Here is a 57543-nt window from a genome sequence, read left to right on the forward strand (position 1 = left end):
CTTCTTAACCGCCATGCCGCGGTGCTGGCAGAGGGATACCAATCCCCAGCTCTTCCCACCGCTCGTCAACGCGATTTTTGACCGTCTCGTCCATCACGATGGGCGTGCCCCACTCGCGGTCTGTTTCGCCTGGCCATTTGTTGGTCGCATCGAGCCCCATTTTGGAACCCAGGCCAGAGACAGGCGAGGCGAAATCCAGATAATCGATAGGCGTATTCTCAACCATCACGGTATCTCGCGCCGGATCCATACGCGTGGTAATCGCCCAGATCACGTCTTCCCAGTTGCGCGCATCAACGTCGTCATCCAGCACAATCACGAACTTGGTGTACATGAACTGACGTAAAAAGCTCCATACCCCCATCATCACGCGCTTGGCGTGGCCTGGGTACTGCTTTTTCATGGTGACAACCGCCATGCGATACGAACAGCCTTCAGGCGGCAGGTAAAAGTCGACAATTTCAGGAAACTGCTTGCAGAGTATCGGCACAAACACTTCGTTAAGTGCCAACCCAAGAACGGCAGGCTCATCCGGCGGCCGCCCGGTATAGGTGGAGTGATAAATGGCATCACGGCGCATGGTCATGCGCGTTACCGTAAAGACCGGGAAGTGATCCACCTCGTTGTAATAGCCGGTGTGATCACCGTACGGGCCTTCAGGTGCCATATCATCAGGATAGATAACCCCTTCCAGAATAATCTCACTGGAGGCAGGCACCTCAAGGTCATAATGGCCGCACTTAACAAGCTCGGTACGCGAGCCGCGCAGAAGCCCGGCAAACGCATATTCGGAGAGTGAGTCAGGGACGGGGGTCACGGCCGCCAGGATCGTGGCCGGGTCGGCCCCCAGCGCCACGGCAACCGGGAAAGGCTCGCCAGGATGCGCTTGCTGAAACTCCTGGAAATCCAGCGCCCCGCCACGGTGGGAGAGCCAGCGCATGATCAAGCGGTTCTTGCCAATCTTTTGCTGCCGGTAAATCCCCAGATTCTGGCGTTTTTTATGCGGGCCGCGGGTAATGACCAGCGGCCAAGTGACCAAAGGCGCCGCATCGCCCGGCCAGCAGTGCTGGATAGGCAGGCGATCAAGATCAACCTCGTCATCTTCAAAAACGACTTCCTGCACTGGCGCCCGCTTAACGGTTTTAGGCCCCATACTAAGCACTTGTTTGAAGATAGGCAGCTTATCCCAGGCGTCCTTCAACCCCTTGGGTGGATCAGGCTCTTTTAAAAAGGCCAACAGCTTACCCACTTCGCGCAGCGCTTCGACCGACTCCTGCCCCATTCCTAGCGCCACGCGCTTTGGCGTACCGAAAAGATTGCCCAGCAGCGGCATATCATGGCCCTTCACATTCTCAAACAAGAGTGCCGGGCCACCGGCACGCAGCGTGCGGTCGCAAATCTCGGTGATTTCCAGGTAAGGATCGACTTCGGCTTGGATACGCTTGAGTTCACCGCGCGCTTCCAGCGCCGCGATGAAGTCGCGCAAGTCGTTATACTTCAAGACACACTCCCCGCTAGGCTTGCGCCGCTATAGTGATTCTCATCAATCCTAGCGGCGTTTCATCGCTTCAAAGAACTCAAGATTCGTCTTGGTATCCTTCAGACGATCAATCAGGAATTCCGTGGCAGCCGTGTCCTCCATCGGGTTAAGCAGCTTGCGCAAAATCCACATGCGCTGCATCTCTTCCTCAGACGCCAGCAGATCTTCACGCCGCGTGCCGCTGCGACGAATGTTGATTGCCGGGAAGACGCGCCTTTCCGCCAGCTTGCGATCAAGGTGCGCTTCCATATTACCGGTACCCTTGAACTCTTCGAAGATAACTTCATCCATCTTCGAACCGGTATCCACCAGGGCCGTAGCGATAATGGTCAAGCTGCCGCCCTCTTCGATATTACGCGCCGCACCGAAGAAACGCTTAGGCTTCTCAAGCGCATGCGCATCGACACCACCGGTAAGCACTTTACCGGAGCTCGGCACAACGGTGTTGTAGGCACGCGCTAAGCGGGTAATCGAGTCCAGCAGGATAACCACGTCTTTTTTGTGCTCAACCAAACGCTTGGCTTTTTCGATGACCATTTCAGCGACCTGAACGTGGCGCGCTGGCGGTTCATCAAAGGTGGAAGCCACCACTTCACCGCGTACGGTACGCGACATTTCGGTTACTTCCTCCGGGCGCTCATCGATCAGCAGTACGATCAGATGGCACTCAGGGTTGTTGCGCGTAATCGAGGTGGCGATGTTCTGCAGCATCAGTGTCTTACCCGCTTTAGGCGGAGACACCAGCAGGCCACGCTGACCTTTACCAATCGGCGCAGTCAGGTCGATGATACGGGCCGTTAGATCTTCGGTAGAACCGTTACCGATTTCCATCCGCAAACGGTCATTCGGGAATAGCGGCGTTAAGTTCTCGAAGAGAATCTTGTGCTTGGCATTTTCCGGACGGTCAAAGTTGATCTGGCTAACCTTGAGCAGAGCAAAGTAGCGCTCGCCTTCTTTGGGCGGGCGAATTTTGCCGGAAATGGAGTCGCCTTTACGCAGGTTAAAACGGCGAATCTGCGAGGGCGATACGTAGATATCGTCCGGTCCGGCAAGATAGGAGCTGTCGGCGCTGCGCAGGAAGCCAAAGCCATCCTGAAGAATTTCCAGTACACCGTCGCCGTAAATGTCCTCACCGCTTTTAGCGTGTCGTTTGAGGATGGCGAAAATGATGTCCTGCTTGCGCGAACGGGCCAGGTTATCGATACCCATTTCGCGGGCGATATCGAGCAGCTCGGGAACGGTTTTTTGCTTGAGTTCAGTGAGATTCATCGGCGTGTTAGAAAGTTGCTCTGGAAGCTAGGCGCAAGGCGCCAGAATAAGACAGGAGGCGTAGCACGTACTGATATGGCTAGGCGCCGTGTGATGCGTTCAGGTCCCGATAAAGCACGTACTCGATGGTAAGCCGCTGGGCATGTGAAAACTCATGGCATTGGTGCAATGAGGCAATGAGTTATTGCTCAGTTCGAGGGTACATGCAGTTGTTTGTTCTGATTGGCGTAAGGAAAGAACCAATCAGCGGGTCATCTGACGACTTGGAAATATGGCTGATGCTATCTGGATAAGCAGTATCTTGTTAACATGCTGGATAAGCGTTAGTTAGTCAATATACATAGCACAATCATCGCGTGCTTAGCCAAGGTAAGTACAGCATTAAATAAATACGACGTTCAATAAGTCCCGATAATACCAAGAAAGCCTAGTACCAGGAAAGCTTAACTAGGAAAGCCTAGCACCAGAAAGGCTTGGCAACCAAGACAACTGAATCGACACGCTATCAACGAACTCTTGTCAGCAGAGCTATTACTAGTAATTTTTTGGGTAATTTCTAGCAATCAGCCTTGTAGCAGGCAAGGTCGAGTCAGACCTGTCGTTCGATGGTAGTCAAGGCCCGCGATAAACGCAAGTCTTTGCCAATTGACAATAGCCCAAGCGCACCGCAACCTTGGCAAAGCCAATACGAAGGATAGCTCATGCCCAAGGACATTTCACCCCCCTTTAGCGCTCCTGTTAGCGAACTGGAAAACGCAGCACCACAGCGGCTAGCCGCCATTGACCTCGGCTCCAACAGTTTTCATCTTCTGGTAGCCAACTATCAAAATGAGCGTCTTCAAGTCGTTGCACGATTGGGTGAAAAAGTCCAACTGGCGGCTGGCCTGGATGAAGAGGGCAAGCTTAACGAAGCAGCCATTCAGCGCGCCCTGGATTGCCTGGGCCGCTTCGCTCCGTTTTTAAGTGATATTGAGAGCGCAAACCTGCGTATCGTGGGCACTAACGCCCTGCGTGACGCCCATAATAGCCAGGCGTTTATTGAACGGGCTGAAACACAGCTTGGTCACCCCATCGAAATTATTGCGGGCCGCGAAGAGGCCCGGCTTATCTATCTAGGGGCGGCTCATGCCTTGGCCGAAAACGGGCGCCGCTTGATTGTCGATATTGGTGGCGGCTCAACCGAATTTATCATTGGTGAAGAGTTTGAACCCAAGGCGCTGGAAAGCCTGCGCATGGGCTGTGTGACCTTTACCAGCCGCTACTTTCCTGACGGCGAGATGAGTGAAAAGCGCATGCGCCGCGCCGAACTGGCCGCGTTATCAGAACTTGCCCATATCCAGCGCCCCTACCTGCGCCTTGGCTGGGAAGACCCAGTAGGCTCCAGTGGCACTATTAAAGCAGTGGCTAGCGTTCTTCTCGCCTATGGTGACACACCCACTGAAGGTGTGATTACGCGCAGCGGGCTCAAAAAACTGCGTGAGCGCCTGCTCAAGTGCAAACAGCTTTGCAAAGTCGAGCTCGACGGGTTAAAGCCTGACCGCGCACGAGTTTTCCCTGCTGGGGTGGCCATTTTAAGCGCTATCTTCGAGGCATTTGACCTGCACCAAATGCGTTTTGCCGACGGCGCCCTGCGCGAGGGTGTGCTCTATGATATGGCTGGGCGCAATAGCGCAGAAGACACGCGCTCCAAAAGCCTTGACGTACTCCAGCGCATTTACGACGTGGATACCCGACAGGCCGATAACGTGGCCGAGACCGCACTGCGTCTGTTTAAGCAGGTGCAAGGCGCCTGGTCGCTCACCCATGAGCACCGTTACTACCTTCAGTGGGCCAGCCATGTACACGAAATTGGCTTGGCTATTTCCCATAGCCAGTTTCATCGCCATGGCGCTTACCTGCTGGAAAACTCTGACCTGGCGGGCTTTTCACGCCCGGAGCAGCATCAGCTGGCCTTTCTAGTACGTGCCCATCGGCGTAAATTCCCGCTCAAGGAGTGGCAGGCGCTCCCCAAGGCGCAGCACGCGCACAGCATACGGCTTGCCCTATTGCTGCGCCTGGCGGTACTGATTAACCACTCACGCCCCGAAAACGCCCCGCCCTTGCCGAATATTAGTGTTGATGCTGACAGCTTAACGCTGGCACTGCCCGCCAGCGATGAACCAACACTACTCAGCACCGATATTGAGCAGGAGCAGGCGTATATGGACGCCGCAGGCTTCACGCTGAACGTCATACAGGAAGACTAAGAGACAGACGGGCACACCGCCTACGAGACAAACCTTACGTTATCCGCTTTCCAGAGCACTCTGGCTGGCGGCTGAACCACACCAAGGCAAGTGTCTTCCGCCATGACCATCACCAGCCGCTCGCGCTCCCATGGGGGAATTTGGGCCTCCTGAAGCAGCCTTTTAACGTCTCGGCGCCCTCGCTCGGCAAGCGCAATCACTTCTCCTCCCTGGCGCCAGCGCAACGTTAGCGGCGTATCGGACTTCAACGAGAGTTCCAGCGCACCTAACGGTGTTGCCTGCCCAGCCCTGCCATCCCAGGCACACTGCCAGGCCGGTAGCGGCTCAAGCGGCGCCATTAGATAAAGCCGCTGTTGCCACACCCGAGCCTCCGCTCCTGGCCACGTGACGTGCACACTCGCGTCCGGTGCGGCCGTTAATTGATCAAGTAGCGTCTCCAGACGACGCTGAGGCGGGGTCGGCAATAATCGTTGCTGGCACCAGGAGCGTATCAGCAATCGCTGGCGAGGCCGTGAGCGCGTGGCCAACGCGAGGGCATCAATACGCTCCAGGTCGGTGCTGTTAGCATCTGTGCGAAGCGCCTCCAATTCCGCTTGCGCATACTCACTGAGCAGCGCATCCGCTTCCCCGGCATGCTTAGCGCTATGGGAAAACGTGCCAGCCATGTCGGGCCAGCGCGCTTTGAGAAGAGGCAACACGTCATGACGCAGGCGGTTACGATCAAGCGTGACATCGCTATTAGTGGGGTCTTCGCGCCATTCAAGGCCGATTTGGTAGGCTCGCCCCTCCAGGCAGCGCCGGGCAATCGAGAGCCAGGGCCGAACGAAGGTAAGGCCGTGTGCATAACGGCAGTGTGGCATTCCCGCTAACCCGCGAATACCGCTTCCCCGCAGTGCAGCCAGCAGAAAGGTTTCCGCTTGATCATCCTGATGCTGGGCCAGCCAAACGGTGTCCCCGGTGGGAACATGCTCATGAAACGCAGCATAGCGCGCCTGACGCGCTGCCGCTTCAATACCGCCAGCGGCGTCGACCGTTACGCGCACCACACTAAGCGGCACGCCAAGCTGCTTGCAAAGCACTTGGCAGTGCTGCTCAAAGTCATCGGCGGCGGCTTGCAAGCCATGATGAATATGGATGGCGCGCAGTGGGCGATTGGCCTGGCGGCAAACAGAAGCTGCCAGCGTCAGCAACAATGCGGAATCAAGCCCCCCAGAGAGCGCGACCCAAATAGAGCGCCCCGGTGGGGTTTCCACCAGGGCGTCGTTTAACAGGCGTTCAAGCTGATTAGGCAGTTGGGGCACCATAGCTCATTAAGCGCTTATAACGGCGCTCCAGCAAGGCATCGGCATCCAGTGCCTGAAGGCGCTCAAGGCCTTCGGTGATGGTCTCTTTCACACGCTCCGCCGTCGTCATCGGATGACGATGCGCACCGCCAAGCGGCTCTTTAATCAGCCCATCTACAAAGCCAAGCTCTTTTAAGCGCTCTGCGGTGATCCCCATTGCCTGGGCCGCATCAGAGGCTCTTTCGGCACTTTTCCAGAGAATAGACGCACAGCCTTCTGGTGAAATAACCGAATAGGTGGAGTACTGAAGCATGTACAGCTCATCGCATACGCCGATCGCCAATGCCCCACCGGAGCCGCCTTCGCCAACAACCGTTGATATAATCGGTGTTTTCAGGCGCGACATGACCGCCAGGTTGTAGGCAATCGCTTCACTCTGGCCACGCTCTTCCGCGTCAATGCCTGGGTAAGCACCGGGGGTATCGATAAAGGTTAAAATCGGCATTTTGAAGCGTTCGGCCATTTCCATCAGACGACACGCTTTACGATAACCTTCCGGGCGAGGCATACCGAAGTTACGGCGCACCTTCTCTTTAACATCGCGCCCTTTCTGGTGACCGATCACCATTACCGGCTTATCATTCAAGCGCGCAACGCCGCCTACCAGAGCAGCGTCATCAGCGAAGTTACGGTCACCATGTAGCTCGTCAAAGTCGCTAAACATATGCTCAAGATAGTCGAGCGTATAAGGGCGCTGAGGATGACGCGATAGCTGAGAGACCTGCCAGGGCGTCAAGTCCTTGAAGACCGATTCGGTCAGCTTACGACTTTTCTCCTCCAGCCGGGATATCTCATCGGAGAGATTAACGCTGTCGGAGCTAACCAAACGTAGCTCCTCAATTTTTGCCTGAAGCTCGGCAATGGGCTGTTCAAAATCGAGATAATTGGGATTCATCGGCTCTGCCTGTAAGCTGCCTATAAAAAGGCCTTGTCGAAACGAGTATCTAATAGACGTATTATCGCATCCTGACCCTGCCACGCAAGGCAGGGTCTGCTCAACGACACTCCCCAACCGTCATACGGTCAGGTTTAGCGGTAACGTAGCTGAACCCCCGCTTGCCCTTCCACATCGCGCAACGCAAGCAGCAAGTCATCACTGGGCGCGACTTTCCATTCACCGGCAAGCTCCAGCCAGCCGACGGCTTGGGCATGGCGATACTGCAACCGCACCGGCAAACCGCCATTATCCCGGTAGGGCGCTAAGCTATCGCGCAGACTCTCGACCAAGCGGCCATTGATACGCTCGGCGTCCAGTGCAAGCTCAACGGCATCGCCATAGCGAATACGGGCAGTGACCATAGGCGTTACATCTTTTCCACGCAGTCTCAGCCCGCCAGAGAAATCGTCACTGGAAACTTCGCCTTCAACAATCAATACCTGATCAGCCTCTATCTGACCACGTAACTGGTCGAATAGCTCACCAAACAACGATGCTTCAATACGCCCGGTGCGATCATCCAGGGTGATAAACGCCATGGTATCGCCACGTTTGGACTTCATGGTACGCATCGCAACCACCAGCCCGGCCACCCGCTGAGGTTCGCGGGAGGGTTTTAAATCGCTAATACGTGTTGATACAAAGCGTTTTAATTCACGCTCATATTCATCAATCGGATGCCCGGTAAGATAAAGCCCGAGGGTATCTTTTTCACCTGAAAGGCGCTCGCGGTCGGTCCATTCCCGCGCCCCGAGGTACTCAGTGTAGACGTCGAGCGCTTCGTCTTCGGCATCAGCAAAAGCCTCGCCGAACATATCCAGCATGCCCAAGCTCTGGTTGGTGTGGTTCTGGGCGGCGGCCTTCAGGGCATCTTCCATAGAGGCCGCCAGCACGGCCCGGTTAGGACCAAGGTTATCCAGCGCCCCTGAGCGAATCAGCGCTTCAAGGGTGCGCTTGTTCATACGCTTAGGGTCAAGCCGACGGCAGAAATCGAACAGGTCGGTGAACGGCCCACCCGTCTGGCGCGCCTCGACAATTGCCCCGATGGGCCCCTCGCCCACCCCGCGAATCGCCCCCAAGCCGTAAACCACGCGCCCTTCGGTATCCACGGTAAATTTGTAGCCGCCTACGTTAACGTCCGGCGGAGTAACGGTCAGCTTGAGGTTACGGCACTCCTCGATTAGCGGCACTACCTTATCCAGGTTGTCCATCTCGGTGGACATAACCGCGGCCATAAATGGCCCTGGATAATGGGCTTTCAGCCACGCGGTCTGATAAGACACCAGCGCGTAGGCGGCAGAGTGCGACTTGTTAAACCCGTAACCGGCGAACTTTTCCACCAAGTCGAAGATATTACCGGCAAGATCCTTATCGATACCATTGGCCGCGCAGCCTTCCATAAAGCCTGAACGCTGCTTGGCCATCTCTTCGGGCTTTTTCTTACCCATCGCCCGGCGCAGCATATCGGCCTGGCCCAGCGAATAGCCCGCCATTACCTGAGCGATCTGCATGACCTGCTCTTGGTAAAGGATAATACCGTAGGTAGGCGACAGCACCGGCTTTAACAGCTCGTGCTGGTAATCCGGGTGTGGATAAGATACTTCGGCACGGCCATGCTTACGGTTGATAAAGTCATCGACCATGCCTGACTGCAGCGGGCCGGGGCGGAACAACGCCACCAGAGCGATCATGTCGTCCAGCGAATCTGGTAGCAGGCGCTTGATCAGCTCCTTCATGCCGCGAGATTCGAGCTGGAAAACGGCGGTAGTTTCAGCACGCTTGAGCATTTCAAACGTTTTGCCATCATCCAACGGAATCGCATCGATGTTCAGCGGTTCCTGGCCGTTCACGCCGCGAACCTTATCGACCATCTCAAGCGCCCAGTCGATAATGGTCAGCGTACGCAGTCCCAAAAAGTCGAACTTGACCAGCCCGGCGTCTTCGATATCGTTTTTATCGAACTGAACCACCAGCCCATTGCCGCTTTCATCGCACAGTAAGGGCGAGAAATCGGTCAGTTTGGTGGGAGCGATGACCACGCCGCCCGCGTGCTTGCCGGTGCCCCGGGTCGTACCCTCAAGCTTGAGGGCCATTTCCCAGATCTCTTCAGCTTCTTCGTCGTTAGCAATGAACTCTTTAAGCGCAGCCTCCTGCTCGATCGCCTTGCCAAGCGTCATGCCCACTTCAAACGGGATCAACTTGGAGAGCTTGTCACCCAGCGAGTACGGCCGGCCCTGAGCACGTGCCACGTCGCGTACCACGGCTTTGGCCGCCATGGTGCCGAAGGTAACAATCTGCGATACCGCGTCGCGCCCGTAGCGCTCGGCCACGTACTCGATCACCTTGTCGCGTTTTTCCATGCAGAAATCGACGTCAAAGTCGGGCATGGAAACACGCTCAGGGTTCAAAAAGCGCTCAAACAGCAGGTCGTAGCCGATGGGATCAAGGTCGGTGATCTTTTGCGCGTAGGCAACCAGAGAGCCCGCACCGGAACCTCGCCCGGGCCCTACCGGTACGTTGTTATCCTTGGCCCACTGAATGAAGTCCATGACGATCAGAAAGTAGCCGGGGAAGCCCATCTGAATAATAACGTTGAGTTCAAACTCCAGCCGGTCGCGGTAACGCTGGTCAATTTCCTTGTATTCGTCACTGTCGCGCGGGTAGCGCTCGACAGGAAACAGGAAGTTCAGACGATCCGTCAGGCCGTCGTGGGAGACCTTGCGGAAAAACTCATCCAGGGTCATTCCCTCGGGGATTTCGAACTCAGGCAAAAATATCTCACCCAGACGTACATCCACGCTGCAGCGCTCGGCAATCATCACGCTGTTTTCCAGCGCCTCGGGGATATCCGAGAACAGTGCGGCCATCTCGTCTGGGCTTTTTAAATACTGCTCTTCGGTGTAGCGGCGTTCACGGCGCGGGTCGTCCAGCGCCTTGCCTTCACCAATGGCGACACGCGTTTCATGCGCCCAGAAATCCTCCCGCTCAAGAAAGCGTACGTCATTGGTAGCCACCACTGGCGTGCCGGTATCGATGGCAAGCTTGACGCTGGCATGCACGCACGCCTCTTCAAGCGGACGCCCGGTACGAATCAGCTCCAGATAGAAACGATCCGGAAAGGCAACCTGCCACTCTTCAAGCAACTGGCGCGCTTCACGTTCATGATCGGAAAGAAGGTGACGGCCAATTTCGCCCTCCCGCGCGCCTGAAAGCGCAATCAGGCCTTCACTTTGTTCAAGCACCCAGCGCTTATCCAAAATGGCCCGCCCCTGACGCTGGCCGTGGGTCCAACCCTTGGAGATCAGCTCGGTCAGGTTGCGATAGCCGACATCGTTCATCGCCAGCAGCGTTATACGGTAAGGATGTGACTCATCGTGGGGATTAAAGAGCCATAAGTCGCTGCCAATAATGGGCTTGAGTGCAGCCCCTTGAGCGGCCTTGTAAAACTTCACTAGGCCGAACAGATTTGTTTCGTCGGTTAGCGCCAATGCCGGCATACCGCGATCAAAGGTAGTGCTGACCAACGACTTAAGTTTTACCAAGCCGTCGACCAGGGAGTATTCACTGTGCAAACGTAGATGAACAAACGGTACCGTCATGACACTCTCGGCAGAATCTCGGTAAAAAGAAATGAAATAACGTTAATTTAACGTAGCGACAGCACTTAAATGAGGGCTAATTGGCGCTGAACGGGGGCGAAGCTTCGGCGGTGCTCCTCAAGCGGCCCGTGAGCGGATAGCGCCTCAAGATGCTCTTTCGTTGGGTAGCCTTTGTGACGTGCAAAGCCGTACTCAGGATAGCGCATATCCAGCGTAACCATCTGGGCATCGCGCGCGACCTTGGCAAGAATCGACGCCGCAGCAATGGCGGGATGGCGCGCATCGCCTTTGACTACGGCTTGCCCCGGCAAACTATGTCCCGGCAAACGGTTACCGTCCACCAGCAAATACTCGGCCGCAGGGGCTAAACCATCAATCGCACGACGCATTGCCAAGTGCGTGGCGTGGTAAATATTGAACTGATCAACTTCGGCAGCGCTTGCCTCAGCGACCACAAAGGCTAACGCCTGTTCGCGTATCAGCACGTCTAACGCTTCACGCTTACGGGCGGTGAGCTTTTTAGAGTCAGTCAGACCGTCAATAGGGCGTGCTGGATCCAGGATCACCGCCGCGGCCACGACGCTACCGATTAACGGCCCACGCCCAACCTCGTCGACCCCCGCCAAGCGCTCGCCCACATAGGCGATCTCAAGCGGCGGAAAATCGCCTGATTTAGCGGGCATTGTGCAGCTCCAGTGACTGGCCTAAGGCGATAGCGGTGATTGCCTCAGCGGCGCGGCGACTGGCGTTGCGCTGCAAGTCGGCGTGCATCGTTGCAAAGCGTGCCTCTAACGCCAATCGTGCTTCGTGATCGCTAAGCAACTCATAAAGCTGGTCTGCGATAGCTTCCGGTGTCGCCGCGTCCTGAATAAGCTCAGGCACCACGCTTTGCTGCGCGATCAGATTGGGTAGCGATATCCACTGGGTTTTCACCATACGCTTGGCGAGCCAATGGGTGGCCGGTGCCATCTTGTACGCAACCAGCATCGCCCGGTGACACAGCATGGCTTCAAGCGCGGCGGTCCCGGATGCCAGGAGCACGACATCGCTGGCGACCATTGCCTCTCGCGCCTGGCCATTTAACAGCTGCACACGCTCGGCAAGCGTTGGATAGTGAGACAAGAGCGCCTGAATTTCGTCATGACGCAGCGCTGAGGCAGCCGGAATCAAAACCTTTAGCGTGGCATGGCGCTGGCACAGCAGCTCAGCGGCGGCTAAAAACGTATGACCCAGGAAACGTATTTCGCTGCTGCGCGAGCCTGGCAACAAAGCAAGCACCGGCGCATCTTCATCAAGACCTAGTGCCTGTCGCGTTGCGATGCGGTCATTTTCAAGCGGCAGCTCATCGGCAAGCGGATGACCCACGAACACAACAGGAACACTGTGGTGCCGGTAAAAATCGGCCTCAAAGGGCAGCAGAGTGAGCATTCCATCAACGGATTTGGCAATGCCTTTCACACGCCCCTGCCGCCACGCCCAAACAGAAGGGCTGACGTAGTGGGCCGTTTTGATTCCGGCATTACGCAGCTGCTTTTCCAGGCCGAGCGTAAAATCAGGCGCGTCGATACCCACCATGATATCCGGCTGCCAGGCGAGCGCTTCGCGACGCAGCGTGCGGCGCACACCTACCAGCTCAGGCAGGTGTTTGATGACCTCAACCAGCCCCATCACAGAAAGCGTTTCCAACGGAAAGCGGCTTTGCATCCCCTCAGCGATCATGCGAGGCCCGCCAATCCCACGAAACTCAACCTCTGGATGACGCGACTTAAGCGCACGCATCAGACCAGCCCCAAGGATATCCCCCGAAAGCTCGCCAGCCACCAGATAAACACGCTGCAAGGTCATAAGCGAATGGACATGGTTAGCGCGTAATGCCGCGGGTCGAACGCTCGATAGAGTCAGCGAACTCCGTCACTTCCTCTATATCAAAGCGCGCACGCATCTCTTCAAGCGCTTGCTCGACGGTAAGCCCCTGGCGATAGACCAATTTATAAGCAACGCTCAGTGCATTAATCGCCTCACGGCTAAAGCCGCGGCGTTTTAAGCCGACCAGATTCAGACCACGCGCTTCTGCCGGGTTGCCGTTAATCATGACATAGGCAGGCGTGTCTTTAGTGATAATAGAGCCACCGCCCGCCATGGCATGCTCACCAAAGTGACAAAATTGGTGCACGGCAGACAGGCCACCCAGGATAGCGTAATCACCCAGCGTTACGTGCCCGGCGAGCGTTACCTGGTTGGCAAGGATACAGTCATTGCCGATGACACAGTCATGGCCCACGTGTACGTAGGCCATAAACAGATTGCGGGAACCAATCGTCGTTTCACCACGGTCTTGTACCGTACCGCGGTGAAGCGTCACGCCTTCACGGATAACGTTATCGTCGCCCATGACCAGACGAGTAGGTTCACCAGCGTACTTTTTGTCCTGACAATCCTCACCTACCGAGGCGAACTGAAAAATACGCGTGCGCTTCCCCAACACAGTGGGTCCTTTGACCACTACGTGCGGGCCGATTATGGAGCCTTCGCCGATCGTGACGTTAGGCCCAATAACACTAAAAGGGCCAACCTCAACGTCATCTGCGAGTGTTGCTGTTGGGTCAACCAGTGCAGTAGGATGTATCAAGCAACCTTCCTCTCAGCACAAATAATTTCTGCTTCACAGGCAAGCTCTCCGTCAACCGTGGCGCGACACGCAAACTTCCAAATGCCCCGCTTGCCACGAATTACGTTAGCCTCCAGTTGAAGCTGGTCACCTGGCATCACCGGGCGCTTGAAACGCACATTGTCGCTCCCCACCAGGTAGTACACGTAGCCATCCGCTGGCAGCTTGTTAACTGTTTTAAAGCCTAAAATACCGCAAACCTGGGCCAGTGCCTCGACTACCAGCACACCCGGCATAATCGGATGATGTGGAAAGTGGCCGTTGAAAAATGGCTCGTTAATACTAACGTTTTTGAACGCAACGATGGATTCGCCCACAGTTAATGCGGTCACTCGATCCACCAATAAAAACGGATAGCGGTGGGGCAAGTATTCGCGAATTTCGTTAATATCCATAACCATCGTAACGACCTCAAAATGAAAAACGCCTGATAGGCATCAGGCAAATACCAGCACTTCGTCTGGTTAAAGGGCAAGGAATTATACCCTGCCGCCCTCTCGTCTCAAGCTACTTACTTAGTAAACAATATGGCTTTTAGGCGTCACGCGTCGTTTTTTCCAGCCGAGACAACCGCTTGGCTATATCATCCAACTGCTTAAACCGCACCGCATTTTTACGCCACTGCGAATTACTCATTGCCCCCGTACCTGACGAGTAGACGCCGGGAGTATGAATCGAATTGGTCACAAGACTCATCCCGGTGACCTGAACACCATCACAAATCGTTAGGTGGCCTGATAATCCAACCCCCCCACCCAACATGCAGTGCTTGCCTACTTTGGTGGACCCTGCAATACCGACACAGCCTGCCAAAGCGCTATGGGCACCAATAGTGACGTTATGAGCGATTTGTACCTGACTATCGATTTTAACGTCATCGCCAATCAGGGTATCGCCTAGCGCACCACGGTCAATGCTTGAGCAACTGCCAACTTCGACATTATCACCCAGCACAACGCCACCTAACTGGGCAATTTTGTGCCAACCTTCACCGTCGTGGGCAAATCCAAAACCATCTCCACCAATCACACAGCCACTTTGTAAAATGACCCGCTTGCCAATAATCACACCATGACACACGGTCACATTGGCATGCAGCCGAGTATTGTCGCCGATAACGCTATCAGCCCCAACGACACTCCCAGCGCCCACCACAACGTGGTCACCCAGTGTTACGCCCGCTTCTACTACGGCGTGGGCCTGGATCGAGACGCCTTCACCCAGCGTTACGCTGTCGGCAACGACCGCGGTGGGATGGATACCGGCCTTATCACGTGCAGGCAGTGGGTCAAATAGCTGAGAGAGTTTGGCATACCCCAGGTAGGGGTTTTCCATCTCAAGCTTTGGTACCGGGCAACTCTTGCCATGCTCAGGGTGAAGCAGCACGGCTGCCGCCTGAGTGGTGGCCAAATCCTTGAGGTAAGCGCGATTTGTTAAAAAGGCCACTTGATCAGATGTGGCCTCTTTAAGTGTTGCTAAACCACGAATGGGTAGCGCGGCATCACCTTCAAAGGTGACCCCTAAATGGCGAGCAATGTCCGCAAGTGTAAGATGGTGAGATGCGTGCGTCATGGGAGCCCAATAAAGCAATAGTGCAGCACAGCTACACCAACAGTCATTAAAAAATTAATTACATCGAATCAAATATTTGCGTAACTTCATCAGTCACATTAGGCAAATCAACCGAGGAATGAAGCACTCCTTGAGGCTCAACCAATACATCAATATTGTGACGGTTCAGCACTTGCTCCACCGCTTGCTCAAGCTTGAGTTCCGCACCTTCCAGAAACTGCTGCTCTGAACGCTGCTGAGCCTCCATAACATCACGACGTAACTGCTCAAAACGCGAACCTTTCTGCTGCAGCTCAGCGATCAGTGTTTCACGCTGCGACTGAGACATCGTTTCGCCTTCGCGCTGCAAGCGTTCTTGCAACTGCTGTAACTCATTTCCCAGGCTTTGGGCTTCACTCTGCTGACTGCCAATCTGGTTTTCCAGCTGATTTAGCGAGGTTTGAGCCGACTGGGTATTCATCAGCGCAGCTCGCCAATCCAGCACGGCAACCTCTGCAGCTTCTGCTGCATGAACCGGTAAAACAATCGCACCAAATAAGCACACGGACGCTGTCAGTTTACGCATCGAGTCACTTCCTTATCATCAAGCGGGGGCGCTACCAAGGGCGCGCCCCTTTAGCAAAGTTAGAATGTTTGTCCCAGCGAGAACTGGAAGAACTGTGTGTCATCACCGCTTTTGTCTTTAAGCGGCTCCGCGATGCTAAAGGTCAGCGGACCAACCGGTGTTAACCAGGAAAGGCCAACGCCCACACTATAGCGCAAATCGCCCAGGTCGACGCCAGAACTACACTGCTGACGACCCACATCAGCTTCTAATACCTTGTAGCAGGAGCTCAAGAACGTATTACCGGCATCCAGAAACAGCGAAGGCTGCACAGAACGCTGGTTTTCTACAAAAGGCATGGGGAAGATAACTTCGGCACTACCTTCCACCAACACGTTACCGCCCATTGTGCGATCACGCCCCCCTTCAACACCCGGCGTGGTAGGTTGCCCCAATGTATTGGATGTAAAACCACGTACCGATCCTAAACCACCTGCGTAAAAATTCTCATAGAAGGGAAAAGGATCGTTTGAATCAAACGTATTGGCATAGCCAAGGTTACCGCTAAACTTAAGCGCCCAACTCTCATCGTTATTGAGCGGATATAGCTGCTGAGCCCGAGCGCGCAGCTTATAGTACTCTGCATCGCCGCCTGGCACGCCGGTTTCAAGCGACAGGCGCTGATAGTTACCGGCTGTCGGCATCACGCCTCGGTTAAGGTTGTTACGCGTCCAGCTCGCCGTGAGTTTAAGGCTTTGAGCGCGCTCCCCTTCGTCATCCACATAGCGATGAATTTCTGACGCCGTATCGTTGTAGGTTTTAATTTTAAGTTCTTCAAGACTCGCCCCGAAGTTGAGGCGAGACAGTTCACTTATCGGATAGCCGAAGTTGATACCCGCGCCGTACGCATCGGTCGAGTAGGTAGAGATATCCGAGTCGGCATAGTCCGTTTCACGGTAAAATATGTTGTAGCCGCGAGAAATACCATCAAGTGTCCAGTAAGGATCCGTGAAGGCAAAGTTGACGCTGGTGAATGTATCGCTGCGCTGCGCGCCAACATTGACCCGGTTACCCGTGCCCAGGAAGTTGTTTTGTGCCAGTCCAACTCCATAGATTACCCCGGCACTTTGCGAAAAGCCCACGCTGGCAGACACCGAGCCTGAGGGCTGCTCTTCCACATTGTAGGTGACGTCCAACTGATCAGGCTGACCTGGTACCGGCTGGGTATCCACTTCTACCTGGCTAAAGAAGCCAAGCCGTTCAAGGCGCTGGCGCGACTGAGCAATTGAGTCGGTCGATGCGGGGGCGCCTTCCATTTGAATCATTTCCCGACGCAGCACTTCGTCCTGGGTGGTGGTATTACCATAAAACTCAATACGTCGAACATAAGTGCGCTGGCCAGGTTCAACCGCGATGACCAGGTCAACCGTTTCACCGTTATCCGCCATTTCAGGAATACCCTGAATATCGGCGAATGCAAAACCTTCAGCGCCCAAACGCTGGCGTAGCGCTTCGGTCGATGCGTTCACCTGACCACGAGAGAAAATGTCTCCGCTATGGATCTCCATGAGTTGACGTGCTTCGCTTTCGCTGATTTGCATGTCACCCACAAAGCGGACATCACCTACTCGATACTGGTTACCCTCATCAACATTAAGCGTAACAAATATTTCGGACTTTTCAGGCCCAATGGAGACTTGCGTGGAGGTAACATCAAAATTTACATAGCCACGATCAAGATAGAAGGTGCGAAGGCGCTCTATATCACCAGACAGTGCCTCACGCGAGTACTCATCGTTTGAAAACCAACCAAAAACTCGCCCGGGACGGTCATTAAGCTCGAACACACTGCGCAGCGTTTCATCGTCAAAATCTTCATTGCCAACAATATTAATCTGGCGAATCTTGGCAACCTCGCCTTCATTAATATTGATATTGACCTGTACACGCCCTTCATCAACCTGTTCAACCTCGGTCGTAATGCGAGCACTGTAGCGTCCCTGGCTCTGGTAAACACCTTCAAGCTCACGCTGAATCTCTTCAAGGGTCGAGAGTTGCAACACTTGCCCTTCCGACAACCCTGACTGACGTAAGCCGTTACGCAGGTCCTCTTCTGAAATCTGCTTATTGCCAGTGAGGTTCAAGCGCGCGATGGTCGGTCGTTCAACTACCTGAATAACCAATACATCGCCTTCGCGAGCTAGCGAAACATCTTCAAATAAACCAGTGGCAAACAAATCGCGTGCGGCTGACGCTAGCTGCTGCTCGCTAACCCGATCATTCGTACTGACAGGAAACGCATTAAAGACCGATGCAGCGGATACCCGCTGTAGTCCTTCCACTCGAATGTCCGAAACATCAAAGGATTGTGCCTGGGCGCCGCTAGCGCCTACCAGCAAGAGTGCTGCCATTCCAAGGGTCTTGATTTTCATGCTGTCAGTTCGCTCGCGTTGGTCTGCCTATCACGTTAGATAAGCACCATATACATTTGTGCAGGCAGATGACAAGGCATCCTGCGCGCTACACGCGTCATTACCAAAGGCGCATCAGATCAAAATACAGAGCCATCACCATCAGGCCGCCAACCATGGCAAGCCCAATGCGTAATCCAATGGCTTGGGTTTGTTCAGAGACCGGCCGCCCACGTACGATTTCCAAAAAATAGTAAAGCAAGTGTCCACCATCGAGCACCGGAATAGGCAATAAATTAAGCACGCCAAGGCTGATGGACAAATACGCTAAAAAGCCTACAAAGGCTTCCATTCCGGCACGGGCCGAATCACCCGAAATTTGCGCAATCGTAATAGGACCGGAAAGGTTGGAAGGTGAAATCAAACCTACCAACATTTTACGAATCGCATCAACGGTTAATAAAATCATATCACCGGTACGCGATAGCGCTTGTCCAACCGCTTCGATAGGCCCATAACGAATTTCACGCTGTAGCGACTCAGGCCACGTTACCGACTCAACGCCTGCACCAATGTACCCAACCTCACCGCCACTCTCCAGCAGATTGCTACCCGGCGTTAGTGTTAGTGTGCCCTGCTCGCCATTTCGCTCATAGGCTACGCTAAGCGTTTCACCCGCACTACGGCGGATCATCGTGACAAACTGCATCCAATCTTCCACCGGTGTGCCGTCAATCGCAATAATATGATCGCCTGCTTGCAACCCCGCGTTGGCGGCAGCTTCGCCATCGACCACCTGGCCTAATACTGCTGGGAATTCTGGCTGCCAAGGCGTCATACCCAAGGATTGCAGTGGCTGGGGCGGGTCCTGGCGGGCCAAGTAGTTATCGACCTCTAGCGCGTAAGCTCGTTCACTGCTACTGCCCTCAGGCAACACATTGATGGTTAGCGAGCCACTAAAACCAATCATAGAGATAAGCTTTAGGTTGACCTCCTCCCAGGAGCGTACGGCGTCATTTTGAATAGCGATAATTTCGTCGCCGTGGGCAAGGCCTGCTTCAGCTGCCGGCGAATCAGGCAGCACATCTCCCACCATGGGAGCGACCACGGTCGTCCCGGATACAAAGAGCGCCCAGTAGGCAACAATAGCCAACAGGAAATTTGCCAAAGGCCCAGCGGCAACAATGGCGATACGCTGCCATACCGTTTTGCGATTAAAGGCCTGGTCAAGCTGATCTTCCGGTACCGGCGCTTCACGCTCGTCCAACATTTTGACATAGCCGCCCAGCGGAATGGCCGCTATCGCGTACTCCGTCCCCTGGCGGTCGACGGTGGACCAGAGCGGTTTGCCAAAACCCACCGAAAAACGTAACACCTTGACGCCACAGCGGCGCGCCACCCAAAAGTGGCCAAACTCGTGAAAGGTGATCAACAAACCCAGCACGACGATGATCGCTAAAATGTTTTGTAACAGGCCCACAATAAACTCCCTGGCACCCTGCACATCAGCCGATGCTTAAGTGACCTACTTGCTTCTCAATATTCGGTACGGCAGTGTCTAGCCTGCTTGTAACATGACCCTTTGCGCTGCCTGCTGACGCGCCCAGTGGTCTGCAGCCAAGATATTTTCAATCGTATCGGCGCTGCCTGCATAGGGCTGCGATACAACCTCTTCAACCACGTTGGCTATTTCACCAAAGCTGAGCCTTTCCGCCAGGAACGCCTCAACAGCGACTTCATTGGCTGCATTGAGAATCGCCGGCGCGGCACCGCCCTTCTGTATGGCTTCACGGGCCAAGCGTAGGCAGGGAAAGCGCGCTTCATCCGGTGCTTCAAAATCCAGCTGCGCGATCTGGAACAGATCCAGGGCTTCTACACCGGCCTCAATACGCTCGGGCCATGCCAGTCCATAGGCAATGGGTATACGCATATCCGGGTTGCCCAGCTGGGCGATGACAGAGCCATCAATGTAAGCTGCCATGGAGTGAATCACACTCTGCGGATGCACTACCACCTGAATTTGCTCGGGCGTTGCATCAAACAGCCAGCACGCTTCAATTAATTCAAGGCCTTTGTTCATCATGGTGGCGCTATCAACCGAAATCTTGCGCCCCATCGACCAGTTAGGATGGGCGCAGGCCTGGTCGGGTGTCGCATTGGCAACCTTGTCCGCACTCCAGGTGCGAAAAGGCCCGCCAGACGCTGTTAGTAGCAGCTGTCGAACGCCGTGACGCTCAAGCCCGCCGCGATGTTTTACCGGCAGGCACTGATAGATAGCATTATGCTCAGAATCGATAGGCAACAGCGTGGCGCCAGAGCGCTCAACCGCCTGCATGAACAGCGCGCCGCTCATCACCAGCGCTTCTTTATTAGCAAGTAGTACACGCTTGCCCGCTTCTGCAGCGGCCAGCGCAGGCAGCAGCCCCGCTGCCCCAACGATGGCGGCCATAACGGCATCGACACACGCCTCACGGGCAACCTGGCAGAGTGCTTCACGACCCGCCAGCACGACGGTCGGTTGGTCAGCGTCATCAAGCGCTTGGCGAAGCCATTGCGCATCGTCACTATGATCGAGTACCGCGATACGGGGATGATGGGCCAGGCACTGTTCCAGAAGCACTTCCCTGGAGGTATGTGCCGTCAACGCATACACCCGATAACGCTCGGGATGACGGGCGATGACATCCAGGGTGCTCACCCCGATAGAACCGGTTGAGCCCAACACGGTAATCCACTGGCAGGACGATTGACTCATAAGACAGGCACCTGCCCTTGAAGAACGGGCAAATAGAGCAGCGCAAAGAGCGGAATCGCCGCCGTCAAGCTATCAATCCGGTCCAGCACGCCGCCATGGCCCGGTAGCAGCTGGCTTGAGTCCTTGATGTCTCGGTAGCGTTTGAGCATGCTTTCCAGCAGATCACCCAGCACTGAAATAAGCGTGACAATAACGGTGACTACCACCAAGCCAACAGCTACACCCGGGGTTAACGACTGCCAAAAGGCGAAGACAAGCGCCAGTAGCGTGGTGGCAACCAACCCACCAATAACGCCTTCCCAGGACTTACCGGGGCTAACCCTTGGGGCGAGCTTGCGCTTACCAAAACGACGCCCGGCAAAATAGGCGCCGATATCCGCCGCCCACACCAGTAGCAATACAAATAACAGCCATACGCCGCCGCTATCGCGCAGAATATTAAAGCCGACCCAGCAGGGCAGTAGCACCCATAGCCCCATCGCCAAGCGGCGTGGCGTTGACTGCCACTGCAGCCCTTTTCCCGGGTAATGGGTCACCCAGTAAAGATTAACCAGCCAGCCAAGGGCGGCGCACCATAAAGGCCATACTGCAAACGCGGCACCGGTAAGCCACATCAGTAGCATCACCACCGCAAGCCCGGCGACCAGTTGAACACGCTGACGCTGCCGGATAACGCCTGCCAGGTTCGTCCACTCCCAGGCCCCAAGCAACACCATCAAAGCGGTAAAAAGCGCAAACGCGCCACCTTGCAATCCAAACAGCCCCACCAGCACCAAGGGCGCCAGCCAGGCTACGGTTATAATCCGCTGTCTAAGCACCTTGCGCCTCTATTTGTTCGTCGGTCATGCCAAAACGCCGACGCCGCTGACAAAAGTCGTACAGCGCACTGTCCAGCGCATCGGCACCGAAATCGGGCCAGAGTAAGGGCGAGAAATGCAGCTCAGCATACGCTAACTGCCACAGCATAAAATTCGACAATCGCTGTTCGCCACTTGTTCGGATACACAGGTCAACAGGAGGCACATGGTCTGCTTCCATTGCCCTGTCAAAGCAGGCTTCATCGATATCGCCAGGCTGTAACTCACCGGCGGATACCTGCCCAGCCAAATGTCGCGCTGCACGTGCGATGTCCCACTGCCCGCCGTAGTTGGCAGCGATCACCAGGTGCATGCCGGTATTATCTGCGGTCAGCGCTTCTGCACGCTGTATATACTTCTGAATGGCGTGAGAGAAGCCACGCCGCTCACCAATAATCGTTAGCCGAATATTGCGCTCATTAAGCTTTTTAACTTCGCGCTTGAGCGCCATCAAAAAGAGCTCCATCAACGCATTCACTTCAGCCGCTGGACGTTTCCAGTTCTCGCTTGAAAAGGCAAACAGGCTCAGCGTATTTACCTGGCGCTCGGCTGCGCGCTGAATGACCGCTCTGACGGCTTCGACGCCTGCACGATGACCACGTACGCCAGAGAGGCCGCGGGCCTTTGCCCAGCGGTTATTGCCGTCCATTATGATCGCGACATGCGACGGCAGTGCTTCACCCAGGCACTTGGGTGGCGTGCTTGCGTCGTCCGGCGGTTCTTGAGGAAACTGCGGTGACGTCATGAGGTCTCGCACAAAAGCTCAGTCATAGTAAAGCCATAGGCCTAGCGGGCAGCCTGGCTACCCGCAGCTAAATAAAAGGCAGGTGCTTATACCTGCATCAAGTCCTGCTCTTTCGCGGCAAGCGCTTTATCGACTTCGGCAATATATTTGTCGGTCAATTTTTGGATTTCATCTTCACCCTGACGCTGATCATCTTCGGTAATCTCTTTATCCTTTAGCAAGGATTTGAAATCACCGTTGGCATCGCGACGCACGTTACGCACAGCCACGCGAGCATTTTCAGCTTCGCTACGTGCCTGTTTGATATATCCCTTGCGTGTCTCTTCGGTCAACATGGGCATCGGTACACGGATCACATTACCCGCGCTTGAAGGGTTCAAGCCCAGGTCAGAGGTCATGATAGCCTTTTCGATTTTCGGCACCATGCCCTGCTCCCAGGGAGCGACCGCAAGCGTACGCGCATCTTCAACGTTAACCGATGCCACCTGGCTAAGCGGCACCTGGCTGCCGTAATAATCGACGGTAACAGCATCCAGAATACTGGGGTGTGCACGCCCGGTACGGATTTTGTTGAAGTTGCTGTTCAGCGCTTCAACGCTTTTTTTCATACGAGATTCAGCGTCTTTCTTAATATCATTAATCACGTTCTTACCCTCTATCTATTAGCGTGCCTTCCTTGCCCCCTACTACCAGGTTCAGCAGGGCGCCAGGCTTATTCATATCAAATACCCGCACCGGCATATCATGGTCACGTACCAGGCAGATAGCGGTCAAATCCATAACGCCTAGCTTTTGGTCCAGAGCGTCATCGTAGGAGAGCTGATCATATTTTACGGCATCAGCATGTTTTAGGGGGTCCTTGTTATACACCCCGTCCACTTTGGTCGCTTTAATGACCACATCCACGTCCACTTCAATACCGCGTAAACAAGCGGCCGAGTCGGTTGTGAAAAATGGATTACCGGTTCCTGCCGAAAACAGTACCACGTCTCCTGACGTTAAATAACGGATGGCAGTGCGGCGGTCATAATGCTCTACCACACCACTCATGGGAATCGCCGACATTACCCGCGAACGAATATTTGAACGCTCCAGTGCATCGCGCATGGCCAACGCATTCATGACCGTTGCCAGCATTCCCATGTGGTCGCCTGTGACCCGATCCATTCCGGCTTCGCTGAGCGCCGCACCCCGAAACAGGTTGCCGCCTCCAATCACGATCCCGACCTGCACACCAATACCCACCAGCTGGCCGATTTCCAGCGCCATACGGTCTAACACTTTAGGGTCAATACCAAAATCGTGCTCTCCCATTAGCGCCTCGCCTGAAAGTTTCAGCAAAATACGCTTGTATTTTGACTTCGACTTTTCAAGTTTATGGGGCACAACAAGCGGGGTAGGCTCTTGAACATCTCGTGACATGGCATCTCTCCTGAAGCAGACTTGGACACAGGTGGGCGAAGCAACCCCCTATTTAGCAGGGGCCGGATACACGAAGGCGTGCGCTTACGCGCACGCCATCTTCTGACTAGAACGTCTGACCTTAACGACGGCCAGCCTGTTCCATAACTTCTTTAGCGAAGTCGACTTCTTCTTTCTCGATACCTTCACCCACTTCAAAGCGCGTGAAGCTAACCACTTCGCCACCGGCTGATTTAACAAACTCAGCAACGGATTGGTTCGGATCTTTAACAAACGGCTGCTCGGTCAGGCTGTTCTCTGCCAGGTATTTCTTCAGACGGCCTTGAACCATTTTCTCAGCAATCTGCTCAGGCTTGCCTGCCATGTCCGGCTGACCCAGGATGATGGCTTTCTCTTGATCCAGCTGCTCTTGCGGCATATCGGCCGGGTGAGCAACGGCTGGATTAATAGCTGCCACGTGCATAGCAACGTCTTTCGCTGCTTCTGCAGTACCGCCATTAAGTACGGTCAGAACGCCAATGCGGCCACCGTGAACGTATTCGCCCACCAGACCACCGTCAACGGCGTTGACAACTACCGCGCGACGTACGCCGATGTTCTCACCGATTTTCTGAACCAGCTGCTCACGGGCAGCTTCAAGGTCGCCCGCCATAACGGCAGCAACATCTTCGCTTTTCGCGGCAAAGAAAGCGGAGGCGATTTTGTCAGCGAACGCAATGAAGTTGTCATCACGCGCAACAAAGTCAGTCTCGGAGTTGATTTCAACCATTACGCCGTAGCTACCGTCTTCTGCTACACGGGTAACAACAACACCCTCTGCAGCAATACGATCGGCTTTCTTCGCGGCTTTTAAGCCTGAATTTTTACGCAGGTTTTCGATCGCGACTTCAATATCACCGTCGGTTTCGGTGAGTGCTTTTTTACACTCCATCATGCCGAGACCAGTACGTTCGCGCAGTTCCTTGACCTGAGAGGCGCTGATAGCTGCCATGAGAATTCACCTCGGAAATGGTTCTATGAGAGTTAAACGCCCTACAGAGTGTAGCCACGATAAATGACTATCATATATCACTTTGAAGGTCGCTTGCCGGCGCTTGGTGTCCGGCGTAATCGGCCCACCCGGATGTCCATCCAAAGCGGGAAAAAGGGGGCATAGGCCCCCTCTTCAACACGATGCGGCTTAACTACCCGCCGCAACCGCTACTATTTTACTCAGCAGCAGCGTCAGTGTCGGTTGAAGCCGCTTCTTCGGTCACTTCAACGAACTCGTCCGGACGACCTTCTTTCGCACGACCACACGCGTCAGCAATCGCTTTCACGTAGATCTGAATAGCGCGAATGGAGTCATCGTTACCCGGGATAACGTAATCAACGCCATCAGGGTTAGAGTTGGTATCAACCACGCCAATAACCGGGATACCCAGCTTGTTGGCTTCGTTGATCGCGATGCGCTCGTGGTCAACGTCGATAACGAACAGTGCGTCCGGCAGGCCGCCCATGTTCTTGATACCACCGATAGAACGCTCAAGCTTATCTTGCTCACGCGTTGCCATCAGGACTTCTTTCTTGGTCAGCTTGTCGAACGTGCCGTCTTCGCGCATGGTTTCAAGTTCGCGCAGACGCTTGATAGACTGACGAATAGTCTTGAAGTTAGTCAGCATACCGCCCAACCAGCGATGGTTGACGAACGGCTGACTAACGCGATTCGCTTCTTCTTTGATGATCTTGCTAGCGCTACGCTTGGTGCCAACAAACAAAATTTTGTTGTTGGATGCCGACATCTTCTCAACCACATCAACGGCTTCGTTCAGCGCCGGAAGAGTGTGCTCAAGGTTGATGATGTGAATCTTGTTGCGTGCGCCGAAGATGAATTTGTTCATCTTCGGGTTCCAGTACTTAGTCTGGTGACCGAAGTGAGCACCTGCTTTGAGCAGGTCACGCATATTAACGTGAGACATGGTAAAACTCCTGAAACTCGGGTTAGGCCTCCACGCACCCCATGGATCCGACCATTGACCACGTATAAAACGTTATCAGCGGCACCCGGGACCATGTGTCGGTGCATGTGTGTTTTCAAGGCTTGCTATTTAAGCAGCGTCTTCAAAGTGAACCCGCTGCGGGTTGTTCGCCTTGCCATGATCGCCGACTCACCACAAAGAAGCGAGCGAGCGATTGCAGGAAAGCGCGCGGCTTTATACCATAGATCATTACCAAGATGAAGTCACAGCCCGTGTTACGATGTTTATTTGTCACTTAATACTGTCGCTTTAACGCTGTCATTTAATGCTGTTACTTACTACCTCAGCCTGAACCCATATCGAGAATTCATGAACGTTCCTATCAAGACACCTTCAGAAATCGAGAAAATGCGCGAAGCCGGGCGCCAAGCCGCCAGCGTGCTGGAAATGATTGCTCCTTACATACAAGAAGGCGTAAGCACCGGCGATATTGATAAGCGTTGTCACGACTATATTGTTAACGAACTGGGCTCAGTTCCCGCTCCGCTCAACTATCACGGGTATACCCACGCCACGTGCATCTCGCTCAACCATGTGGTCTGTCATGGCTTTCCGGATTTTAATAAAAAGCTCAAGAAAGGTGACATTCTGAACCTGGACATTACCGTTAAAACCCCTGATGGCTATCACGGTGACTCCAGTGCCATGTTTATCATCGGCGAAACCATACAGGGCGAGCGCTTGTGCCGGATTACCCAGGAGTGCTTGTATAAAAGCATCGCGCTGGTAAAACCAGGCGTACGCCTTTCAGAGCTTGCGCGAGTGATTCAAAAGCACGCCGAAGGCCATGGCTACTCGGTCGTTCGCGATTTCTGCGGCCACGGTATTGGGGCAGGCTTCCATGAAGACCCCCAGTTCCTGCATTACGATGGTTACGCACCAGACGCTGATATCGCCTTAGAGGCTGGCATGTGCTTTACCATCGAACCCATGATCAACGTGGGTGGCTACAAAACCAAAGTCTTGCGCGATGGCTGGACCGCCGTTACCAAGGACAAGAGCCTTTCAGCGCAATGGGAGCACACCTTGCTGGTCACCGAGACCGGGGTTGAAGTACTGACCGCGCGTAGCGATGAAGACTTTAGTTTTTTAGATAACTAATGCTCCTCCACCACCACCGGTTCGAGCCGGATACGTCGCTTTACGACCTTGAGGCTTTTCGTACAGAGCTATCTGGCTCGCGCTCACCCATAGCGCCGTTTAAAACGGCGCTTCGTGAGCTCCAGGCCAAGCTGGATGACCGGTTTCGTGCGGGCGCCGATATACGCGACCTGGTGCGAGGGCGGGCCTGGTACTTGGATCAACTGCTCGCCATTGCCTGGGCGCAGCACGCTTGGCCCGATGACGGCGTCGCACTGATTGCTGTTGGCGGCTATGGCCGAGGGGAGCTACACCCCCATTCGGATATCGACCTTCTGCTGCTGCTTGAAGATGACGACGACACCGCTTACCGCGAACCGCTCACTGCCTTTATCACTTTTTTATGGGATATCGGCCTGGAAATTGGCCACAGCGTACGCTCATTAAACGACTGCGAGCGTGAAGCCAAGGCGGATGTCACCGTCATCACCAACCTGCTTGAGTCCCGCCTGATTGCAGGCCCTGCATCACTGCGCGAAAAAATGCGCGAGCGCTTAAGTGCCGAGCATATTTGGCCGGCCGACCGTTTTTTTGAAGCCAAATGGCAAGAGCAGATTGCTCGCCACTACCGTTACAACAATTCCGAATACCACCTTGAGCCGAATCTGAAGAGCTCGCCTGGCGGCCTACGCGATATTCAGATGATTGGCTGGGTCGCTAAGCGCCACTTCGGTACGGAACAGTACACCGACATTGTCGCCAACGGTTTTATGAACGATGCCGAACTGCGTATCTTAAGCCAGGGCCAGGCATTTTTGTGGCAGGTGCGTTATGCGCTGCATATGTTGACCGACCGCGCCGAAGACCGCCTGCTGTTTGATCATCAACGCACGATTGCTGAGCTGTTTGGCTTTAAAGATACGCCCGAGCGGTTAGCCGTTGAGCAGTTCATGAAGCGCTACTATCGCCACGTAACGGCGCTGGCCGGGCTTAACGACATGCTACTTCAGCACTTCGACGAAGTGATTTTGCGCGGCAAAGAGGCGCTGGAAACCATCCAGCTCAACGAGCGCTTTGAAACCAAGGGCGGCTATATTCAAGCACGCTCGCGCACGCTGTTTCGCGAACAGCCTGAAGCCATGTTGGAGCTTTTCCTGCTCATGGCCAGGCACCCGGAAATTGAAGGCGTACGGGCGGACACCATTCGCTTGATTCGCGACCACCGCCATCAGATTGATGATCACTACCGCGATGACCCTCACCATCAGCGGCTGTTTATGGAAATACTGCGCGCCCCCGGCAACGTACCGCGCCAGCTACGGCGCATGAACCGCTACGGCATACTGGGTAAGTACCTGCCCGAATTTGGCCGAGCCGTAGGGTTGATGCAGCATGATCTGTTCCACATCTACACCGTGGATGCGCATACGCTGCGTCTGCTGAAGTTTTTACACGGCTTTCGCAAACCCGATGCCAAAGACGACTTCCCCGTGGCGGCTGCGCTCATCCATCAGCTTCCCAGGCTGGACATTTTGTGGATAGCGGGCCTGTTTCACGATATCGGCAAGGGCCGGGGCGGCGACCACTCGGAAATCGGTGCCAAAGACGTTACGCATTTTTGCCAGCACCACCATGTTTCAGCCCACGATACAAAGCTTGCCAGCTGGCTGGTCGAGCACCATTTGCTCATGTCGATGACCGCTCAGAAGCGCGACATTAGCGACCCTGACGTGATCCGCGACTTTGCGCTGATCGTGCGTAACGAAATGCGTCTGGATTATCTGTATGTGCTCACCGTGGCCGATATTAACGCCACCAACCCCACGCTTTGGAACGGCTGGCGGGCATCACTTTTGCGCCAGCTATATGCTGAAACCAAGCGCGCCTTACGTCGCGGGCTAAAAAACCCACCGGACCGTGATGACTGGGTACGGGAAACACGCTCTGAAGCACGCTCGCTACTCCAGAACATGGGGCTTGGGCGCGCGCAGATTGATGCATTGTGGGAACCGCTTGGGGAAGACTATTTCCTCCAGTACGCGCCCAGCGAGATTGCCTGGCAAACCCAAGGTATCCTGGCGCATAACGCCTCCCCCTTGCCGCTGGTATTAATCAGCGCACCGACGCTTGATATGGCAGAGGGCGGCACTAAAGTGTTTATCCATACACGCTCGGTGGATGACCTGTTTGCCGCCACCGCCGCCGCCATGGAGCAGCTCGGGCTCTCCATTCATGATGCCCGCATTGCTACCTCGCGCAATAACTGGACGCTAAACACCTTTATTGTGCTGGATAGCCACGGTCAACCGATTCGCGACACGGCACGTATCGAAGAGATGCGTCAGCACTTAATCGAAGAGCTGGATGACCCAGACGACTACCCAGAAATTGTGACCCGCCATACGCCGCGTCAGTTAAAGCACTTCAAGGTACCCACCGAAGTGCTGATTGAGCAGGACCCGGCTAACGAGCGCACACTCCTTGAGCTAACGGCCCCTGACCGACCAGGGCTTCTGGCCCGCGTAGGGCGTATTTTTATGGAGCAGGGCATCGCCCTCTCGGCGGCTAAAATCGCCACGCTGGGCGAGCGTGTTGAGGACGTTTTCTTTATCACCACGAAAGCAGGCGAACCATTAACCGACCCAATACGCCAGCAAGAGCTGCGCGAGCGATTAATTGAGGTGCTGGGCGTGTAAACACTTAAAGACGCCGTGCCCCGTGGTTAAATTTGAGCCCAACCCCGAGGCTTGCTTATAATCGGCGCTTAGCCTGCCGCTTAATACGCCTGCAGGGCATGCTCTCAATAGAACGCTCTCAACGGATACGCCATGAATTCTGATCTCGCCGCCCTACACCCTTATCCGTTTGAGAAACTGGCCGGCCTCAAAGCTGACCTTACGCCGCCTGCCCATTTGGCGCATATTCCCTTAACCATTGGCGAACCGCAGCACGCGCCCTACCCAGCAGCGCTTGATGCGCTGGTAAAGCATCAGCTTGATATGGCGCGTTACCCGGCCACCAACGGCCTGCCAAGCTTGCGTGAAGCACTCGCTGAGTGGGCGACCAAGCGCTTTAAGCTTGTGGGTCTTGATGCCGAGCGTCAGGTACTGCCGGTTAATGGCACGCGTGAAGCCATTTTTGCGTTTGTACAGGCCGCACTGGATCGTACTCGGCCAGCCAGGGTGATAGTGCCCAACCCGTTTTACCAGATTTATGAAGGTGCGACGCTGTTGGCTGGCGGTCAACCGGTGTATTTAAACGGCACGGCCGAGAACGGCTTTCGGCCAGATTTTACCAGTGTCAGCCCCGATATCTGGCGTGATGTGCAAATCGTATTTATCTGCTCACCGGGCAACCCGACCGGCGCGGTTACGTCAATGGATGAGTTTAAACAGCTGATTGCGCTGGCCGACGAGCACGATTTCATCATTGCTTCTGATGAGTGCTATTCCGAGCTTTATCTGGATGAAAACGCACCACCGCCGGGGCTATTACAGGCTTGCGCTGAGCTGGGTCGTAACGATTACCGGCGCTGCGTCGTCTTCCACTCGCTCTCCAAGCGCTCCAATCTGCCGGGCTTGCGCTCTGGCTTTGTGGCGGGCGATGCGGACATTCTTACGCCGTTCAAACGCTACCGTACCTATCATGGCTGCGCCATGTCGCTGCCGGTTCAACATGCTTCAATAGCAGCCTGGCAGGATGAAGCGCACGTACGCGCCAATCGCGATGCGTACCGTGAAAAATTCAGCGCCGTGGTGGAGGTACTGGCCCCGGTGATGGACTTCCCAACGCCAGAGGCAAGCTTTTACCTGTGGCCCGCAGTACCAGGGGGGGATGACATTGGCTTCACCCAGCGGCTTTACACCGAGCAACACGTGAGCGTGCTGCCCGGCAGCTTGATGGGCCGCCCTGATGCTCAGGGCATTAACCCAGGCACGGGGCGGCTGCGCCTAGCCCTGGTGGCGGAGCTTGCGCCCACCCTGGAAGCAGCGCAGCGTATCCGCCAGCTTATTGAGCGCGGTTAATTCACCTTTTACGGCACCAACAGCTCGAAAGGAGATACCATGTTTACACTCTATGTCATTGATACCTGTGATACGTGTCGTAAGGCGCGCAAAGCGCTGGAAGCGAACGGCGTGCCTTTTAAAACCCATGATTTGCGTAAAGATGGTCTTTCGGCGAGCCTGCTTGAGCATCTTTTAGAGCGGGCACCGCTGTTGGAAGTCGTCAATAAGCGCAGCAAGACATGGCGCGACCTTCCCCAGGAAGACAAAGACAGCCTGGATGCCAACTCTGCGCGCCAACTGTTGCTCCAACACCCAACACTGCTTAAACGACCACTGCTGGATACCGGCAGTGACGCCTTAAAAGTAGGCTATCGCGACGGCGATTACGATAAAATCAGTGGCTGATCCAACGCCACTATTTTGCTTATTTTTGAATCAACACTTTGTTATACCGACGCTTTTACGTTAGCTAATGACCCGGTTAACAACGTTATCAACAACAGGATGAACTTTTATGCTGAGCTTTGCGCTTGGAATTGGCACGCAAAACACTCAAGGCGATTGGCTGGAAATTTACTACCCGGCACCGCTCTTTAGCCCGCAGGAAAGCCTGATAAATGCGGCCAAACAAGCGCTTGATGCGCCGCAGGGCAATGTCGCCGTTAGCTTTTTGCCAGAAGACTGCACCCGCTTAGCCAAGGCGCTTGAGGCAGCCGGGCATCCTGAACAGGCTGAGCTTGCTGAGGCGCTGGCCACCAGCCAGCGCCCATTAGTGGCCATGTTCCTGGAAACGGATCAGGCTCCGCAAACGGCGCCAGAGGTCTATCTTAAGCTGCACCTGCTATCGCATCGCCTGGTCAAGCCGCATGGTCTTGATCTGACCGGCATGTTTGGCCTGCTGCGCAATATTGCCTGGACCAACGAAGGCGCCATCGATATCGAAGAGCTGCCAGCGCGTCGCCTGAAAGCCCGCCTCGCCGGTCGTGCGCTGTCTGTCGACTGTGTCGATAAATTCCCCAAAATGACCGATTACGTTGTGCCGGCCGGTGTACGCATTGCCGACACGGCTCGGGTACGCCTGGGCGCTCATTTGGGTGAAGGCACCACGGTAATGCATGAAGGTTTTGTTAACTTCAATGCCGGCACCGAAGGCCCCGGCATGATTGAAGGCCGTATTTCAGCGGGCGTGATGGTCGGCAAAGGGTCTGACCTGGGCGGTGGTTGCTCCACCATGGGCACGCTGTCAGGCGGTGGCAATATTGTTATCAAGGTGGGCGAAGGCTGCTTGATCGGTGCCAATGCCGGTATCGGCATTCCGCTGGGCGACCGCTGCACGGTGGAGTCCGGTTTGTATATCACCGCAGGCACCAAAGTGGCCTTGCTGGACGACCAGGGCAACGAAGTGAAAACCCTAGCGGCGCGTGAACTGGCGGGCCAAAACGACCTGCTGCTACGCCGCAACTCTAAAAATGGCCGCGTCGAGTGCCTGACCAATAAAAGCGCCATCGCGCTAAATGAGGCGCTGCATGCCCATAACTGAGCCTGACACGCTGTCGCCCACGCTACAGCTTGCCTTTGAGCTGCTCAGCCGCCCGTCAGTGACGCCGGATGATGAAGGCTGCCAGGACGTAATGATCGAGCGCTTAACGGCGCTCGGTTTTCATATTGAGCGTATGCCGTTTGGCGATGTACAGAACTTCTGGGCAGTGCGGGGCCACCACGGCCCGGTGATTGCCCTTGCGGGTCATACCGATGTCGTGCCCAGCGGGCCACCAAACGGCTGGGAATTCCCGCCGTTTGCTCCCTGTATTGACGATCACGGCATGCTTTGTGCCCGTGGCGCCGCCGATATGAAGGGCAGCCTGGCCGCTATGCTAACCGCCGTGGAGCGTTTCGTGGCTCGCTACCCCGACCACGATGGGCGTATTGCGTTTTTAATCACCTCCGATGAGGAAGGCCCTGCGGTGGATGGCACTCGCGCCGTGGTCGAGCAGCTGCGCGAACGCAATGAGCGGCTTGATTACTGTATCGTCGGTGAACCCTCCTCTACCGAGCACCTTGGCGACGTGATCAAGAATGGCCGCCGCGGTTCGCTGGGCGGAGTTTTACGTATTCAGGGGATTCAGGGGCACGTGGCCTACCCTCACCTGGCGCGTAACCCCATTCATCAGGCGATGCCCGCGCTGGATGCGCTCGTCAATGAGCACTGGGATGAGGGCAATGATTTTTTCCCGGCCACCAGCTTTCAGATTTCCAACCTGCGAGCGGGCACTGGGGCGACTAACGTCATCCCCGGCGAAGTAGAAGTAGTATTCAACTTCCGCTTCTCGACAGAAGTGACGCATGAGCAGCTTAAGGCGCGTACAGAAGCGATTCTTGACCAGTACGGCCTGGCGTATCAGTTGGACTGGACACTGAACGGCGAGCCATTCCTAACCGCAGAAGGCGAGCTTGTTAATGCAGCCGTACGCGGTGTTGAAGCCGTGGCCGGCAAGCGCCCGGCGCTATCCACCAGCGGCGGTACTTCTGATGGGCGTTTTATTGCCACATTGGGTGCTCAAGTGGTGGAGCTTGGCCCGCTTAACGACACTATCCACAAAGTGAATGAGCGCGTACGCGCTAGCGACCTGGATGATTTGAGCCGCATCTATGAGGCAACGCTTCAGGCCCTACTCACGCTTGATGAGGTCAACGTATGATGGAGCGCTACCCGGACATTGAAGTGTATGTCGCCAGCATTTCACTGGAAGCGCTTAACGCATGGCTTGCCAGTGCGCTTGCTGCACCGCCATTAAGCCCTGCCGGCAAAGGCAAGTGGAAAACCCATGGCCAACACCAGGGGAAAGAGGTGCCCATACTACTGGTCGAAAAAGCAGCTGACCGCTTTGCAAGCTTATGGTTTGACAGTAGCCATACGCCCTGGATGACCGACCAGGAGTGCGCGCAACACGCCGCAGAGGCGCTGCAAACGGAAGTGCGCTGCTCGCTTGGCGGCTGGCACCCAGGCGATGACCCTGACCGCTTCTGGCAGGTGCTACCCGGCGGAAAAGAAGGCGCTATTGAGTGGCCCGACTCAGGCCGCTAACGCTGCCTGAAAGAAGACGGCATAAAGACGGTTTTTTGAAGACTGTTTTTTTGAAGACTGTTCTTGAAATGCAATCGACCCCGCCGGGGCGGGGTCGATTATGTTCACATTGATACTACGCTTGTGGACATGCTACTCAATAATGCTCACATCATCGGCCTGTAAACCACGGTCATTCTTGATGACGTGGTAACGCACAATTTGGCCTTCTGCCAGCATACGCGGGCCGCGACCCCGAATAGCACGAAAGTGAACAAACACATCTTCGCCATTATCACGAGTAATAAAGCCATAGCCTTTATTGGTGTTAAACCACTTTACTTCACCCTCTTCCCGACCGTCGTTGGGGTCGATGACGTCTTCCTCTTCATCGTCCCGTTCGTCGGCAGGCTGGGGCTGACGCGGCGCAGCTTTAACACGCGTGTCGCCTGAGCTTTCTACTTTCGGTTTAACGACTAGCGGAGGAGCCAGAGCAGCCGACGCTAACGTACCTATAAATAAAACGATGAAGCTGCCCAAGGCAACGGCAATGTAAACACCACTGATACCGCTAATGGCTAACTCTGCCTGCCATAAATCGGCCAGAGGCGCGTTGGTTAAATGAACAATCCCCGCCAGCAAAAGCGGCGTGGGGGCGGCTAGTAATACACTGATTAAGAAACAGCGAAACACAACTTTTGGATTCATAGATGATAAAAGCTCTCTTGTTGTATGGGTAACGAACGAAAGACAATACCCGAACCATCAGGCCCATTCCTAACAGTACCGGACATATTACACAAGGTTGCCATGTTACCATGACACAAGACTTTTCTCCTGCTGAGCTAAATCAACTTTTCGAAAATCTTGAAAGCCGCCTGGCTTACCAGGAACACTGGCTGGACACGCTTGACCAAGCGGTCGCCCAACAGGAAAAGCGGCTTGCCAAGCTAGAACAGCTTAGCGCATTAATGCGTGAACGACTGCGTGAACAGCATCAAGCGTTCCAGACGGGCGACCATCAGGGGGAAAGCCGCCCTGAAGACGAGGTGCCGCCTCATTACTAACGATGACAAACATTAAAAACCCACTGTCGCGCCCTGCGGGTTAGCGCACCTGATCGGTAGTTCGTACTTATCGTGCTGCCACGCTTGCTGGGGCGATACACGCCAAACCAAAGGCATCGGCAACGGCCTGGTAGGTCACCTGCCCTGCATGCACATTAAGCCCTGGCAGAAAGTGAGGATCGTCGTGTAGCGCCTGCTGCCAGCCTTTATCGGCCAGCGCCAGCACGAAGGGCAGCGTGGCATTGGTGAGGCCGAGGGTTGACGTGCGTGACACGCCGCCCGTCATATTGGCCACACAGTAATGAACAATGCCCTCCACGATATACGTGGGCTCGGCGTGAGTGGTGGGCTTACTGGTTTCAAAGCAGCCACCCTGATCAATCGCTACATCCACCAGCACGCTACCTGGCTTCATATCGCTCAGCATAGCGTGGGTAATCAACTTGGGCGCCGCCGCACCAGGTATTAACACGGCGCCAATAATCATATCAGACTCGCGCACAGCGTTATCCAGCGCATCGGCGGTGGAATAAACCGTTTTGATACGCCCCTGGTAGCGGCTATCCAGAACGTCTAGCCGCGCCAGTGAGTTATCCAGAATAGTGACATCCGCGCCCAGCAGTGGCGCCATTCTCGCGGCGTTTTCACCTACGACGCCGCCGCCTATTACGGTGACGGTTGCCGGTGCAACCCCCGGCACGCCGGGCAACAGAACGCCAGCGCCCCCCCTGGGCTTTTTCCAGACCATGCGCCCCTGCTTGAACGGCCATACGCCCGGCCACAGTACTCATTGGCGCAAGCAGCGGCAGCCCACCATAGGCATCTGTAATCGTTTCATAAGCGATACAGGTAGCCCCGCTCTCCATCAAGCCCCGCGTCAGGGCTTCTTCCGCTGCAAGGTGCAGATAGGTAAACAGCGTATGCCGGGAAGTGAGGCGCGCAACCTCTTCCACCTGCGGCTCTTTTACTTTAAGAATCAGCTCAGCATTCTTCCACAAGGCGTCGACATCACTTTCGATCTGCGCACCCGCAGCCTCATAGTCGCTATCGCTAAAACCAGCGCCCTCTCCTGCGCCTGCCTGCACACTAACGGTGTGACCACGCTGGGCAAGCTCACGCACGCCGGTGGGTGTTAGGGCGACACGATATTCATGGTTTTTGATCTCTTTGGGGACGGCAATCTGCATAGCGATCTCTCTTTTTGTGCGTAAGATTAAACAACGGTCTTAGCATTACAGCACAGCTCAAGCGACCCACCACTTCCTTAAGCACAAAACAAAAAAACGCCGGTTAAGGCGTTTTACAGGAGTAAAAATCCAGCGTTTGAAGGTTTTATACCGAAAATTTAACGTCACTCTGTTATTAAGGCCCCGCCGTAGACTCTCTGGTACTCCTCTGGCAGGCGCTTGGGGCGCCCGCTTGAAAGCGCAATACACGCAAACCGGGTGCGCGCCTGGAAGAGCATTTTGGCATCTCGCACCCGCTTAAGCTCGAAACGCCGGGTAAGGCTAAAGCGCCCATCACAGGCGACGACCCACGTCGCTAATTGAAGCTCATCACCCGCAAAGGCAGGAGCAAGATAGTCCAGCTCATGGCGATGTATGGCCAGGGCGCGGTCCAGTTCGCGGTAGCGCTCGATGGAAAGCCCCAAGGCTTCGGAGTGGGCCCAGCTAACCTGCTCAACCCAGCGCAGGTATTCGCTGTTATTCACGTGCTGATAATCATCTATCGCCGCTTCGCTAACATGAATATCGATCACAAAGGGATCGGGTAACGCCCACTCCATTGCTCTGCTCCTTGCGCCACTATCGTGCTAATCCAGCTTGCCCACCCCGCCTAATGACTCAATGGGTTAATCGCGAAATACGCGCACGCCCAGCGCTTTAAGATAAGCGGTTTCTGGAATGGCCGGGTGAATGGGGTGGTCTGGCCCTTGATGGCCCTGGAAGATCACCTGCCCATGGCGATCCTGATGACGTACCGCGCCTCGCACGACATCTACCAAGCGATCTTCCCCCAGGTGCATGGAGCACGACGCTGAAAGCAACAGGCCATCGCGGCCCAGCAAACGCATCGCTTCGCGATTTAAGCGCGCATAGGCCCGCTCGCCATTAGGAATATCCTTACGCTTCTTGATAAACGCCGGCGGATCCAGAACCACCACGTCGAACTGTTCGCCGTCGGCTTTCAGTGCTGCCAAAGCTTCAAAGGCATCGCCTTCGCCAATGGCGACCTGCTCTTGTACACCGTTAAGCTCAGCATTTCGCGCCACTTGCTCAAGCGCGGGGCCTGAAGCATCGATACACAGCACCTCAGAGGCGCCATTGGCCGCCGCCTGGACACCCCAGCCACCCACATAGCTAAAGACATCCAGCACGCGCTTGCCAGCCACCTGGCGGTTCAGCCAAGCGCGGTTCTCGCGGTGATCAAAGAACCAACCGGTTTTCTGACCGTTCAGCACCGGCACGGCAAAGCGTGTGCCGTTCTCTTCAATCAATACTTCGTCGGGCAGCGTGCCTTTCACTACGTCGACGTGAGCTTCCAGCCCTTCCTGACGACGCCCGCCGGTATCGTTACGGAACACGATGACGTCAGGTTTAACCACTTTCTCAAGCGCATCGACAATCTCATCGGCCAGCGCCTGCATGCCGGCGGTATTTAGCTGAACAACCAATACATCGCCAAAACGGTCAATCACCAGGCCTGGCAGCAGGTCACCCTCACCGTGAATCAGGCGGTAAAAAGGCTTGGCATATAAACGCTGACGCAGTGACAGCGCTTGATTGAAACGGTGTACAAACAGCGAACGGTCCAGACGCATATCCGGATCACGGGACATCACGCGGCCCGCAATCAGCGAGTGCGGATTGATATACGCCACGCCCAGGACTTTACCGTTAGAGGCCTCGACCAACGCGGTTTCGCCAGCAGTGAAATTCTTAAGCGGCGTTTCTTTAATATCCACTTCGTTGGAGTAGATCCACAGATGGCCTGCTTTTAAGCGGCGATCGGCGTTTTTATTTAAGCGCAGGCGTTGAGTCACAACAGTCTCCAAAAGCGTAGACAACAGATAACAAAAGGGTAATCAGCTATCAATGCTGACAGCCAGGGCAAAACACACTGGCGCGCTGGCCAAGCGTAATACGCCGAAGCTCCCTACCGCAGCGTAAGCAGGGTTGCCCCTGGCGCCCATAAACATTTAACCGCTGAGCAAAATAACCAGGCTCACCCTGGCCGCTCACAAAATCGCGCAGCGTGGTACCACCTTGAGTGATAGCCGCCGCCAATACTTCTTTCACAGCCGCCGCCAACTGCTCATAGCGGGCAAGAGAAATACGCCCGGCTGCACGACGTGGGTCAATACCGGCCATGAACAGCGCTTCAGTGGCGTAAATATTCCCCGCGCCCACCACGACCCGGTTATCCATTAAAAAGGGTTTTACCGCCACGCGCTTGTTACGCGAAAGCGCATATAGCCACTGGCCATTAAAGGCCTCATCAAACGGCTCAGGCCCAAGGTGGACAAGGCGCCGGTCTGCCGTCCCATCGCCTAACTGCCAATCCACAAAACCAAAGCGACGTGGGTCATGATAGCGCAACACATAGCCGTCTGCGGTGACCACATCGACATGATCATGCTTTTTGGGGATATCCCCCACTTGGGCAATGCGCAAACTGCCCGACATTCCCAGGTGCCACAGCAACGTTGCATCGTTTGGCGACTGCTTTACAGGGATTTGCAGGTATTTGGCACGCCGAGTCAGGGTGCCAATACGCGCACCGACCAAACGCTCAGCCAAATCGTCAGGCACCGGAACACGCAAGCGCGGCTGACGTACACGCACCTCGGTAATTTCCTGGCCTTCCAAATAGGGAGCAATACCACGCTTGGTAGTTTCGACTTCGGGCAGTTCGGGCATGAAGAGAACCTGATTAACGATAGGGGTATCGACAGGATAGGCACTTACAAGGCAGACAATGCGAAGCCACTATTAAGTCGCCTGCATCTGCAAACCCCATGTATGCAAAAACCCGGCACGGGCCGGGTTTTTCAACAGGCGCTCGCCTGCAGTGGAAGCCGATCATCATCGCTTACGCGATTACTTGATCTTGGCTTCCTTGTAGATAACGTGCTTACGGACAACCGGGTCGTATTTCTTGAATTCGAACTTATCCGGCGTGTTCCGCTTGTTCTTATCAGTGGTGTAGAAGTGGCCTGTACCGGCACTGGACACCAGCTTGATCTTATCGCGCATGGTTTTACTCTCCCAAAAATGCTGTCTTAGATGGCGTCGCCGCGCTTACGGATATCAGCCAGAACCGTCTCGATACCTTTCTTGTCGATGATGCGCATGCCCTTGGAGGAAACGCGCAGCTTGACGAAGCGGTTTTCGGCTTCAACCCAAAAACGATGGGAGTGCAGGTTCGGCAAGAAACGACGACGTGTCTTACGCTGGGAGTGTGAAACGTTATTACCAGTTACCGGACGCTTGCCGGTAACCTGACATACTTTGGACATGAGAGCCTCCAACCGCTTGGCCAGGATATAAGCCTGAGTGTTCAAAACTGTCGGGCAAACCGGAAGAGAGGGAGTCGACGCCGTTAACCGTCTAGCTGTACCCAAATCCGTTATTCAACCCAAGTTTAAAGGTGGCACTTTATACCAGAGCACCGGACCACCGGCAAGCAAAACCGTCTAAAAAGGCGTAAAAAAGCCACTTTTTAGGTATTTTACCTAGACAGCAGACATTAAATGCCTGCCCTCTATCTACTGCCTATAGCCAGCCGCGCTCAGCAAAAGAGACCACGTCTCCATCTCCCACCACGAAATGATCCAAGACACGTACGTCAAAGAGGCCAAGGGCCTCTTTTAAGCGTTCGGTGATACGACGGTCAGCATCGCTTGGCTCAGCCACACCGGAGGGGTGATTGTGGGCCAGGATAACGGCGCCAGCGCTAAGTTCTAATGCGCGCTTGGCAACTTCGCGGGGGTAAACGGAGGCGCTGTCTAGGGTACCGCGAAACAGGGATTCATAGCGAATAATTCGGTGCTGTGTGTCTAAAAAAATTACCGCGAACTCCTCATGCCCCAAATGGCGCAGTTGAGAGCTCAGGTAATGACGCACCAGTTCAGGCGATGTCAGCGCGTTGCCACGTGCCAATTGGCTGGCTAAATGGCGCTTTGAAATTTCAAGCGTGGCCTGCAGTTGGGCAAACTTGGCACTCCCCAGACCGTGCGCCGCGCAAAAGCTTGCCTGGTCCGCTTCCAGCAGCGGACGCAGGCCACCAAATGCGGTGAGCAGATCACGCGCCAAATCAACCGCCGAACGCCCCTGCACGCCCACGCGCAAGAAAATCGCCAGCAACTCTGCATCAGAAAGCGTCTGCGCGCCCATGGTTAATAGCTTTTCTCGCGGCCGCTCACCCTCCGGCCAATGATTTATCCCCATCCCCCTACCTCCTCACCCCAAAGACATGTACGCAAAAAGCTCAGTAAACCTGGCTTACGCATTATTTGTAGCAACATGCCAAATTAGCAAGACGAATGGTATGGTAAGCCTCTTTAAGAACGCGCATATGGGCCCTTTACCATGGTTTCTGCCTCTGTTACTCCAACGACGCTCTCAACGCTTGCAGGTAAACGCATTCTGTTGGGCATTAGTGCAGGCATAGCGGCTTACAAAAGCGCGCTGATCGTGCGGCTGCTTAAACAAGCCGGTTGTGAAGTGCGTGTGGTAATGACCAGTGGTGCTCAGGCGTTTATTACGCCACTGACACTGCAGGCGTTATCCGGCGAGCCGGTGCGCACGTCTCTGCTTGACCCGGAAGCGGAAGCCGGGATGGGGCATATTGAGCTCGCCCGCTGGGCGGATATTATCCTGATCGCTCCCGCAACGGCGGACCTGATGGCGCGACTGGTCCACGGCATGGCGGATGATTTACTCACCACGCTGTGCCTGGCCAGTGAAGCCCCCAGGCTGATCGCCCCGGCCATGAACCAGGCCATGTGGCGCCACCCGGCGACGCAACGCAATGTAGCGCAACTGCACGCTGATGGCTGGCAACTTATCGGCCCCGCGGCGGGCGACCAGGCATGTGGCGATGTAGGTCCAGGGCGTATGAGCGAGCCTGATGCTATCTTTGAGGTTGTTGCACGCCTCTTTTCAGGTGCCCCCCAGGCAGGCAACGCCCCTCATGTAGTCATCACTGCAGGCCCTACCCGTGAAGCGCTTGATCCCGTGCGTTACCTATCCAATCACAGCTCAGGTAAAATGGGCTACGCCTTGGCGGCGGCGGCGGTAGCGCAGGGCGCTACGGTTACTCTGATTAGCGGGCCTGTGGCTCTACCAACGCCCAACGGCGTTACGCGTATTGACGTTGAATCGGCCGAGCAAATGCATCAAGAAGCCATGCACCGGGCGCCTGAGGCGGCGTTATTTATTGGCTGCGCGGCAGTGGCTGATTACCGTTCGGCATCGCCTGCCGAGCACAAGCTTAAAAAGCAGGAAGATAGCGATACGTTCACGCTTACACTGATCAAAAATCCTGACATCATTGCCGATGTGGCCGCGCTGCCTACCGAACAACGCCCCTTGGTCGTAGGGTTTGCCGCAGAGACACAGCAACTGGAGCATTACGCCCACGATAAGCTTAACCGCAAGGGGCTTGATATGATTGTCGCCAATGACGTCTCTCAAGCGGGCCTGGGCTTTGGCAGCAATGAGAATGCCGCGCTGCTGCTCTGGCGCACAGCGCAAGGCACCGAGCAGCGTTTGGAATCCCCTCAGCCAAAAACTCAGCTTGCGCAGGTCATTGTTCGTCAAGCGCTAGCGCTGCTCTAGCCCTTAGCACCTGTTTTTAAAGCTGTTTTCAATATCCTTTTTACTATCGTTTTTTTAAATGTTGGAGTTCTACATGACCACCCGTCCCCGCCTGCAGTGCAAAGTGCTTGATGAGCGCTTACACGACCACATGCCGCACTACGCCACTGATGGCGCTGCGGGCATGGACCTGCGGGCGCTGCTCGACGAACCGCTAACGCTCAATCCTGGCGAATGCCAACTCGTACGAACGGGTCTTGCCATCTATATTGAAGACCCAAGCCTTGCTGGCATGATTCTTCCCCGCTCGGGCCTGGGCCATAAACACGGCATTGTATTGGGCAATCTGGTAGGTCTAATCGATTCAGACTACCAGGGTGAGCTGATGATTTCGGTGTGGAACCGTGGCCAAAGCGCTTTTACACTGTCGCCCTTTGAGCGGCTAGCCCAGTATGTTCTCGTGCCGGTGGTGCAAGCAGAGCTCTCTATTGTTGATGCCTTTACCGACTCCACCCGAGGCGGCGGCGGATTTGGCAGCACTGGCCGTCATTAATACGGGGCGGCATTAATACTGTCCGTCATTAACAAGGCTCGGGCGAACGTTACGCACTGACAGGAGTAGCCAATGGATGTACCTGCTTCGATTTTTCGTGCCTATGATATCCGTGGCATTGTCGATAACACGCTGAGCGAATCCACCGCAGAGTGGATTGGCCGTGCGATTGGTTCAGAAGCGGCCGCCCGGGGTGAGCAGTGTGTCATCGTTGCCAGAGACGGTCGTTTATCCGGCGAGCGCCTGCAAGCCGCCCTGATTCGAGGCTTAACAGCCGCTGGGCGCGACGTTATTGATATCGGCATGGTGCCCACGCCTGTCCTCTACTTTGCCACCCACGTGATGCCTGAGAGCTGCTCAGGCGTCATGGTGACCGGCAGCCATAACCCGCCCGACTACAATGGCTTCAAAATTGTCCTGGCAGGTGAAACATTATCAGGCGACGCTATTGCCGCGCTGTATGACCGCATTCACACCCATGATCTCACCAGCGGCCAAGGCAGCGTTCATCAATACGACATCCGGCACGCGTACCTTACCCGTATTTTGGAAGATGTTAGCGTCAAGCGTCCTATCAAAGCCGTTGTAGACTGCGGTAACGGCGTCGCCGGTGAGCTAGGACCCGAGCTAATCAAGCAGTTGGGGGTTGAAACAACGGTCTTGTTTGGTGAGATTGACGGCCATTTTCCTAACCACCACCCTGACCCCGGCAAGCCTGAAAACCTGCAAGACCTGATCAAGAGTGTTCAGACAACCGGCGCGGATATCGGGCTTGCCTTTGACGGTGATGGCGACCGAGTTGCCGTTGTTACACCGCGCGGCCGCATCATCTACTCTGACCACCTCCTGATGGCCTTTGCGACCGACATGCTTTCGCGTAACCCAAGCGCCAGGGTGGTCTATGATATTAAATGTACGGGTAACCTTGCCCGAGTCATTAGCGAAGCGGGCGGCGAGCCAGAAATGTGGCGTACCGGCCATTCGCTGATTAAAGCGCGCATGAAGGCAACCAACGCTCTGCTGGGCGGGGAAATGAGCGGCCATATTTTCTTCAAAGAGCGCTGGTATGGTTTTGATGACGGCCTTTATTCCGCCGCGCGCCTGCTGGAAATTCTGGCGCTTTATAACGAAGATGCAGACGCCTTTTTTGACCGCTTTCCTCAAGATCCAAGCACGCCAGAAATTAATATAATCGTTAGTGATGACGAAAAATTTGGCCTGATCGAGGCACTTGCCCGTGAAGGTGACTTCGGCGAAGGTATTAAAACCACGTTGGATGGCATTCGCGTTGATTACCCCGATGGCTGGGGCTTATGTCGCGCATCCAACACGACACCTGCCTTGGTGATGCGCTTTGAAGGGAAAAATGCCGTGGCACTAATGCGTATACGGGAATGTTTTGTCAACGCGTTAGCTCGTGTGGCACCGGCACTCAAAATTCCCGAGATGCCAGCTTAACCGCGCACTCGTGATATGCAGCACGATAACAATATTCATTAGCCACGTATCATCTGGATAAAAGAAAACAGCAAGCAAGGGACAACACGATGAATTCAGCCAGTCGCGACCCGCAGGTCGTTGTGGAGGTGCTTTCCGAAGCACTCCCCTATATTCAGCAGTTCTCCGGCAAAACCGTTGTGGTCAAGTACGGCGGCAATGCGATGACTGAAGACACGCTCATCAACTCTTTCGCACGTGATATCGTGCTAATGAAAGAAGTTGGCATTAATCCCGTAGTGGTTCATGGCGGCGGTCCGCAAATTGGCAGCCTGCTTGAAAAGCTTAATATCGAATCGCGCTTTGTGAACGGGATGCGTGTGACCGATTCCCAGACCATGGACGTGGTTGAAATGGTACTGGGCGGACTGGTGAACAAAAGCATCGTCAACCTGATTAACCAAAGCGGAGGCAAGGCAATAGGCCTAACGGGGAAGGATGGCGCACAAATTCGTGCTCGCCAGCTCAAGGTCGAGCACCAAAGCCCCGAAATGACCGTTCCGGAAATTATCGATATTGGGCATGTGGGAGAAGTCGAGTTCATTTCAACAGACCTGATCGAAATGCTCGCTGCCCGCGACTTCATTCCAGTGATCGCGCCCATCGGCGTTGACGATGAAGGCCATAGCTACAACATTAACGCCGACCTGGTCGCGGGTAAATTAGCCGAGGCGTTAAACGCTGAAAAGCTAATGCTACTGACCAACGTCGCCGGACTCATGGATGCGGAAGGCAAGGTATTAACCGGGCTAAGCACGCTTCAAGTGGATGCCCTGATTGCCGACGGCACCATTTATGGCGGCATGCTGCCCAAAATACGCTGTGCGCTTGATGCCGTTAAAAATGGCGTTAACAGTGCGCATATTATCGACGGCCGTGTTCCCCATGCAGTGTTGTTGGAGATTTTCACCAACGCTGGCGTAGGTACGCTTATTACCGACGCGAGCTAACTGCAACGGAGGGCTAACGTCATGAGTGACGACCGTAAACCTCGCCGTCGCGAGCAGATTCTTCAAGCACTCGCGTTAATGCTGGAAGAAGATAGTGGAAAGCGTATTACCACGGCCGCCCTTGCACGCCAGGTCGGCGTTTCCGAGGCGGCACTGTACCGCCACTTTCCCAGCAAAGCGCGAATGTTTGAGGGCTTAATCGACTTTATTGAAGAGAGCATTTTTGCGCGCATTACGCGTATTTTAGAAGAGGTGCCCGACGCCATCCCCCGCTGCGGCACTATCCTGGCGCTACTACTGGGCTTTGCCGAAAAGAACCCAGGACTTGCCCGAGTGATGGGCGGCGATGTATTGACCGGCGAAACAGCCCGCCTGCGCCAGCGCGTTCATCAGCTATTTGAGCGTTTGGAACTACAACTCAAGCAGATTATTCGTGAGGCCGAACTGCGCGAAGGACGCCGCGCCAGCATTCCAGCTTCAGCGGCCGCTAACCTGCTCGCCGCCCAGGCGGAAGGACGCATTTCTCAATACGTGCGCAGCGACTTTAAACGCCTGCCCACTGAGTACTGGGAAGATCAGTGGACGCTTCTATCAAGGCAGTTACTGCTCGAAGCGCCACAACCCGCCTAAGAGTATCAAGTTGGTCAACAGGGACGTTGGCTCATTCTTTGTTAACATGCTCTCTCCCCTGCCACAGGAAGGCACTTTTGAATATTACCCACCTTGAGCACACGATTATCGCGCTGATCTTTCAAGGCTTGCTATGGCCGTTTGTTGGCCGCTGGGTGGCGGGCTCTTTGGTGGCGGCCATCTTTTTAGGCCGTGAGGTAGCCCAGCATGAATATGTGGGTGGCGGGCCCAATGAGGTGTGGTACCTCTATGGTTTATTCAACCACTGGACGTTGGACTCGTTTTTGGACGTTGCAGCGCCCGCAGCAGCCTGCTGCTTTATCGCGTTAATACTGCCTGGCGGCGGGCTGTGGAAATATGTCAGAGCACGGCGTTAAAAAACCACTTCATACGCATAAAACAGCCATAAAAAAACCGGCGCTCTAATTGATAGAGGCCGGTTTTTGGCTATGAACAGCTAACTACGTAGACTTACGCCGCGATAGCATCGCCCATCTTTTGGCGCAGCTTTTTCATCGCGTTTTTCTCGAGCTGGCGAATACGTTCAGCGCTAACGCCGTACACATCGGCCAAATCATGCAGGGTCGCTTTATTATCGGTCAGCCAGCGGCGCTGCAAAATGTCCCGCGAACGCTCATCCAGACCTTTTAAAGCAAGCTGCAGACGGCGCGTTGAGTCTTCCTCAAAATCACTGTCTTCAAGCTTGGTCGCCGGGTCAGCAGAGGCGTCATCCAAAAAGTAAGCGGGCGCCTGATACGTGCTCTCTTCGTCATCGCTCGGTGAAGCATCATAGCCTGCATCATAAGCGGAAAGGCGGCCTTCCATATCCCGCACGACTTCCGGCTTAACGTCGAGGTCTTTAGCGATGGCATCTACTTCATCGTTGTTCAACCAGGCAAGGCGCTTCTTGGCGCTGCGCAGGTTAAAGAACAGCTTACGCTGAGCTTTCGTCGTGGCGATTTTAACAATCCGCCAGTTACGCAGTACAAATTCGTGTATCTCAGCCTTGATCCAATGAACCGCAAACGATACCAGGCGTACCCCCTGGTTAGGATCAAAACGCTTTACGGCTTTCATCAAGCCGACGTTACCTTCCTGAATCAGGTCTGCCTGGGGCAACCCATAGCCTGAATAACTGCGAGCAATATGCACAACAAAGCGCAAGTGCGAGAGAACCAAGCGGCGCGCAGCCTCTAAATCAGCTTCATCATAAAGACGAAAAGCAAGTTCGCGCTCTTCCTCAACGCTCAGCACCGAAATGCCGTTAACTGCTCGAATGTAGCCGCCCAAGTCGTGACCTGGAGAAAGCTGTCCCACCGGTAGAAGACTAGTGCTCATGTGCAGGTGGTCTCCCTTATCATCTATCGTGATTGGCATACGTAGTTGTAATGACGTCGTTGTATTTACGTCCGTACGCCTCAATTAACCATTAAGACCTTGCCTAAGCGGCAAAGTTCACTTGTTTCTGCTGCCTGTTTTGCCGAAATGTGCCATCGGCTTAAGCCAGATTGCGTCGGCGCTAGCCAGAGTAATAAAACATTATTACCGTTCGCAGACAGCGCCACACACGCTTAGCGGGGGCGGATACTGGAAAGATGACGGGTCACTGCCAGCCAAGCGCCCAACCAACCTAATAGTGTACTGCAGGATAGCAAAATTGTAGAGCCTGTGATATCCAGCTGCGGCAACGAGAAGCTTGCACCATAGCTAGCCGCTAACGCGGCGACCGGCAGCGACAGCCAGTGATTCCCCAAGCCCAGCAAACCCAGCGACAATATACCGCCCCCAAGACCATACCACGCCCCGCTGTATAAAAACGGGCGACGTACAAAAGCGTGCGTGGCACCAATCAGCATGACCACCTCGATTTCGCGGCGTCGGCTTTCAACGGCCAAGCGAATCGTATTACCGACCACCAAGAGCACCCCTAATCCAAACAGCAGACCTAGCGCTAACGCAACGCGTCGGCCAAGTGCGGCCAAATGGCGTAAGCGCTCCACCCAGGCCAAATCTACCCGAACCTCATCAACGCCTGTCAGCGATGCTAACGTAACAGACAGTTGCTCCATGGATGCCAGCTCCACGCTTTGTGGACGCACCACGATGCTCGCGGGAAGCGGATTAGCATCCAGCCCCGCCAGCGCATCATCCAGCCCCAGCGACTCTTGAAACTCGACCATGCCCTGCTCGGCACTGATCAAGCGCGTCTCTAGCACCGCCTGCTCAGCGCTTACCGCCTCATCAATCCGCGCCGCTTGAGCCGGGTCAACGGTGGTTTCTAAATACACCGTGAGGGTCGCGCTCTCATCCAGCTCGGCATCCAGCAATCGAGCACTATCCAGCGTCAGCCATAGCGCAGCCGGAAGCACGAGGGCAATGGCAATCGCGAGCATTGTCAGCAGGCTGCCGACGGGGTGGCGCAACAGCCGATAAAAGCTGTCCCAACTCATCGCCCGGTGGTGGCGCCCCCAAGCACGTAAACGGCTTGAAAAACGCGTTTGCTGCGAATTGGCTCCGCGCCGTTTGGGAGGTGGGGCTTCCTGACGCTGGGTAGATACTTTGCGCCCCGCTTTCGGTGCAGCGCCTTTTGCGCGACGCGGTGTTGCCGATGGTTTCATACTGCGCCCTCATCAGCCACTAAGCGCCCATCACGCAAGCGCAAAATACGGTGGCGCAAGCGAGCAATCAGCGCGAGGTCGTGACTTGCGATCATTACCGTGGTGCCGATGCGATTGAAGTCCTCAAAAAGCGCCATGATATCGGCGGAAAGCTGGGGGTCCAGGTTACCGGTTGGCTCATCGGCCAGGAGAAGCGCGGGCTTATTAACCACCGCTCGGGCAATGCCGACACGCTGCTGCTCACCACCGGAAAGCTCAACGGGCAGGGCCTTCTCACGGTGTAAAAGCCCCACTTTATCGAGCGCGGCGCGCACGCGGCGCGCCGACTCCCGTGGCTCAATGCCTTGAATATCCAGCGGCAGCGAGACGTTATGAAACACGCTTCTATCAAACAGCAGTTGGTGATCCTGAAACACCACCCCAATCTGGCGCCGATAAAAAGGCACCTGGCTTGCATGAAGCTGGGCAATATCGTGCCCCGCCACGATCACACGCCCACGGCTAGGCTTTTCAAGTCGCATAATCAGGCGCAGCAAAGAGCTTTTACCCGCGCCCGAGTGGCCGGTCAAAAACACCATTTCACCGCGGGCCACACGAAAGTCCAGATGCGCCAGGGCTTCAAAGCGCCCTCCATAGCGCTTGCCGACATGCTCAAAAGCGATCATGCGCTGGCATCGTCCTCTTGGCGGTCAAACAGTGCGCTAACGAAGTCGTCTGCCTCGAAGGGACGTAAATCGTCCAGCCCTTCGCCTACGCCGATAAAGCGAATGGGCGTCTCAAGCTGTTTGGCCAAGGCAAAAATAATTCCCCCTTTGGCCGTACCGTCCAGCTTGGTTAGCGTAATCCCCGTGATGGGCACGGCTTCGTGGAATGTGCTCGCCTGCGCAATCGCGTTTTGCCCCGTACCTGCATCCAGCACCAGCATCACTTCATGCGGCGCTGTGCTATCCAGCTTTTGCATCACACGATGGACCTTCTTTAACTCTTCCATCAGATGGCTTTTATTGTGCAAGCGACCTGCCGTATCGGCAATAAGGATATCCACGCCGCGCGCTTTGGCGGCGGCGACTGCATCATAAATGACCGAAGCGCTATCGGCGCCAGTATGCTGAGCGATGACCGGTACGCTATTGCGCTCCCCCCACACCTTAAGCTGCTCAACCGCCGCCGCCCGGAAGGTATCCCCTGCGGCCAGCATGACGCTTTTTCCCTCGCGCTGAAAACGCTGAGTCAGCTTGCCGATCGTCGTGGTTTTACCCACGCCGTTCACCCCTACTACCAAAATCACAAAGGGGCCGTCCGTTTGCTTACTCAAATCAAGCGGCGTTGCCACCTGCCCAAGCATGGCAGCCAGCTCTTCCTGAAGCGCACGATAAAGCGCCTCAGGGTTATTCAACTCTTTACGCGAGACGCGTGCTTCAAGGCGTCCAATAATCTCGCTGGTCGCTTCAATCCCCACATCCGCCATCAGCAGCTGGGTTTCCAGATCCTCTAAAAGCTCATCATCAATCTGCTTTTTTCCCAAAAACAGATCGGCGATGCCGTCGGTTAAGTTAGCGCGCGTTTTGCCCAGGCCTGACTTAATTCGCGCAAACCAGCCCTTCTTCTCACCACTTGTGGCCACCGGCTTTTCTTGAAGTGCAGGCTTCTGTTCGGGCTGGACCTTCGGCTGAACGTCAAGCTCAGCCGATTCCGGGTCGACTTCAGGCTCAGGAACCGGGCTAATATCGGGCTCACGCGCTGGCTTAATTTCGGGTTCCGGCGATTCCGGCTTCTCCTCGGGAGGCGCAGGTGCGGGCTCAACCTCCGGCTCAGACGGCTCTGGCTTAACGTCAGGAGGCGCTGGCGCGGGCTCAACCTCAGGCTCAGGCGGTTCTGGCTTAACTTCAGGAGGCGCAGGCTCAACCTCAGGCTCAGACGGCTCTGGCTTAACCTCAGGAGGCGCTGGCGCAGGCTCGACCTCAGGCTCAGGCGGCTCTGGCTTAACCTCGGGCTCAGGCTCTTTCACCGGCGCGCCATTTTCAACGTCGGCTAGCGGTTCCTGCGGCGGCTCGTCAAGCTGCGCATCATCATTGAGTTCCTGCGGGCGTTGCTCTTGCGGCTCCTGTTGGGAGTCGTGCTTTTTCTTACGTTTGAAAAAACCAAACATGGGAGTCATCCGACTTAAAAGGTGAACATTGTGACCATCCTACCACCGCCAACCAAGACTTTGGATAAGTAGCCCGCTACAATCCCCGATATGACACGACAACGCTCCTCTCGCCCATCCGCTTCCAAAGGCACGCCCACTCGGCAGCCTGGCAAGCTTCGTATTATCGGTGGTGATTTTCGCCGCCGCCAGCTACCTGTGCTTGACCGGCCCGGCTTACGGCCAACGCCAGACAGAGTACGTGAGACGCTGTTTAACTGGCTGGGGCAGCAGCTCTATGGCCAACATGTGCTGGACCTGTTCGCGGGCACCGGCGCACTGGGTATTGAAGCGCTTTCGCGCGGTGCCGCTCACGTTGACTTTATCGAACGTGACAACAGTGTAGCCGCCTATATTACCCAAAACCTGGCCACGCTTGGCGCAACCCGAGGCCAAGTCACTGCATGCGATGCAAACACGTTCTTGAGCCAGCCGCCTAGCCCTTATCACCTGGTATTTCTTGACCCACCCTTTCACCAGGGGCTTGCTACACGTTGCTGTAACGCACTGGAGACTCTTGGCTGGCTCGCGCCCGACGCCATGATTTACCTGGAAACCGAACGCTCATTAGACCCAACGCCTCCTGCTAACTGGCAGCTACACCGCGAAACCCAAGCGGGTGAAAGTACTGCCCGGCTTTATCAACGTCAAACCCCGTAAACAGCGCTTGCCGATGACGCCTACGGGCGTTACGCTCGCTTGATTCAACCTGTTGGCACGCCTGTTGTTTGTTTTCATAACCTGGAGGTTTACATGAGCCTGGAACTGTTCAATCAGCTTGAGCAAAAAGTCACCGATACGGTGGAAGCGTTGGAAATGATGAAGCTGGAAAATGAAGAGCTACGCGACGAAAACACCAAACTCAAGCAAGAGCGCGAAGAGTGGGAACGCCGTTTGAACAGCTTACTCAGCAAGTTTGAAGGGATCGCTAACTAAGCGTACGCGACATTAGCAGTGCGTCTTCACGCCCGGCGGCACCCTGTACTGCCGGGTAGTAGCCTTTACGCTGCCCATCCACCTTAAAATCAAAACGTTGATAAAGGCTAATCGCAGCCTTGTTGCTCGCCCGCACTTCCAGCAGTACACGCTCACTTTGCCACTCAGCCGCTTTTAACATCACTGCCTGCATTAACCCATACCCCAGCCCTAAATGGCGGTGAGCAGGGTCTACACCAATGGCTTGAAGCTCAGCATCAAAGGGTAAGCGCGCTACCAGCGCATAGCCTACCAGGGCATTTTCTTGAAAACAGCCCACTACGCAGGCATCCGTATCGGTTAATGCCGCATTAAGCTGGCGCTCACTCGCTCCACTTTGGGCCTGCGCTTCAAGAGTGACTAAGCGTAGGCCGTCGCTTGCCTGAAGCTCAGCGATCATTTTCGGGGTCGTTGAGTGTTTTCCACTGCTGTCCTAATGCGTGCAGCTGGGGCCAAAGGTCACGCTTGGCAGCGCCATTTTTAGCAAGATGTTCAAGCGCGACGCCCTGCCATATCGGCAGTTCCAGCGTATCGCTACGCGCTTGCTGAATATTCAAAACGCTAAGGATATCAGCAGCGCTATCGTCTTCGGGTTGCTCCCCCCACCAGAGTACGCGCTCAAGCGCCCAGCCCTGCCGACTCGCACAGCCTGACATAAACGCAGAGAGCCCTTCTCTGGCTTCTTCAAGAGGGTCTTCTGCAAAGGTATTGGCCATTAACGGCCACTTAAACAGCGTGACGCTGGACAACGCATCCGGCGCGATACCAACGGCCTGCCAAATGTTGGCAAGCAGGCGCTGCGCCTGGGGCGTTATCTCGCCAGGGTGCAAGCTCAACCATCGCTGTCCTATACACACGCAGGAAAGCGAAAATTGCAGCGGTTTAGCTGATACCGCAGGCATCGAGCCAGGTACGGCTTCAACGGGTACTGATTCAACGGGCATTGGTTCAGCAGGCGGCTTATCCGCTGGCGCTTGGCCGAGCAAAGCACGCACTGAAGAAGGCGCTGGCGCAGGCGAGTTAACGCTCGGCGCCTTGGGCTCGCTACGCGGGGTTGGCGCGTCGTCAAGCAACGCCTGGAGACGCTCACGCGGGGGCGTTCTTTCCGGCGGCGTCTCATCCCACTCGCAAGCTTCGGTCGGCAGCGCATTGGGCAGTTGATAGCGCGATGCCCAGGCGGTAATGCCCATGGCATCCAGGTAGTGGCGCCGGGTAACCTCTGGCGTCACTGGCCGCCGCCACGACAGTTGGGTGAATCAGGACGCTCGCCCCCTCTCGCCTGCCATTCAACCGGCGTATAAAGATGCAGAGCTAGCGCGTGCACCGGGCCGGAAAGCTCATCGGCCAACAGTGCGTAGATTTTCTGGTGACGCTTCACCGGCATCAGGCCATCGAAAATGTCACTAACCAGCGTTACCTTGAAGTGGGTTTCGGAGTTGGCGGGCACGCTGTGCATGTGGCTTTCGTTCTCCACGCGCACTACTTCAGGCACTAGCGCCGCTAACTTCTGTTCAATCTGTGCTTGCACCGTCATTAATGCTCTCCTCGATATTCAACATTTTTATTGTACGCGCTTACTAGCCACCAGACGATGCCCGGCGTTCAACCAGTGCACGCCGGGCAAGCGACACTCTTGAAAGGCTTGCCAGAAGCGCCAGAAACGACGTCGCCGCTCCCAGCCAGAGGGTTATCTGAACCTCAAACCCAAGCGCTAATGCCGCCCCGACTATCGCCACCCCTAACGACTGACCTACCGTGCGAATAGTGCTCATCACGCCCGACACACTGGCACTGCGCTCCGCCGGAAGGCTGCCCATCATTTCGCGGTTATTGGGTGGCTGGAACAGACCAAAACCGATACCGCACAGCGCCGTACGCCATAGGCTTTCCATGACGCCCATGGTTTCATCCACCAGCGCCAGAGCGACCAGACCGATAATGATCAACCCCAGGCCGGTGCTTGAAAGCACGCTTGGATTGATTCGATCCGCCAAACGACCCGCCAACGGCCCTACCAGCATGATCCCAAGCGGCCACGGGGTAAACAGCCAAGCGGTCTCCAGGGGCGAAAGCCCCATTTGCTCCTGATAATAAAACGACAGCGCGACAAAGGTCAGACCCTGACCAATAAACGCAAGGCCTGAGGCGGATACCGCAAGCGTAAAGCGCTTTTCAGCAAACATACTCAGCGGTAGCAAAGGATAAAGCGCGCGACGTTGGCGCATAATAAATCCGGCAGCACTTGCTATGGTAAGCAGTATCCAGGCGCCCACCAGGCCAAACGGTGCTGCGTGCCCCACCGCGTCCATGGCCAGAAAGAAACTCGCCAGCATCAGCATGGACAACAGCGCCCCCAGAACATCAAAACTTCCTTGCCGGGGCTTATCCCGAGGCAGTGCGCGCTTGGCAAACCATAACGAGCACAGCCCCAGGGGCAGATTAAGCGCAAACAACCACGGCCAGTCCGCAAAAGATAAAATGACGCCGCTCAGCGTTGGCCCTGCGGCATAACCACCCGCGACAACAAGCGCACTTAGCCCTAACGCACTACCCAATAGGCGAGAGGGAAATATCGCCCGGTAAAGCGAAGGGCCAATAGAGAGCGTGGCAGCGGCGCCCAGCCCCTGCAAGGCACGAAACACCAGCAGCGTTTCTAAATTACGCGACAGTGCCGCCCCCAATGCGCCCACCATAAACGTGCCAAGCCCAAACAGATAAATACGCCGCCGCGTTACCAGCTCGCTGACCCCGGCAAACACCAGCAAGAAGGCGGCACACACCACCTGAAACATGTTGGTGATCCACACCGAGCGTGCAGCAGAGGCGTTTAAGTCTGCGGCAATGGTCGGCAGCGCCAAATTAATCATGGTGGTGTCCATCACCGCCATTAGCGTGCCAGTAATCAGGGCCAATACCGCCAAGGCACGCTCCGGCCCGGGCAGACCGTCGTCTCCAGGACGGGTTTGAAACAGTCGCATGAGTGGGGTATTCCTAAAACGAAACGGCTAACACGTTAAAACCGGCCTAAGCCGGTTTTAACGTGTCTGAGCACAACTGCCCAAGAGCAGAAGTGCGTCATGAGTTACGTCATGATGAGATAGCGCCTAACTAGTGCCGAACGTTAATCCTGGTCGCTGTCGAGCAGTAACGCATCATCAACGTCAGAAATTTCAAGCGCTGTCTCATCATCCAGATCGATGGCGAGATAACTGTGCTCAACGCTAAGAAATGACTTGAACAGCGCCCAATCAAGCGGCTCTGGCCATTGGCGCTCATCCTCTTCCCAAGCGCGCAACTCGGTTTCGAGGATTTCTACATAGCGGTCGTGCACGAAGGTTTCGAGCGCTTCCGGGGTATCCATTTCAGGAATCAGGTAAATGGTACTTTCACGTTCGACGTCGTCCAGTGTCAGGTCGTCGTCTCCCATGGTGGGTTCCAGCGCATTGATCCAGTCCACAAAGGGCTGGGTCGGCCTGACGCTCAGAGCGGAGCGGTTTAGCAGTTTCATGGGATTCTCCTCGCCGTCGAAACGTTGACCATTATGGGCGCTAAATCGCGCCCTTACCAACTTTTAGTCTACCTCATTCCATCCAGCGTGCTACTCAGCCTCAGGGCGCATTGCTGGGAACAGCAATACATCACGTATGGACGCACTGTCGGTAAACAGCATGACCAAACGATCAATCCCGATACCCTCACCGGCGGTAGGCGGCATGCCGTACTCCAGTGCACGCACGTAGTCAGCATCGTAGTACATCGCTTCCAGGTCGCCTGCATCTTTCTCGGCGGCCTGTGCGCGGAAGCGCTCGGCCTGGTCCTCGGCATCGTTTAGCTCCGAGAAGCCGTTGGCAATTTCACGCCCGCCCACAAAGAACTCGAAGCGGTCAGTGACAAACGGATTAGCATCGTTGCGGCGCGCCAGCGGGCTGACTTCAGCCGGGTATTCGGTAATAAACGTCGGCTGGTCGAGCTTATGCTCGGCCACTTCTTCGAAAATTTCCGTTTGGACTTTCCCTAGGCCCCAGCTGTCTTTGACCTTGATGCCCAGCGCCTGAGCGGTCACGCGCGCCGCTTCAAGGCTACCCAGGTCTGCATCGGTAATGCCATCACCGTGATCCAGAATCGACTGTTTAAGCGTCAACCGCTTGAACGGCTGGCCAAAGTCGTAGCTTGCCCCTTGGTACTCAAGCGTGGTGGTGCCCAGCACTTCTTCGGCTGCAGTGCGCAGCATCGCTTCGGTCATATCCATCAGGTCGTTATAGTCGGCATACGCCCAGTAGAATTCGACCATGGTAAATTCAGGATTGTGCCGCGTCGAAAGACCTTCATTACGGAAGTTGCGGTTGATTTCGAAGACTTTCTCGAAACCACCCACCACCAAACGCTTAAGATAAAGCTCAGGCGCGATGCGCAGATACATATCCATATCCAGCGCGTTGTGGTGAGTCACAAACGGACGCGCCGTCGCACCGCCAGGAATCGCCTGAAGCATCGGCGTTTCCACTTCCATAAAGCCACGCGTTTCAAAGAAACGGCGCATGGAGCTGATCACCGCTGCCCGCGTTTCAAACGCTTTGCGCGACTGCGGGTTCATGATCAGATCCACATAGCGCTGGCGATAGCGCGCCTCCTGGTCCGTCAAGCCGTGGAATTTATCCGGCAGCGGGCGCAGGCTCTTGGTCAGAAGCTGGGCATCGACCATCATCACGTACAGGTCGCCCTTGCCGGATTTATGCACCGGGCCGCGCGCTGCCACGATATCACCAATATCCCAGCTCTTGATGTCATCAAGCACATCCGCCGGCAGGCCTTTTTTATCCACGTAAAGCTGGATCTGCCCCGCCACGTCCTGAATCACGATAAACGGACCGCGCTGGCGCATGATCCGCCCCGCCACGGATGCGTGATGGTCAAGCGTTTCCAGCTCGGCTTTTTCCTTCTCGCCCAGCCGTTCCTGCAGCTCAACGGTCAGGCTATCGCGGCGAAAGTCATTCGGGAAAGCACTCTTCCCTTGCTCTGCGGCCAGTTCACGACGCGCGGTGAGCTTGGCGCGACGTTCGGCAATAAGATGATTTTCGTTTTCAGGAGAAGACGCGTCTTGGTTAGCCATGGGGCACCCTATTCATGTTCGAACGCTAAAAAGATTACAAACCCTGCTTGAGACTGGCGACGATAAACTGGTCCAGGTCGCCGTCGAGTACCTTGTCACAGTTGCTGGACTGCACGCCGGTGCGCAAATCCTTGATACGCTGGTCATCAAGCACGTAAGAGCGAATCTGGCTGCCCCAGCCGATATCGGCCTTGGAGTCTTCCGCTTCCTGCTTGGCGGCATTACGCTTTTGCATTTCATGCTCCCAGAGCCTCGCCTTTAACTGCTTCATGGCGAAGTCACGGTTGGCATGCTGACTACGCTGGTTCTGGCAAGCCACCACAATACCGGTAGGTTCGTGGGTAATCCGCACCGCTGAGTCGGTGGTGTTAACGTGCTGACCGCCCGCACCGCTGGAGCGATACGTATCAACGCGCAGGTCCGAAGGGTTAATATCAACCTCGAAGCTGTCATCAACTTCCGGGGACATGAATACCGACGCAAACGACGTATGACGACGGCCGCCGGAGTCGAACGGGCTTTTACGCACCAGCCGGTGAACACCGGTTTCAGTACGCAGCCAACCGAACGCATAGTCGCCCTGAACATGCAGCGAGGCCGACTTGATACCTGCGACTTCGCCTGCGGAAATTTCGGTTATTTCAGCCTTGAACCCGTGGCTTTCTGCCCAGCGCAGATACATGCGCAGCAGAATATTGGCCCAGTCCTGCGCTTCCGTACCGCCCGAACCGGATTGAATATCCAGGTAGGCGTTATTTTCATCCATTTCGCCGGAGAACATGCGACGAAATTCGAGCTTTTCAAGCGCGACCTGAAGGCCATCAAGCTCTTGGCGCACTTCTTCAACCGTGTCCTCATCCTCTTCCATCTCGGCGAGTTCCAGAAGGTCGCGGCTGTCGCCAAGGCCTTGGTCCAGTTCGTCGATGGTTGCCACAATGGCTTCCAGGGAAGAGCGCTCTTTACCCAGCTTTTGTGCGTAGTCCGGGTCGTTCCAGACATTCGGGTCTTCGAGCTCGCGAGAGACTTCTTCTAGCCGATCTTTACGCTCGGCATAGTC

The 57543-nt window shown here is 55.3% G+C and carries 55 protein-coding genes and 1 pseudogene (1 of these 56 running past the window's edge); 17 read left to right on the top strand and 39 right to left on the bottom strand.

Going from position 1 to position 57543, the window contains the following annotated elements; translation table 11 throughout:
* Positions 1-4: 4 nt before the first annotated feature.
* Positions 5-1501 (bottom strand): 4-hydroxy-3-polyprenylbenzoate decarboxylase, encoded by a 1497-nt coding sequence (ubiD, locus tag ACT3T7_RS04570; RefSeq protein ID WP_193055217.1) that lies wholly within the window; start codon positions 1499-1501, stop codon positions 5-7.
* 48 nt (positions 1502-1549) lie between these two features.
* Complete coding sequence (rho, locus tag ACT3T7_RS04575; RefSeq protein WP_172118483.1) at positions 1550-2809, bottom strand: transcription termination factor Rho; 1260 nt, start codon at positions 2807-2809, stop codon at positions 1550-1552.
* Between the two features lie 701 nt (positions 2810-3510).
* On the opposite strand from rho, the gene ppx reads away from it, so the two are divergent.
* Complete coding sequence (gene ppx, locus ACT3T7_RS04580; RefSeq protein ID WP_193055216.1) at positions 3511-5055, top strand: exopolyphosphatase; 1545 nt, start codon at positions 3511-3513, stop codon at positions 5053-5055.
* Positions 5056-5075: 20 nt separating this feature from the next.
* Here ppx and tilS read toward each other — a convergent pair whose 3' ends face one another.
* The 18 genes from tilS to rpsB all read right to left on the bottom strand — a co-directional run bounded on the left by tilS (position 5076) and on the right by rpsB (position 25866).
* Positions 5076-6359, bottom strand: coding sequence for a tRNA lysidine(34) synthetase TilS (gene tilS, locus ACT3T7_RS04585; protein ID WP_444630214.1), 1284 nt, complete (start codon positions 6357-6359; stop codon positions 5076-5078).
* Entirely contained in the window at positions 6340-7293 is a 954-nt protein-coding gene (locus tag ACT3T7_RS04590; protein ID WP_444630215.1) for an acetyl-CoA carboxylase carboxyltransferase subunit alpha, read from the bottom strand. The genes tilS and ACT3T7_RS04590 overlap by 20 nt, the downstream gene beginning before the upstream one ends.
* Before the next feature lie 134 nt (positions 7294-7427).
* Positions 7428-10934, bottom strand: coding sequence for a DNA polymerase III subunit alpha (gene dnaE, locus ACT3T7_RS04595; RefSeq protein ID WP_172118487.1), 3507 nt, complete (start codon positions 10932-10934; stop codon positions 7428-7430).
* Between the two features lie 65 nt (positions 10935-10999).
* On the bottom strand, positions 11000-11617 hold the full coding sequence (gene rnhB, locus ACT3T7_RS04600; protein ID WP_172118488.1) for a ribonuclease HII: 618 nt from the start codon (positions 11615-11617) through the stop codon (positions 11000-11002).
* Positions 11607-12779: a lipid-A-disaccharide synthase gene (gene lpxB / locus ACT3T7_RS04605; protein ID WP_444627615.1), complete on the bottom strand. Its 1173-nt coding sequence runs from the start codon at positions 12777-12779 to the stop codon at positions 11607-11609. Before lpxB ends, rnhB begins: the two co-directional genes overlap by 11 nt.
* A 16-nt stretch (positions 12780-12795) precedes the next feature.
* Positions 12796-13563 carry an acyl-ACP--UDP-N-acetylglucosamine O-acyltransferase gene (lpxA, locus tag ACT3T7_RS04610; protein ID WP_172118490.1) on the bottom strand — a complete coding sequence of 256 codons (768 nt, stop codon included), beginning with the start codon at positions 13561-13563 and terminating at the stop codon, positions 12796-12798.
* Positions 13560-14003, bottom strand: a complete 444-nt coding sequence (fabZ, locus tag ACT3T7_RS04615) for a 3-hydroxyacyl-ACP dehydratase FabZ (RefSeq protein WP_087109982.1) — start codon at positions 14001-14003, stop codon at positions 13560-13562. Before fabZ ends, lpxA begins: the two co-directional genes overlap by 4 nt.
* A gap of 133 nt (positions 14004-14136) precedes the next feature.
* Positions 14137-15174, bottom strand: coding sequence for a UDP-3-O-(3-hydroxymyristoyl)glucosamine N-acyltransferase (lpxD, locus tag ACT3T7_RS04620; RefSeq protein ID WP_444630216.1), 1038 nt, complete (start codon positions 15172-15174; stop codon positions 14137-14139).
* 58 nt (positions 15175-15232) lie between these two features.
* Positions 15233-15739, bottom strand: a complete 507-nt coding sequence (locus tag ACT3T7_RS04625) for an OmpH family outer membrane protein (RefSeq protein ID WP_444630217.1) — start codon at positions 15737-15739, stop codon at positions 15233-15235.
* A 59-nt stretch (positions 15740-15798) separates the two neighbouring features.
* Positions 15799-18150, bottom strand: coding sequence for an outer membrane protein assembly factor BamA (gene bamA, locus ACT3T7_RS04630; RefSeq protein ID WP_444630218.1), 2352 nt, complete (start codon positions 18148-18150; stop codon positions 15799-15801).
* A 100-nt stretch (positions 18151-18250) separates the two neighbouring features.
* On the bottom strand, positions 18251-19609 hold the full coding sequence (rseP, locus tag ACT3T7_RS04635; RefSeq protein WP_193056440.1) for an RIP metalloprotease RseP: 1359 nt from the start codon (positions 19607-19609) through the stop codon (positions 18251-18253).
* Between the two features lie 78 nt (positions 19610-19687).
* Positions 19688-20884, bottom strand: coding sequence for a 1-deoxy-D-xylulose-5-phosphate reductoisomerase (ispC, locus tag ACT3T7_RS04640; protein WP_172118493.1), 1197 nt, complete (start codon positions 20882-20884; stop codon positions 19688-19690).
* Positions 20881-21702, bottom strand: coding sequence for a phosphatidate cytidylyltransferase (locus tag ACT3T7_RS04645; protein WP_172118494.1), 822 nt, complete (start codon positions 21700-21702; stop codon positions 20881-20883). The genes ispC and ACT3T7_RS04645 overlap by 4 nt, the downstream gene beginning before the upstream one ends.
* Entirely contained in the window at positions 21695-22486 is a 792-nt protein-coding gene (gene uppS / locus ACT3T7_RS04650) for a polyprenyl diphosphate synthase (RefSeq protein WP_193055207.1), read from the bottom strand. Before uppS ends, ACT3T7_RS04645 begins: the two co-directional genes overlap by 8 nt.
* Before the next feature lie 86 nt (positions 22487-22572).
* The gene (gene frr, locus ACT3T7_RS04655) at positions 22573-23130 is read right to left on the bottom strand and encodes a ribosome recycling factor (RefSeq protein ID WP_087109998.1); all 558 of its coding nucleotides are present in this window, start codon (positions 23128-23130) and stop codon (positions 22573-22575) included.
* Between the two features lie 4 nt (positions 23131-23134).
* Positions 23135-23908, bottom strand: a complete 774-nt coding sequence (gene pyrH / locus ACT3T7_RS04660) for a UMP kinase (RefSeq protein WP_172118496.1) — start codon at positions 23906-23908, stop codon at positions 23135-23137.
* Between the two features lie 121 nt (positions 23909-24029).
* On the bottom strand, positions 24030-24899 hold the full coding sequence (tsf, locus tag ACT3T7_RS04665) for a translation elongation factor Ts (RefSeq protein WP_172118497.1): 870 nt from the start codon (positions 24897-24899) through the stop codon (positions 24030-24032).
* Positions 24900-25116: 217 nt separating this feature from the next.
* Entirely contained in the window at positions 25117-25866 is a 750-nt protein-coding gene (rpsB, locus tag ACT3T7_RS04670; RefSeq protein WP_172118498.1) for a 30S ribosomal protein S2, read from the bottom strand.
* Between the two features lie 369 nt (positions 25867-26235).
* Here rpsB and map point away from each other — a divergent pair, with 369 nt between their 5' ends.
* The 7 genes from map (at position 26236) to ACT3T7_RS04705 (ending at position 34098) form a co-directional block, all read left to right on the top strand.
* Positions 26236-27027: a type I methionyl aminopeptidase gene (gene map, locus ACT3T7_RS04675; RefSeq protein ID WP_172118499.1), complete on the top strand. Its 792-nt coding sequence runs from the start codon at positions 26236-26238 to the stop codon at positions 27025-27027.
* Positions 27027-29702, top strand: coding sequence for a [protein-PII] uridylyltransferase (locus tag ACT3T7_RS04680; protein WP_444630219.1), 2676 nt, complete (start codon positions 27027-27029; stop codon positions 29700-29702). Before map ends, ACT3T7_RS04680 begins: the two co-directional genes overlap by 1 nt.
* A gap of 132 nt (positions 29703-29834) precedes the next feature.
* Positions 29835-31031, top strand: a complete 1197-nt coding sequence (dapC, locus tag ACT3T7_RS04685) for a succinyldiaminopimelate transaminase (RefSeq protein ID WP_444630220.1) — start codon at positions 29835-29837, stop codon at positions 31029-31031.
* A 39-nt stretch (positions 31032-31070) separates the two neighbouring features.
* Positions 31071-31418 (top strand): Spx/MgsR family RNA polymerase-binding regulatory protein, encoded by a 348-nt coding sequence (locus tag ACT3T7_RS04690; RefSeq protein ID WP_087110012.1) that lies wholly within the window; start codon positions 31071-31073, stop codon positions 31416-31418.
* A gap of 109 nt (positions 31419-31527) precedes the next feature.
* Positions 31528-32553 (top strand): 2,3,4,5-tetrahydropyridine-2,6-dicarboxylate N-succinyltransferase, encoded by a 1026-nt coding sequence (dapD, locus tag ACT3T7_RS04695; protein WP_172118502.1) that lies wholly within the window; start codon positions 31528-31530, stop codon positions 32551-32553.
* Positions 32540-33712 carry a succinyl-diaminopimelate desuccinylase gene (gene dapE, locus ACT3T7_RS04700; protein ID WP_444630221.1) on the top strand — a complete coding sequence of 391 codons (1173 nt, stop codon included), beginning with the start codon at positions 32540-32542 and terminating at the stop codon, positions 33710-33712. The genes dapD and dapE overlap by 14 nt, the downstream gene beginning before the upstream one ends.
* Positions 33709-34098 (top strand): hypothetical protein, encoded by a 390-nt coding sequence (locus ACT3T7_RS04705; protein ID WP_087110018.1) that lies wholly within the window; start codon positions 33709-33711, stop codon positions 34096-34098. The genes dapE and ACT3T7_RS04705 overlap by 4 nt, the downstream gene beginning before the upstream one ends.
* A 132-nt stretch (positions 34099-34230) precedes the next feature.
* Here the strand turns inward: ACT3T7_RS04705 and ACT3T7_RS04710 are convergent, their stop codons facing one another.
* Positions 34231-34785 carry a cold-shock protein gene (locus ACT3T7_RS04710; protein WP_216658099.1) on the bottom strand — a complete coding sequence of 185 codons (555 nt, stop codon included), beginning with the start codon at positions 34783-34785 and terminating at the stop codon, positions 34231-34233.
* Positions 34786-34895: 110 nt separating this feature from the next.
* On the opposite strand from ACT3T7_RS04710, the gene ACT3T7_RS04715 reads away from it, so the two are divergent.
* Positions 34896-35144 carry a SlyX family protein gene (locus tag ACT3T7_RS04715; protein ID WP_172118504.1) on the top strand — a complete coding sequence of 83 codons (249 nt, stop codon included), beginning with the start codon at positions 34896-34898 and terminating at the stop codon, positions 35142-35144.
* Between the two features lie 67 nt (positions 35145-35211).
* Here ACT3T7_RS04715 and ald read toward each other — a convergent pair.
* From ald to radC, 7 genes and pseudogenes are all read right to left on the bottom strand, one after another.
* A pseudogene (ald, locus tag ACT3T7_RS04720) lies at positions 35212-36331 on the bottom strand (alanine dehydrogenase).
* 164 nt (positions 36332-36495) lie between these two features.
* Entirely contained in the window at positions 36496-36930 is a 435-nt protein-coding gene (locus tag ACT3T7_RS04725; protein ID WP_444630222.1) for an acyl-CoA thioesterase, read from the bottom strand.
* 66 nt (positions 36931-36996) lie between these two features.
* On the bottom strand, positions 36997-38187 hold the full coding sequence (locus ACT3T7_RS04730; protein WP_172118506.1) for a class I SAM-dependent rRNA methyltransferase: 1191 nt from the start codon (positions 38185-38187) through the stop codon (positions 36997-36999).
* A 49-nt stretch (positions 38188-38236) separates the two neighbouring features.
* Positions 38237-39064: a bifunctional DNA-formamidopyrimidine glycosylase/DNA-(apurinic or apyrimidinic site) lyase gene (gene mutM / locus ACT3T7_RS04735; protein WP_172118507.1), complete on the bottom strand. Its 828-nt coding sequence runs from the start codon at positions 39062-39064 to the stop codon at positions 38237-38239.
* Between the two features lie 180 nt (positions 39065-39244).
* Positions 39245-39400 carry a 50S ribosomal protein L33 gene (gene rpmG, locus ACT3T7_RS04740; RefSeq protein WP_009098622.1) on the bottom strand — a complete coding sequence of 52 codons (156 nt, stop codon included), beginning with the start codon at positions 39398-39400 and terminating at the stop codon, positions 39245-39247.
* 26 nt (positions 39401-39426) lie between these two features.
* Complete coding sequence (gene rpmB / locus ACT3T7_RS04745) at positions 39427-39663, bottom strand: 50S ribosomal protein L28 (RefSeq protein ID WP_172118508.1); 237 nt, start codon at positions 39661-39663, stop codon at positions 39427-39429.
* A 256-nt stretch (positions 39664-39919) separates the two neighbouring features.
* A complete protein-coding gene (radC, locus tag ACT3T7_RS04750) occupies positions 39920-40594 on the bottom strand; it encodes a RadC family protein (RefSeq protein WP_172118509.1) in 675 nt (224 codons plus the stop codon).
* Between the two features lie 141 nt (positions 40595-40735).
* Between radC and coaBC the strand changes: the two genes are divergently transcribed.
* From coaBC to ACT3T7_RS04780, 6 genes are all read left to right on the top strand, one after another.
* Positions 40736-41986 (top strand): bifunctional phosphopantothenoylcysteine decarboxylase/phosphopantothenate--cysteine ligase CoaBC, encoded by a 1251-nt coding sequence (gene coaBC / locus ACT3T7_RS04755; protein WP_444630223.1) that lies wholly within the window; start codon positions 40736-40738, stop codon positions 41984-41986.
* Between the two features lie 73 nt (positions 41987-42059).
* Positions 42060-42518, top strand: a complete 459-nt coding sequence (gene dut / locus ACT3T7_RS04760) for a dUTP diphosphatase (protein WP_172118511.1) — start codon at positions 42060-42062, stop codon at positions 42516-42518.
* Positions 42519-42590: 72 nt separating this feature from the next.
* On the top strand, positions 42591-43976 hold the full coding sequence (locus tag ACT3T7_RS04765; protein ID WP_172118512.1) for a phosphomannomutase/phosphoglucomutase: 1386 nt from the start codon (positions 42591-42593) through the stop codon (positions 43974-43976).
* An 89-nt stretch (positions 43977-44065) separates the two neighbouring features.
* Positions 44066-44965, top strand: a complete 900-nt coding sequence (gene argB, locus ACT3T7_RS04770; RefSeq protein ID WP_172118513.1) for an acetylglutamate kinase — start codon at positions 44066-44068, stop codon at positions 44963-44965.
* Between the two features lie 21 nt (positions 44966-44986).
* The gene (gene slmA, locus ACT3T7_RS04775; RefSeq protein ID WP_087110043.1) at positions 44987-45595 is read left to right on the top strand and encodes a nucleoid occlusion factor SlmA; all 609 of its coding nucleotides are present in this window, start codon (positions 44987-44989) and stop codon (positions 45593-45595) included.
* A gap of 77 nt (positions 45596-45672) precedes the next feature.
* Positions 45673-45972: a hypothetical protein gene (locus ACT3T7_RS04780; RefSeq protein WP_441677845.1), complete on the top strand. Its 300-nt coding sequence runs from the start codon at positions 45673-45675 to the stop codon at positions 45970-45972.
* A 94-nt stretch (positions 45973-46066) separates the two neighbouring features.
* On the opposite strand, the gene rpoH is transcribed toward ACT3T7_RS04780, so the two are convergent.
* From rpoH to ftsY, 4 genes are all read right to left on the bottom strand, one after another.
* Positions 46067-46933 carry an RNA polymerase sigma factor RpoH gene (gene rpoH / locus ACT3T7_RS04785; protein ID WP_087110047.1) on the bottom strand — a complete coding sequence of 289 codons (867 nt, stop codon included), beginning with the start codon at positions 46931-46933 and terminating at the stop codon, positions 46067-46069.
* A 233-nt stretch (positions 46934-47166) separates the two neighbouring features.
* The gene (ftsX, locus tag ACT3T7_RS04790) at positions 47167-48213 is read right to left on the bottom strand and encodes a permease-like cell division protein FtsX (protein WP_192527204.1); all 1047 of its coding nucleotides are present in this window, start codon (positions 48211-48213) and stop codon (positions 47167-47169) included.
* Positions 48210-48878, bottom strand: a complete 669-nt coding sequence (ftsE, locus tag ACT3T7_RS04795; RefSeq protein ID WP_087110053.1) for a cell division ATP-binding protein FtsE — start codon at positions 48876-48878, stop codon at positions 48210-48212. The genes ftsX and ftsE overlap by 4 nt, the downstream gene beginning before the upstream one ends.
* Positions 48875-50362, bottom strand: a complete 1488-nt coding sequence (gene ftsY / locus ACT3T7_RS04800; RefSeq protein ID WP_444630224.1) for a signal recognition particle-docking protein FtsY — start codon at positions 50360-50362, stop codon at positions 48875-48877. The genes ftsE and ftsY overlap by 4 nt, the downstream gene beginning before the upstream one ends.
* 90 nt (positions 50363-50452) lie before the next feature.
* Between ftsY and rsmD the strand changes: the two genes are divergently transcribed.
* Positions 50453-51061: a 16S rRNA (guanine(966)-N(2))-methyltransferase RsmD gene (gene rsmD / locus ACT3T7_RS04805; RefSeq protein WP_172118517.1), complete on the top strand. Its 609-nt coding sequence runs from the start codon at positions 50453-50455 to the stop codon at positions 51059-51061.
* A gap of 93 nt (positions 51062-51154) precedes the next feature.
* Positions 51155-51337, top strand: coding sequence for a cell division protein ZapB (zapB, locus tag ACT3T7_RS04810; RefSeq protein WP_172118518.1), 183 nt, complete (start codon positions 51155-51157; stop codon positions 51335-51337).
* Here zapB and rimI read toward each other — a convergent pair.
* The 7 genes from rimI to prfB form a co-directional block, all read right to left on the bottom strand.
* Complete coding sequence (rimI, locus tag ACT3T7_RS04815) at positions 51330-51776, bottom strand: ribosomal protein S18-alanine N-acetyltransferase (protein WP_172118519.1); 447 nt, start codon at positions 51774-51776, stop codon at positions 51330-51332. The genes zapB and rimI overlap by 8 nt on opposite strands.
* Positions 51766-52605 (bottom strand): hypothetical protein, encoded by an 840-nt coding sequence (locus tag ACT3T7_RS04820; protein WP_444630225.1) that lies wholly within the window; start codon positions 52603-52605, stop codon positions 51766-51768. The genes rimI and ACT3T7_RS04820 overlap by 11 nt, the downstream gene beginning before the upstream one ends.
* Positions 52602-52910: a BolA family protein gene (locus ACT3T7_RS04825; RefSeq protein ID WP_172118521.1), complete on the bottom strand. Its 309-nt coding sequence runs from the start codon at positions 52908-52910 to the stop codon at positions 52602-52604. Before ACT3T7_RS04825 ends, ACT3T7_RS04820 begins: the two co-directional genes overlap by 4 nt.
* A gap of 43 nt (positions 52911-52953) precedes the next feature.
* A complete protein-coding gene (locus ACT3T7_RS04830; RefSeq protein WP_193055189.1) occupies positions 52954-54354 on the bottom strand; it encodes an MFS transporter in 1401 nt (466 codons plus the stop codon).
* Positions 54355-54497: 143 nt separating this feature from the next.
* Positions 54498-54884, bottom strand: a complete 387-nt coding sequence (locus ACT3T7_RS04835) for a hypothetical protein (RefSeq protein WP_172118523.1) — start codon at positions 54882-54884, stop codon at positions 54498-54500.
* 90 nt (positions 54885-54974) lie between these two features.
* Positions 54975-56486 carry a lysine--tRNA ligase gene (gene lysS, locus ACT3T7_RS04840; RefSeq protein WP_444630226.1) on the bottom strand — a complete coding sequence of 504 codons (1512 nt, stop codon included), beginning with the start codon at positions 56484-56486 and terminating at the stop codon, positions 54975-54977.
* A gap of 34 nt (positions 56487-56520) precedes the next feature.
* Positions 56521-57543 (bottom strand): peptide chain release factor 2 gene (prfB, locus tag ACT3T7_RS04845; RefSeq protein WP_172118525.1); it runs 76 nt beyond the window's last position. Within the gene, positions 56521-57543 belong to an annotated coding region; the region does not span the whole gene.

This window comes from Halomonas sp. 111, from assembly GCF_052379685.1.
Taxonomy (GTDB): domain Bacteria; phylum Pseudomonadota; class Gammaproteobacteria; order Pseudomonadales; family Halomonadaceae; genus Vreelandella; species Vreelandella citrativorans.

Excerpts from the sequence above, each read along its gene's own strand:
- rho (WP_172118483.1), bottom strand. The coding sequence starts at position 2,809 with ATGAATCTCACTGAACTCAAGCAAAAAACCGTTCCCGAGCTGCTCGAT.
- ppx (WP_193055216.1), top strand. The coding sequence starts at position 3,511 with ATGCCCAAGGACATTTCACCCCCCTTTAGCGCTCCTGTTAGCGAACTG.
- tilS (WP_444630214.1), bottom strand. The coding sequence starts at position 6,359 with ATGGTGCCCCAACTGCCTAATCAGCTTGAACGCCTGTTAAACGACGCC.
- ACT3T7_RS04590 (WP_444630215.1), bottom strand. The coding sequence starts at position 7,293 with ATGAATCCCAATTATCTCGATTTTGAACAGCCCATTGCCGAGCTTCAG.
- dnaE (WP_172118487.1), bottom strand. The coding sequence starts at position 10,934 with ATGACGGTACCGTTTGTTCATCTACGTTTGCACAGTGAATACTCCCTG.
- rnhB (WP_172118488.1), bottom strand. The coding sequence starts at position 11,617 with ATGCCCGCTAAATCAGGCGATTTTCCGCCGCTTGAGATCGCCTATGTG.
- lpxB (WP_444627615.1), bottom strand. The coding sequence starts at position 12,779 with ATGACCTTGCAGCGTGTTTATCTGGTGGCTGGCGAGCTTTCGGGGGAT.
- fabZ (WP_087109982.1), bottom strand. The coding sequence starts at position 14,003 with ATGGTTATGGATATTAACGAAATTCGCGAATACTTGCCCCACCGCTAT.
- lpxD (WP_444630216.1), bottom strand. The coding sequence starts at position 15,174 with ATGACGCACGCATCTCACCATCTTACACTTGCGGACATTGCTCGCCAT.
- ACT3T7_RS04625 (WP_444630217.1), bottom strand. The coding sequence starts at position 15,739 with ATGCGTAAACTGACAGCGTCCGTGTGCTTATTTGGTGCGATTGTTTTA.
- bamA (WP_444630218.1), bottom strand. The coding sequence starts at position 18,150 with ATGAAAATCAAGACCCTTGGAATGGCAGCACTCTTGCTGGTAGGCGCT.
- ispC (WP_172118493.1), bottom strand. The coding sequence starts at position 20,884 with ATGAGTCAATCGTCCTGCCAGTGGATTACCGTGTTGGGCTCAACCGGT.
- uppS (WP_193055207.1), bottom strand. The coding sequence starts at position 22,486 with ATGACGTCACCGCAGTTTCCTCAAGAACCGCCGGACGACGCAAGCACG.
- pyrH (WP_172118496.1), bottom strand. The coding sequence starts at position 23,908 with ATGTCACGAGATGTTCAAGAGCCTACCCCGCTTGTTGTGCCCCATAAA.
- tsf (WP_172118497.1), bottom strand. The coding sequence starts at position 24,899 with ATGGCAGCTATCAGCGCCTCTCAGGTCAAGGAACTGCGCGAACGTACT.
- rpsB (WP_172118498.1), bottom strand. The coding sequence starts at position 25,866 with ATGTCTCACGTTAATATGCGTGACCTGCTCAAAGCAGGTGCTCACTTC.
- map (WP_172118499.1), top strand. The coding sequence starts at position 26,236 with ATGAACGTTCCTATCAAGACACCTTCAGAAATCGAGAAAATGCGCGAA.
- ACT3T7_RS04680 (WP_444630219.1), top strand. The coding sequence starts at position 27,027 with ATGCTCCTCCACCACCACCGGTTCGAGCCGGATACGTCGCTTTACGAC.
- dapC (WP_444630220.1), top strand. The coding sequence starts at position 29,835 with ATGAATTCTGATCTCGCCGCCCTACACCCTTATCCGTTTGAGAAACTG.
- ACT3T7_RS04690 (WP_087110012.1), top strand. The coding sequence starts at position 31,071 with ATGTTTACACTCTATGTCATTGATACCTGTGATACGTGTCGTAAGGCG.
- dapD (WP_172118502.1), top strand. The coding sequence starts at position 31,528 with ATGCTGAGCTTTGCGCTTGGAATTGGCACGCAAAACACTCAAGGCGAT.
- dapE (WP_444630221.1), top strand. The coding sequence starts at position 32,540 with ATGCCCATAACTGAGCCTGACACGCTGTCGCCCACGCTACAGCTTGCC.
- ACT3T7_RS04705 (WP_087110018.1), top strand. The coding sequence starts at position 33,709 with ATGATGGAGCGCTACCCGGACATTGAAGTGTATGTCGCCAGCATTTCA.
- ACT3T7_RS04710 (WP_216658099.1), bottom strand. The coding sequence starts at position 34,785 with ATGAATCCAAAAGTTGTGTTTCGCTGTTTCTTAATCAGTGTATTACTA.
- ACT3T7_RS04715 (WP_172118504.1), top strand. The coding sequence starts at position 34,896 with ATGACACAAGACTTTTCTCCTGCTGAGCTAAATCAACTTTTCGAAAAT.
- ACT3T7_RS04725 (WP_444630222.1), bottom strand. The coding sequence starts at position 36,930 with ATGGAGTGGGCGTTACCCGATCCCTTTGTGATCGATATTCATGTTAGC.
- mutM (WP_172118507.1), bottom strand. The coding sequence starts at position 39,064 with ATGCCCGAACTGCCCGAAGTCGAAACTACCAAGCGTGGTATTGCTCCC.
- rpmG (WP_009098622.1), bottom strand. The coding sequence starts at position 39,400 with ATGCGCGATAAGATCAAGCTGGTGTCCAGTGCCGGTACAGGCCACTTC.
- rpmB (WP_172118508.1), bottom strand. The coding sequence starts at position 39,663 with ATGTCCAAAGTATGTCAGGTTACCGGCAAGCGTCCGGTAACTGGTAAT.
- radC (WP_172118509.1), bottom strand. The coding sequence starts at position 40,594 with ATGGGGATAAATCATTGGCCGGAGGGTGAGCGGCCGCGAGAAAAGCTA.
- coaBC (WP_444630223.1), top strand. The coding sequence starts at position 40,736 with ATGGTTTCTGCCTCTGTTACTCCAACGACGCTCTCAACGCTTGCAGGT.
- dut (WP_172118511.1), top strand. The coding sequence starts at position 42,060 with ATGACCACCCGTCCCCGCCTGCAGTGCAAAGTGCTTGATGAGCGCTTA.
- ACT3T7_RS04765 (WP_172118512.1), top strand. The coding sequence starts at position 42,591 with ATGGATGTACCTGCTTCGATTTTTCGTGCCTATGATATCCGTGGCATT.
- argB (WP_172118513.1), top strand. The coding sequence starts at position 44,066 with ATGAATTCAGCCAGTCGCGACCCGCAGGTCGTTGTGGAGGTGCTTTCC.
- slmA (WP_087110043.1), top strand. The coding sequence starts at position 44,987 with ATGAGTGACGACCGTAAACCTCGCCGTCGCGAGCAGATTCTTCAAGCA.
- rpoH (WP_087110047.1), bottom strand. The coding sequence starts at position 46,933 with ATGAGCACTAGTCTTCTACCGGTGGGACAGCTTTCTCCAGGTCACGAC.
- ftsX (WP_192527204.1), bottom strand. The coding sequence starts at position 48,213 with ATGAAACCATCGGCAACACCGCGTCGCGCAAAAGGCGCTGCACCGAAA.
- ftsE (WP_087110053.1), bottom strand. The coding sequence starts at position 48,878 with ATGATCGCTTTTGAGCATGTCGGCAAGCGCTATGGAGGGCGCTTTGAA.
- ftsY (WP_444630224.1), bottom strand. The coding sequence starts at position 50,362 with ATGTTTGGTTTTTTCAAACGTAAGAAAAAGCACGACTCCCAACAGGAG.
- rsmD (WP_172118517.1), top strand. The coding sequence starts at position 50,453 with ATGACACGACAACGCTCCTCTCGCCCATCCGCTTCCAAAGGCACGCCC.
- zapB (WP_172118518.1), top strand. The coding sequence starts at position 51,155 with ATGAGCCTGGAACTGTTCAATCAGCTTGAGCAAAAAGTCACCGATACG.
- rimI (WP_172118519.1), bottom strand. The coding sequence starts at position 51,776 with ATGATCGCTGAGCTTCAGGCAAGCGACGGCCTACGCTTAGTCACTCTT.
- ACT3T7_RS04825 (WP_172118521.1), bottom strand. The coding sequence starts at position 52,910 with ATGACGGTGCAAGCACAGATTGAACAGAAGTTAGCGGCGCTAGTGCCT.
- ACT3T7_RS04830 (WP_193055189.1), bottom strand. The coding sequence starts at position 54,354 with ATGCGACTGTTTCAAACCCGTCCTGGAGACGACGGTCTGCCCGGGCCG.
- ACT3T7_RS04835 (WP_172118523.1), bottom strand. The coding sequence starts at position 54,884 with ATGAAACTGCTAAACCGCTCCGCTCTGAGCGTCAGGCCGACCCAGCCC.
- lysS (WP_444630226.1), bottom strand. The coding sequence starts at position 56,486 with ATGGCTAACCAAGACGCGTCTTCTCCTGAAAACGAAAATCATCTTATT.